47 protein-coding genes and 8 pseudogenes are annotated in these 55,670 nt (G+C 58.3%); 43 read left to right on the top strand and 12 right to left on the bottom strand.

Annotated features, from left to right (window positions below):
• The 3 genes and pseudogenes from AC244_RS38410 to AC244_RS31435 all read left to right on the top strand — a co-directional run.
• A pseudogene (locus AC244_RS38410) lies at nt 1–151 on the top strand (HlyD family type I secretion periplasmic adaptor subunit); the annotation flags it as partial.
• A gap of 259 nt (nt 152–410) precedes the next feature.
• Nucleotides 411–617 (top strand): type II toxin-antitoxin system MqsA family antitoxin, encoded by a 207-nt coding sequence (locus AC244_RS38990; RefSeq protein WP_082367290.1) that lies wholly within the window; start codon nt 411–413, stop codon nt 615–617.
• Between the two features lie 385 nt (nt 618–1,002).
• Nucleotides 1,003–1,683: a response regulator transcription factor gene (locus AC244_RS31435; protein WP_053252747.1), complete on the top strand. Its 681-nt coding sequence runs from the start codon at nt 1,003–1,005 to the stop codon at nt 1,681–1,683.
• Between the two features lie 283 nt (nt 1,684–1,966).
• Here the strand turns inward: AC244_RS31435 and AC244_RS37760 are convergent, their stop codons facing one another.
• Entirely contained in the window at nt 1,967–2,065 is a 99-nt protein-coding gene (locus AC244_RS37760) for a hypothetical protein (protein WP_414735976.1), read from the bottom strand.
• A gap of 39 nt (nt 2,066–2,104) precedes the next feature.
• Here AC244_RS37760 and AC244_RS31430 point away from each other — a divergent pair.
• Nucleotides 2,105–4,153, top strand: a pseudogene (locus AC244_RS31430) (helicase-related protein); the annotation flags it as partial.
• On the opposite strand, the gene AC244_RS31425 reads toward AC244_RS31430, so the two are convergent.
• Together AC244_RS31425 and AC244_RS31420 are read right to left on the bottom strand one after the other, a co-directional pair.
• The gene (locus AC244_RS31425; protein ID WP_053252746.1) at nt 4,150–4,581 is read right to left on the bottom strand and encodes a type II toxin-antitoxin system MqsA family antitoxin; all 432 of its coding nucleotides are present in this window, start codon (nt 4,579–4,581) and stop codon (nt 4,150–4,152) included. The pseudogene AC244_RS31430 and the gene AC244_RS31425 sit on opposite strands and share 4 nt — an antisense overlap.
• A gap of 2 nt (nt 4,582–4,583) precedes the next feature.
• The gene (locus AC244_RS31420) at nt 4,584–4,889 is read right to left on the bottom strand and encodes a type II toxin-antitoxin system MqsR family toxin (protein ID WP_053252745.1); all 306 of its coding nucleotides are present in this window, start codon (nt 4,887–4,889) and stop codon (nt 4,584–4,586) included.
• 309 nt (nt 4,890–5,198) lie between these two features.
• Here AC244_RS31420 and AC244_RS31415 point away from each other — a divergent pair.
• From AC244_RS31415 to AC244_RS31405, 3 genes and pseudogenes are all read left to right on the top strand, one after another.
• A pseudogene (locus AC244_RS31415) lies at nt 5,199–6,323 on the top strand (plasmid partitioning protein); the annotation flags it as partial.
• A gap of 29 nt (nt 6,324–6,352) precedes the next feature.
• On the top strand, nt 6,353–6,604 hold the full coding sequence (locus AC244_RS31410) for a hypothetical protein (RefSeq protein WP_414735975.1): 252 nt from the start codon (nt 6,353–6,355) through the stop codon (nt 6,602–6,604).
• A 383-nt stretch (nt 6,605–6,987) separates the two neighbouring features.
• The gene (locus AC244_RS31405; RefSeq protein WP_053252759.1) at nt 6,988–7,575 is read left to right on the top strand and encodes a hypothetical protein; all 588 of its coding nucleotides are present in this window, start codon (nt 6,988–6,990) and stop codon (nt 7,573–7,575) included.
• Nucleotides 7,576–7,932: 357 nt separating this feature from the next.
• Here AC244_RS31405 and AC244_RS31400 read toward each other — a convergent pair.
• Both AC244_RS31400 and AC244_RS31395 read right to left on the bottom strand, forming a co-directional pair.
• Nucleotides 7,933–9,011, bottom strand: a pseudogene (locus AC244_RS31400) (CobW family GTP-binding protein); the annotation flags it as partial.
• A gap of 201 nt (nt 9,012–9,212) precedes the next feature.
• Nucleotides 9,213–11,108 carry a diguanylate cyclase gene (locus AC244_RS31395; RefSeq protein WP_063934180.1) on the bottom strand — a complete coding sequence of 632 codons (1,896 nt, stop codon included), beginning with the start codon at nt 11,106–11,108 and terminating at the stop codon, nt 9,213–9,215.
• Between the two features lie 195 nt (nt 11,109–11,303).
• Between AC244_RS31395 and AC244_RS36935 the strand changes: the two are divergent.
• Nucleotides 11,304–11,471, top strand: a pseudogene (locus AC244_RS36935) (IS3 family transposase); the annotation flags it as partial.
• Nucleotides 11,472–11,697: 226 nt separating this feature from the next.
• A complete protein-coding gene (locus AC244_RS31390; RefSeq protein WP_053252757.1) occupies nt 11,698–12,714 on the top strand; it encodes a capsular biosynthesis protein in 1,017 nt (338 codons plus the stop codon).
• A gap of 89 nt (nt 12,715–12,803) precedes the next feature.
• On the opposite strand, the gene AC244_RS31385 is transcribed toward AC244_RS31390, so the two are convergent.
• A complete protein-coding gene (locus AC244_RS31385) occupies nt 12,804–14,093 on the bottom strand; it encodes an ATP-binding protein (RefSeq protein ID WP_053252756.1) in 1,290 nt (429 codons plus the stop codon).
• Nucleotides 14,094–14,242: 149 nt separating this feature from the next.
• Entirely contained in the window at nt 14,243–15,274 is a 1,032-nt protein-coding gene (locus AC244_RS31380; RefSeq protein ID WP_053252743.1) for a LacI family DNA-binding transcriptional regulator, read from the bottom strand.
• A gap of 162 nt (nt 15,275–15,436) precedes the next feature.
• On the opposite strand from AC244_RS31380, the gene AC244_RS31375 reads away from it, so the two are divergent.
• From AC244_RS31375 to AC244_RS31335, 9 genes are all read left to right on the top strand, one after another.
• Nucleotides 15,437–16,528, top strand: coding sequence for a fatty acid desaturase family protein (locus AC244_RS31375; RefSeq protein ID WP_053252755.1), 1,092 nt, complete (start codon nt 15,437–15,439; stop codon nt 16,526–16,528).
• A 37-nt stretch (nt 16,529–16,565) separates the two neighbouring features.
• Nucleotides 16,566–16,883 carry a MocE family 2Fe-2S type ferredoxin gene (locus AC244_RS31370; protein WP_053252742.1) on the top strand — a complete coding sequence of 106 codons (318 nt, stop codon included), beginning with the start codon at nt 16,566–16,568 and terminating at the stop codon, nt 16,881–16,883.
• 42 nt (nt 16,884–16,925) lie between these two features.
• Nucleotides 16,926–18,164: an NAD(P)/FAD-dependent oxidoreductase gene (locus AC244_RS31365; protein WP_053252741.1), complete on the top strand. Its 1,239-nt coding sequence runs from the start codon at nt 16,926–16,928 to the stop codon at nt 18,162–18,164.
• 53 nt (nt 18,165–18,217) lie between these two features.
• A complete protein-coding gene (locus tag AC244_RS31360; RefSeq protein WP_053252740.1) occupies nt 18,218–19,015 on the top strand; it encodes a 3-methyl-2-oxobutanoate hydroxymethyltransferase in 798 nt (265 codons plus the stop codon).
• Nucleotides 19,016–19,100: 85 nt separating this feature from the next.
• Nucleotides 19,101–19,916, top strand: coding sequence for a sterol desaturase family protein (locus AC244_RS31355; protein WP_053252739.1), 816 nt, complete (start codon nt 19,101–19,103; stop codon nt 19,914–19,916).
• Between the two features lie 159 nt (nt 19,917–20,075).
• Nucleotides 20,076–21,062, top strand: a complete 987-nt coding sequence (locus AC244_RS31350; protein ID WP_053252738.1) for a sulfate ABC transporter substrate-binding protein — start codon at nt 20,076–20,078, stop codon at nt 21,060–21,062.
• 92 nt (nt 21,063–21,154) lie between these two features.
• Nucleotides 21,155–21,976: a sulfate ABC transporter permease subunit CysT gene (gene cysT / locus AC244_RS31345; RefSeq protein ID WP_053252737.1), complete on the top strand. Its 822-nt coding sequence runs from the start codon at nt 21,155–21,157 to the stop codon at nt 21,974–21,976.
• Nucleotides 21,977–21,979: 3 nt separating this feature from the next.
• The gene (cysW, locus tag AC244_RS31340) at nt 21,980–22,867 is read left to right on the top strand and encodes a sulfate ABC transporter permease subunit CysW (protein ID WP_053252736.1); all 888 of its coding nucleotides are present in this window, start codon (nt 21,980–21,982) and stop codon (nt 22,865–22,867) included.
• On the top strand, nt 22,864–23,913 hold the full coding sequence (locus AC244_RS31335; protein ID WP_053252735.1) for a sulfate/molybdate ABC transporter ATP-binding protein: 1,050 nt from the start codon (nt 22,864–22,866) through the stop codon (nt 23,911–23,913). Before cysW ends, AC244_RS31335 begins: the two co-directional genes overlap by 4 nt.
• 311 nt (nt 23,914–24,224) lie before the next feature.
• Here the strand turns inward: AC244_RS31335 and AC244_RS31330 are convergent, their stop codons facing one another.
• Together AC244_RS31330 and AC244_RS31325 are read right to left on the bottom strand one after the other, a co-directional pair.
• A complete protein-coding gene (locus AC244_RS31330; RefSeq protein ID WP_053252734.1) occupies nt 24,225–25,499 on the bottom strand; it encodes a type II toxin-antitoxin system HipA family toxin in 1,275 nt (424 codons plus the stop codon).
• Nucleotides 25,496–25,726, bottom strand: coding sequence for a helix-turn-helix transcriptional regulator (locus AC244_RS31325; RefSeq protein ID WP_053252754.1), 231 nt, complete (start codon nt 25,724–25,726; stop codon nt 25,496–25,498). The genes AC244_RS31330 and AC244_RS31325 overlap by 4 nt, the downstream gene beginning before the upstream one ends.
• A gap of 357 nt (nt 25,727–26,083) precedes the next feature.
• Here AC244_RS31325 and AC244_RS31320 point away from each other — a divergent pair, with 357 nt between their 5' ends.
• The 10 genes from AC244_RS31320 (at nt 26,084) to AC244_RS31275 (ending at nt 34,110) form a co-directional block, all read left to right on the top strand.
• Nucleotides 26,084–27,319 carry an ABC transporter substrate-binding protein gene (locus AC244_RS31320; protein WP_414735974.1) on the top strand — a complete coding sequence of 412 codons (1,236 nt, stop codon included), beginning with the start codon at nt 26,084–26,086 and terminating at the stop codon, nt 27,317–27,319.
• A gap of 25 nt (nt 27,320–27,344) precedes the next feature.
• On the top strand, nt 27,345–28,322 hold the full coding sequence (locus AC244_RS31315) for a YVTN family beta-propeller repeat protein (RefSeq protein WP_053252733.1): 978 nt from the start codon (nt 27,345–27,347) through the stop codon (nt 28,320–28,322).
• A 37-nt stretch (nt 28,323–28,359) separates the two neighbouring features.
• The gene (locus AC244_RS31310) at nt 28,360–28,842 is read left to right on the top strand and encodes a hypothetical protein (RefSeq protein WP_053252732.1); all 483 of its coding nucleotides are present in this window, start codon (nt 28,360–28,362) and stop codon (nt 28,840–28,842) included.
• A 43-nt stretch (nt 28,843–28,885) separates the two neighbouring features.
• A complete protein-coding gene (locus AC244_RS31305) occupies nt 28,886–29,674 on the top strand; it encodes an ABC transporter ATP-binding protein (RefSeq protein WP_053252731.1) in 789 nt (262 codons plus the stop codon).
• On the top strand, nt 29,671–30,543 hold the full coding sequence (locus AC244_RS31300) for an ABC transporter permease (protein ID WP_053252730.1): 873 nt from the start codon (nt 29,671–29,673) through the stop codon (nt 30,541–30,543). The genes AC244_RS31305 and AC244_RS31300 overlap by 4 nt, the downstream gene beginning before the upstream one ends.
• Before the next feature lie 20 nt (nt 30,544–30,563).
• Nucleotides 30,564–31,181, top strand: coding sequence for a hypothetical protein (locus tag AC244_RS31295; RefSeq protein ID WP_234717082.1), 618 nt, complete (start codon nt 30,564–30,566; stop codon nt 31,179–31,181).
• Nucleotides 31,182–31,200: 19 nt separating this feature from the next.
• The gene (locus AC244_RS38405; protein ID WP_234717081.1) at nt 31,201–31,551 is read left to right on the top strand and encodes a hypothetical protein; all 351 of its coding nucleotides are present in this window, start codon (nt 31,201–31,203) and stop codon (nt 31,549–31,551) included.
• A gap of 33 nt (nt 31,552–31,584) precedes the next feature.
• Nucleotides 31,585–32,577 (top strand): ABC transporter substrate-binding protein, encoded by a 993-nt coding sequence (locus AC244_RS31285; protein WP_053252727.1) that lies wholly within the window; start codon nt 31,585–31,587, stop codon nt 32,575–32,577.
• Between the two features lie 77 nt (nt 32,578–32,654).
• Nucleotides 32,655–33,401 (top strand): ABC transporter permease, encoded by a 747-nt coding sequence (locus AC244_RS31280; protein WP_053252752.1) that lies wholly within the window; start codon nt 32,655–32,657, stop codon nt 33,399–33,401.
• A complete protein-coding gene (locus AC244_RS31275) occupies nt 33,370–34,110 on the top strand; it encodes an ABC transporter ATP-binding protein (RefSeq protein ID WP_053252726.1) in 741 nt (246 codons plus the stop codon). The genes AC244_RS31280 and AC244_RS31275 overlap by 32 nt, the downstream gene beginning before the upstream one ends.
• Before the next feature lie 74 nt (nt 34,111–34,184).
• On the opposite strand, the gene AC244_RS31270 is transcribed toward AC244_RS31275, so the two are convergent.
• Nucleotides 34,185–34,529 carry a hypothetical protein gene (locus AC244_RS31270; RefSeq protein ID WP_053252725.1) on the bottom strand — a complete coding sequence of 115 codons (345 nt, stop codon included), beginning with the start codon at nt 34,527–34,529 and terminating at the stop codon, nt 34,185–34,187.
• Nucleotides 34,530–34,997: 468 nt separating this feature from the next.
• Here AC244_RS31270 and AC244_RS31265 point away from each other — a divergent pair, with 468 nt between their 5' ends.
• The 12 genes and pseudogenes from AC244_RS31265 (at nt 34,998) to rfbA (ending at nt 47,950) form a co-directional block, all read left to right on the top strand.
• Nucleotides 34,998–36,881 (top strand): methanol/ethanol family PQQ-dependent dehydrogenase, encoded by a 1,884-nt coding sequence (locus AC244_RS31265; protein ID WP_053252751.1) that lies wholly within the window; start codon nt 34,998–35,000, stop codon nt 36,879–36,881.
• Nucleotides 36,882–37,040: 159 nt separating this feature from the next.
• The gene (locus AC244_RS31260) at nt 37,041–37,565 is read left to right on the top strand and encodes a c-type cytochrome, methanol metabolism-related (RefSeq protein WP_063934179.1); all 525 of its coding nucleotides are present in this window, start codon (nt 37,041–37,043) and stop codon (nt 37,563–37,565) included.
• A 1-nt stretch (nt 37,566) separates the two neighbouring features.
• Nucleotides 37,567–38,430, top strand: coding sequence for a quinoprotein dehydrogenase-associated putative ABC transporter substrate-binding protein (locus tag AC244_RS31255; RefSeq protein WP_053252749.1), 864 nt, complete (start codon nt 37,567–37,569; stop codon nt 38,428–38,430).
• A 144-nt stretch (nt 38,431–38,574) separates the two neighbouring features.
• Nucleotides 38,575–39,702: an S-(hydroxymethyl)glutathione dehydrogenase/class III alcohol dehydrogenase gene (locus AC244_RS31250; RefSeq protein ID WP_053252724.1), complete on the top strand. Its 1,128-nt coding sequence runs from the start codon at nt 38,575–38,577 to the stop codon at nt 39,700–39,702.
• Nucleotides 39,703–39,784: 82 nt separating this feature from the next.
• Nucleotides 39,785–40,360: an S-(hydroxymethyl)glutathione synthase gene (gfa, locus tag AC244_RS31245; protein WP_053252723.1), complete on the top strand. Its 576-nt coding sequence runs from the start codon at nt 39,785–39,787 to the stop codon at nt 40,358–40,360.
• Between the two features lie 129 nt (nt 40,361–40,489).
• A pseudogene (locus tag AC244_RS31240) lies at nt 40,490–41,203 on the top strand (sulfate/molybdate ABC transporter ATP-binding protein); the annotation flags it as partial.
• A gap of 126 nt (nt 41,204–41,329) precedes the next feature.
• Complete coding sequence (locus AC244_RS31235) at nt 41,330–43,261, top strand: glycosyltransferase family 2 protein (RefSeq protein ID WP_053252722.1); 1,932 nt, start codon at nt 41,330–41,332, stop codon at nt 43,259–43,261.
• Nucleotides 43,258–44,421 carry a hypothetical protein gene (locus AC244_RS31230; protein WP_152976191.1) on the top strand — a complete coding sequence of 388 codons (1,164 nt, stop codon included), beginning with the start codon at nt 43,258–43,260 and terminating at the stop codon, nt 44,419–44,421. The genes AC244_RS31235 and AC244_RS31230 overlap by 4 nt, the downstream gene beginning before the upstream one ends.
• A complete protein-coding gene (rfbC, locus tag AC244_RS31225) occupies nt 44,421–44,993 on the top strand; it encodes a dTDP-4-dehydrorhamnose 3,5-epimerase (RefSeq protein ID WP_053252720.1) in 573 nt (190 codons plus the stop codon). Before AC244_RS31230 ends, rfbC begins: the two co-directional genes overlap by 1 nt.
• Before the next feature lie 18 nt (nt 44,994–45,011).
• A complete protein-coding gene (rfbB, locus tag AC244_RS31220; RefSeq protein ID WP_053252719.1) occupies nt 45,012–46,067 on the top strand; it encodes a dTDP-glucose 4,6-dehydratase in 1,056 nt (351 codons plus the stop codon).
• A complete protein-coding gene (gene rfbD, locus AC244_RS31215; protein ID WP_053252718.1) occupies nt 46,064–46,948 on the top strand; it encodes a dTDP-4-dehydrorhamnose reductase in 885 nt (294 codons plus the stop codon). Before rfbB ends, rfbD begins: the two co-directional genes overlap by 4 nt.
• Before the next feature lie 132 nt (nt 46,949–47,080).
• The gene (gene rfbA, locus AC244_RS31210; protein WP_053252717.1) at nt 47,081–47,950 is read left to right on the top strand and encodes a glucose-1-phosphate thymidylyltransferase RfbA; all 870 of its coding nucleotides are present in this window, start codon (nt 47,081–47,083) and stop codon (nt 47,948–47,950) included.
• Nucleotides 47,951–48,413: 463 nt separating this feature from the next.
• Here the strand turns inward: rfbA and AC244_RS31205 are convergent, their stop codons facing one another.
• A complete protein-coding gene (locus AC244_RS31205; RefSeq protein ID WP_063934178.1) occupies nt 48,414–49,010 on the bottom strand; it encodes an NUDIX domain-containing protein in 597 nt (198 codons plus the stop codon).
• A 413-nt stretch (nt 49,011–49,423) separates the two neighbouring features.
• Between AC244_RS31205 and AC244_RS37755 the strand changes: the two are divergent.
• The 3 genes and pseudogenes from AC244_RS37755 to AC244_RS31195 all read left to right on the top strand — a co-directional run.
• A pseudogene (locus AC244_RS37755) lies at nt 49,424–50,830 on the top strand (phosphomannomutase); the annotation flags it as partial.
• A gap of 60 nt (nt 50,831–50,890) precedes the next feature.
• Nucleotides 50,891–52,336 (top strand): mannose-1-phosphate guanylyltransferase/mannose-6-phosphate isomerase, encoded by a 1,446-nt coding sequence (locus tag AC244_RS37750; protein ID WP_268750795.1) that lies wholly within the window; start codon nt 50,891–50,893, stop codon nt 52,334–52,336.
• Between the two features lie 110 nt (nt 52,337–52,446).
• Nucleotides 52,447–54,744 carry a glycosyltransferase gene (locus tag AC244_RS31195; protein WP_161807925.1) on the top strand — a complete coding sequence of 766 codons (2,298 nt, stop codon included), beginning with the start codon at nt 52,447–52,449 and terminating at the stop codon, nt 54,742–54,744.
• Nucleotides 54,745–54,933: 189 nt separating this feature from the next.
• Here AC244_RS31195 and AC244_RS31190 read toward each other — a convergent pair.
• Nucleotides 54,934–55,670, bottom strand: a pseudogene (locus AC244_RS31190) (transposase); the annotation flags it as partial.

Genomic DNA, 55,670 nt, shown 5'->3' with positions numbered 1-55,670 from the left:
GATCACCGAGCCGCTCGACAAACTCGGCAGCCGCAAGCTCATGCCCGGCATGCCCGTCGAGGTCTTCGTCCAGACCGACGAGCGAACCGCAATCTCATACCTGACAAAACCATTCACCGACCAGATGATGAGGGCATTCAGAGAGGAATGAGGGTAGGGCGTCGGTAGGGGTAAACGGTAGCGACAGGATTTCCATCGCCTGGCAATCCGGCACCGGCGCGAGCAGATATGCCCAATATTTTCGCTTCGGTGGTCGCGTGGTTTGGCTGCGCTGTCGCTTTTGGGCCATGCGAAGGGGCGCATGCCATCCGGTCCACGAGCCGGGAGTTCGTTAACGCAGGTGAGCCAAATTGATGAGATAACCAACGTCGGCGATCTTCGCCGCAGGTAGACGCTTGGGAGCCATTCAGATGACATGCCCATACTGCGGAAGAGGTACGCTCGTTAGAGATACCCGCGATATTCCCTATGTCTACAGAGGGGAGAGCGTGCTTATCGAAAAGGTGACGGGCCGTTTTTGCGATGCATGCAATGAAGCTGTTCCAGATGACACGGACGCGCAGCGAATCATCAAGACGATGCTCAAATTCAATAAAAAAGTGGATATTGAGAAATAGTGCGCGTGTATTATGTGCGCGCAAAATAAGGTGGGAACACCCGAATGAAACTGCACATTTTGGGGTCTATCTTGGGAGCAGGCGGCACTGGTATACCTCATGCCTTGCGGCAAAGGACCACGGTAGCGCACGGCGGATAGCGCATCTCCCGTTCGAGGATATTGGTTAGGCGGGCGAGGCAAGTGACTGAATTGCCTTGTGATTACATCGGCTGCACGTCATGGCGGCAACCTTACATAGGCTTGAATTCTTTGCAAAGAAAATAACCAGCCATCGGGCGTGGAACACATCTTGTGACCCCTAGAATTAACTGGTTATTAAGTGTTTGCTTTTAAATGCGTTGCTGATCAACTATCGTGATTGTTGCGGAAGGAGCGCAACAATCATGCCTGTGTCAGTAGCGTTTGTTGATTGCGACCCGATCCTCCTGGAGGGATTGGTTAGTTTATGTTCTGGAAAAAGTGACCTCGAGATCGTCGCCAAGGGCGAAAACGCGGTCGATGCTTTGAAAATTGTTGAAGAAATTTCGCCGCATGTCCTCGTGCTTGATCTGAGCATGCCCGGCAACGCCATGGCCGCCATCGAACGGATCGGGCAGAACTACCAAGGCACGCGGATTATTGTCTTTACCGCAAATTCGAGCATTGAAACAGCGATCCAGGTGCTGAACTTTGGCGTTGCGGGCTATGTGCTCAAAAGCAGCAGCGCCAATGATCTGCATGAAGCGATCCGTGCTGTGCATGACGGCGACATATTCGTCACTGCCGGCTTTGCCACAAAGGTCATGATGGCCATGAAGACCGCAGACCTTCGCCGTTGTACCCAAGCGCAAAAGCGCCTGAGTTTGCGTGAGGAGCAGATTGTTCGCTATCTGCTGCGTGGCAGTACGAACCGTGAGATCGCCGCCTGTCTCGGCATCAGCGAGACGACAGTGAAACACTACATGACCGTGCTGATGCAGAAGCTTGACGCACGGAACCGCGTCGAGGTTGTGCTTGCCGCCCAGAAGTTGAATGCGATTGCTGATGGCGGTGCCAATCGGGGGATGTCCGGGCGGTTCAAATGAACCGTGCTTGGCCCAACGAGGTCGCTTGCCGTGTCCCCCGTGGGATGCGGGGTCCTGTATGTGCCACTTAGTCATCGTGACCGGTTGCGCAGCAGCCTCCAGCGGCTGCATGTGCGGCCGTAAATGTCTCCCTTAGACGTTGGCGACGCCGCTGCCCTTTGTATCGGCGAATGACGGCAGGTTGACGCCAAAAGTCGCTTGCGCAGTGGTTTCCGCTTTCAGGCCATTGCCCCTCACATTGACAGGGACCAGCCCGTCAAACCCGTTGACCAACACCGTCGGGTCACGGTCTGTGAAGGAAGGGATAACCGAGCAGCTTGTATCCGGCAGTGTGGATGAGATCGCCATTCTGGTCTGGAACAAACGAGCCTGCACGGGTCAGATACGAGGAGCCCGCGTTTCCCTCGACGATGAAGAAGCCTTGGAGCGGTTGAAGGAGGGGCTGAAGGAGCGCCTGGAAGCGCTCTCCACCCGGAAGGACGATCTGCTGACGATCTCCGAGCTCGGCATCGACCAGATCATCGTCGACGAAGCGCAGGAGTTCCGCAAGCTCTCCTTCGCCACCAACATGTCGACGCTGAAGGGTGTGGATTCGAACGGCTCGCAGCGCGCCTGGGACCTCTATGTGAAATCCCGCTTCGTCGACACGAAGAATCCCGGTCGCGCGCTTTTGCTCGCCTCCGGCACGCCGATCACCAACACGCTCGGCGAAATGTTTTCGGTCCAGCGGCTCATGGATCTCGACGCCTTGAGGCAGCGCGGCCTGCACGAGTTCGATGCCTGGGCGTCGACCTTCGGCGATACGACGACGGAACTCGAACTGCAACCATCAGGCAAATACAAGCCGGTCTCGCGGTTTGCCAGCTTCGTCAACGTGCCGGAGCTGATCGCGATGTTCCGTTCCTTCGCGGACGTCGTGATGCCCGAGGACTTGCGCCGCTATGTAAAAGTGCCCGATATTTCGACCGGCCGGCGCCAGATCCTGACCGCCAAGCCGACAGCCGCCTTCAAGCGCTACCAGCAGGTTCTCGCCACGCGCATCACCGCCATCGAGGAGCACAATCGGCCGCCGGAGCCCGGCGACGACATCCTGCTGTCGGTCATCACCGACGGCCTTCATGCGGCAATCGATCTGCGCCTGGTCGATCCGGACAATGACAACGAGCCCGACAACAAGCTCAACCTCATGATCGAGAAAGCCTTCGCCATCTGGAGGACACCGCGGAGCGCACCTATGTCCAGCCCGACGGCAAGGTCTTCGAGCTCCCGGCGCCGCGCAGATGATCTTCTCGGACTTGGGCACGATCGGCGTCGAGAAGAGCCGGGGCTTTTCGGCTTACCGCTGGATCAGGGACGAGTTGGTGCGCATGGGCGTGCCGGGGTCGGAAATCGCCTTCATGCAAGACTTCAAGAAGTCGGAGGCCAAGCGGCGCCTGTTCGCTGACGTGCGCGCCGGCAGGGTTCGTTTCCTGATCGGCTCCTCCGACACCATGGGCACCGGCGTCAACGCGCAGCTTCGCCTGAAAGCCCTCCATCACCTCGACGTACCATGGCTCCCCTCGCAGATCGAGCAGCGGGAGGGGCGCATCGTGCGACAGGGCAACCAGCACGACGAGGTCGATATCTTCGCCTATGCGACCGAAGGCTCGCTCGACGCGACGATGTGGCAGAACAATGAGCGGAAGGCCAGGTTCATTGCAGCCGGGCTCTCGGGCGACACGTCGATCCGGAGGCTTGAAGATCTCGGCGAGGGTCAGGCGAACCAGTTCGCCATGGCGAAAGCGATTGCGTCAGGCGATCAGCGTCTGATGATGAAGGCCGGACTCGAGGCCGACATCGCAAGACTCGAACGGCTTCGCGCCGCCCATCAGGACGATCAGTTCGCCATACGCCGCCAGATCAGGGATGCCGAGCGCGACATCGAGGTGTCGACGCGGCGCATCGGCGAGATCGGACAGGACATGGGCCGGTTCATTCCGACATCAGGCGATGCCTTCGCCATGACGGTTACCGGCCGGTTCTTCAAGGAACGCAAAGACGCCGGCCTCGCGCTCATGAAGGAAATCCTAACCCTGGTGCAGCTCCAAACCGAAGGAGACACCATCATCGCCGCAATCGGCGGCTTCGACCTCGTCTATGAGGGCGAGCGCTTCGGCAAGGATGGCTATCGCTACCAGACCATGCTTCAGCGCACCGGAGCGACCCACGAGATCGATCTTCCCGTGACCGTTACGCCGCTCGGCGCGGTCGCACGGCTCGAGCCTGCGCTCGACGATTTCGAAAGCGCGAGCGCTATCGCCAACGTCTTGCCGATGCCGAGCGGCGTCTTGTTTCCTACCAGGGTCGTCTCGGCGGAGAATTCGCCTTCGGCGAGGAACTTGGCGAGAAGCGTCGGCAGCTTCTGGAAGTCGATAAGAGCCTCGCCGCCGATATAGGGACCACAGGTGCGGAGGGTGACTTCGCGGCTTAGGCGGCGTTCCCGCGCAACTCCTCGATCAGTTCAGGGTGATGGTCGAGGAGCCGCAGCAATTGGCTGGTCGGACCGCTCGGCTCGACCAAGCCACGCTCATATTTGTCGAAGGCACTCTCCCCGACCTTGAGCAGGCCACCCGCTTCCCGCTGCGACAGCTTCAGTTTCTCCCGAACCCTTCTGATCGTGGCGGGAGACGGAACGCCTTCGATTTCCTCTTTGAGCGTCCGAAGTGCCGCATCCGTGACGCTCATATCGTCGCCGACATGGACGCCCTCATCGCCATTTTCCGGATAATAGCCCGGAAGCTCGACTGTGAGGCTCTTGCCCTTGTAGGTCACCACGAAGGGACGCACGCCGCGATGCAACGTCTCTCCAGTCTCCGGCGACACCATCATGTCGGGCAAGTCTTTCTTTGCTGTTGCCATGATCATTTCTCCTTGAACGACATGACGGTGAACTCGGTAATGACGTCGGCCTGGAACTTCACATACAGCGTCAGGCCACGCGCCGGAACGTGGTAGACGTCCTGCCAGACGCGGTGATCGGCGAATGTCGTCATGGATTTATAAAACATGCTCCGCTCGATCCCAGCGATTGTTTCGGTTACACCCGCACGGTCGAATCCCAGTGCACTGGCGTCGCGTAGCGCGGACGACGTCATCGCCAGCGTATCGACTGACGAAAGAGCGGTTCTGATCGCCGCCAGATCGTAAGTCGGCCGTTTTTTCTCCATGACTCTATATGCCACCTTAATGGTGGCAAATCAAGAGTGGCTACAGGAGGTGAAAAAGGCAAGAAAAAGAGGTGGAAACTCCGCTCGCAGATCGGGCGGGCCGCTGGCGCTTGCGCTCAACCGCGCCGCTCGCGATCCCGGCCCGTCGTCCTTCTCAAGGCGCTACGCGCCCCGCTTGTCCAGCCGGGCAGGGATGCTCGGCCGCAGTTGCACCGGCCCGACCGCTCCGCGGGCCAGGAGGTGTCTTCGGGAAGAAGACGGAAATGGACGGTGCGAAAGGCCGTCCGGCAACCTTTGAAGGAGCATCCCATGCATCTCATGAAAGTCGATCCGCGGGCGTTGAAGGACAATCCCGACCGCACGCGCCAGAGCAAATCCACGCCGCAGGCCGATGCGCTGTTGCTGGCGACCATCAAGGTAGTCGGCCTCGCGGAAATCGATGTCCTGGTCGTCGAGGCGGCAAACGACAACGGCGCCATGCGGTCCATGGTCTCGAGCATCGTGTTTGAGCCGCTCAATCCGGTCGACCAGTGGCGCGCCATCGAGCGGCTCGTTGCACTCGGATGGACCGAAGAAGCGATCGGCGTTGCTCTTGCCCTGCCGGTCCGCCAGATCAGGAAGCTCAGGTTGCTGGCCAACGTGCTGCCCGCCATGCTCGACCACATGGCCCTCGGTGACATGCCGAACGAGCAGCAGCTTCGCACGATCGTCGCCGCCGCGCTCGACGAGCAGAAGGAAGCCTGGAAGGCGCATAGGCCGAAGAAGAACGAACGGGCCGACTGGTACAATCTCTCGCGAGCGCTTTCGAAGACGCGCATGTATGCGAAGGATGCGAGCTTCGGCGACGATCTCGCCGCCGCCTACGGTATCGAATGGGTCGAGGGTCTGTTTTCGCCGGCCGATGAGGACACGCGTTACACGACCAATGTCGAGGCCTTCCTCGGCGCCCAGCAGGAATGGATGACGAGCAACTTTCCGAAGAAGGGAGCCATCGTCGAGGTCAACAACTGGGGCCAGCCGGAACTACCGAAGAAGGCCGAACGCGTCTATGGCAAGCCGTCGAAGTCCGACCATGTCGCCATGTATCTCGACCGCGACGGCAAGGTGCAGTCGGTTGCTTTCCGGATGCCGGAGGACAACAAGGCTAAAGGCAAGGGTGGAAACGCCGCCAACGGCGGTGAATCCGGATCGGTTGACGATCCCGTTATCGATGCACCGAAGCCGCGCCCCGATGTGTCCCAGAAGGGCCAGAACATGATCGGCGATTTCCGCACCGACGCGCTTCATGAAGCGCTCGGTCGCGCGGCGATTGAGGACGACATGCTGATGGCTTTGCTTGTTCTTGCATTTGTCGGTCTGAACGTCCGCGTCGATTCCGGCGCTAGCGACTGTTTCGCATGGAAGAGGCGCGGCGGCAGACGCAACGCCAGCTTGACCTGATCGATCGGCAAATAACCTGTCGCATGACGGCGCTGATCCCGCGGCTTCAGCCGAAGCGCACCGGTTACCGGAATGGCAGACCGCCCGATGCCGGCGCTTTCCTCGAGCGCTACCGATCCAACCTCGCTGCCATCACCGCGGAACGGCAGCCGGAAATCGACGCTCTTTCGCGCAAACTCGCGCGTCAGGATCAAGCAATCGCGGCGGCGCGGGAACGCTTCGAGCGCGAAACCGGTAACAGCACGAGCAACGACAGGACGGTTCGGGCCGCGTGAATTCGGCACGGCAGTCGGAGCTGTGGGGGCGGCTGTGGCGGCTGCCTGGTGGCATGCTCTTCTTCCTTGCGGTTTTCCGGATGAGCTACTCGACCACGCCGTCCCCCTTTCGGTCCTGGTTGCGCTCCCAGACCGGCGTCCGCCCGCTTCAAGGCCGCTTTCGCGCCGCGTTGCGGCCGGAACCGCCAATCTCTTCAAAGCGGACCCGCGTCACGCGCCAGGGCTCTGAAGCCCTGCTCGTCCGCAAGCCTGCTTCGCTCGATCCGGCGATCCCGGACCCTGAAGCGTCCGTCTTTCCGCCAGTCTTTTTCGGACGCACCCGAAGGGAGGACAGCAAGTGGCCGATCCGAGCCTTGGGGAAAACGCAAAGGAAGGATTTCCGCTTGACCAAGACCGCTCGCACCAACCGCCAGCCCGCCCGCGTGGTCCCGGTTCGCCGTGGCACCACTCTCGAGATGGTCCGTCTCTCCTGCCCGGACGCCGCCCAGGCCTCGCTCATCGCCGAAAGCTTCGGTTTGCCTGTCCTCGACAGCGACGGGATCCGCGAGCTGCACGAGAAGTTCATCATCGAAACCGCTGATGCCTTGAGCGAAGGGCTTGGCGAGCGGGCGATGCAGATCCACCTGCAGCGGATCGTCGGAGCCTATGTCGGCTCGGCCCATGGCGCCGGCCAGTTCTACAGCTGGGCGGTGACGGAAGCCCGCGACGCCACGGCCAAGGCCGCCAGCGATCTCCGAGACGAGGATCTCGACGGTCCGGTCGGCTTCGACAGCGCCGCCCAGCGCAAGCGCGAGTTCGCTGCAGACATGGGCGCTCAGGCTCATGCTCTGCGAATGGCCGCCGAGGGCGCCGTCGCCGCATACGAACAGGTCGTCGGCGAGGTGTGGAAGCCCTTCGATCGGCCCGCCGAAAATCCCGGCCAGACCCTCGACCGCAAGGCGGTCGACCTCCAGATGGCGGCTCTCGGCTGAGCCGCCCCAATCGCATCCAGCAACGAGGCCGTCTCCGCCGGAGGCGGCCGTTTCGCGTGTCAGGCCGTCCTCCTATGGCGGTGAGGGGAGAAGGGGAGAAGGAGAAAAAAGGAAAATGAAAACGAGAAAAGACGCCCCATCGCGGCCCCGTCCCATTCGGCGGTCCTGCCGGGTTACGCCGGCCCGCGCAACGGCTTCGCCGTCCTCCTCTTCGTTCCGGTCCTTCCGGATGCCAGCTCCGATCCTGTCCCCGGCGATGGACCTCCGTGACGGGGCCGCGATGGACGCGGCCTCCGGACGAAGGAGGTTTGGAAAATGAGTGGCAAGGAAAACAGCGTGCGCACCGACATCTATGCGCGGATCTGCGCCGATGAAGACGATTTCCTGCCGGGGTCACCCCAGACGGGATCGAGATAGGGCTTCATCATGTTAAGAAAGCCGGGATCCTGGGGCCATTGTTCACGCGGCACGGAGGTCCACCAGAGACCCATCTTGCCGGTTCGAACAAGCGCGCCGGCCTGGCTGACCTCGCCGACATGATGCGGGCGGGTCGCCAGCCAGAAGAACCCCTTGGCCCGAACGACGCCCGGCCAGGACTTGTCGATGAAGGCCTGGAATTTCATCGGGTCGAATGGCTTCTTGGCGCGGTAGACGAAGGAGCGGATACCATACTCCTCGGTCTCCGGAATATGGTCCTTGAAGCCGTGCAATTCCTTGTACCAGAGCGGATGCGTCTCAGCCTTGGCAAAATCGAAGCGACCGGTGCCCAGAACCTCCTTCAGATCCACCTTGCCGAAATCGGCCTCGATGAGCCTGGCATCCGGGTTCAGGCCGACGATAATCTTGCGTGCGGCATCGCGCTGTTCCGGCGTCGCGGTGCTGATCTTGTTCAGGATCACTACACCGGCGAACTCGATCTGTTCGACCAGAAGGTCGACAAGCGTTCGGCTGTCTCCTTCTCCGGCCGTCTCGCCGCGATACGCCAAGAAGTCCGAGGAACTGTAATCCTGCAAAAGGTTGGCGGCATCAACGACCGTCACCATCGTGTCAAGCCTCGAGACCTCCGCAAGGCTCTGCCCGTTTTCGTCCCGGAAGTCGAAAGTTGCCGCAACGGGGAGTGGCTCGCCGATGCCGGTTGATTCGATTAGCAAGTAGTCGAAGCGATCCTGCTCGGCGAGCGCCCGCACTTCCTGCAGCAGGTCGTCACGCAGCGTGCAACAGATGCTGCCATTGGTCATCTCGACCAGTTGCTCCTGCGTTCGCGACAGGTTTGCACCGCCATCGCGGACCAATGCGGCCTCGATATTGACCTCGCTCATGTCGTTGACGATCAGGGCAACGCGCATGCCGTAGCGGTTGGTGAGAATATGGTTGAGCAATGTTGTCTTGCCGGCTCCGAGGAAGCCGGAGAGGACTGTGACAGGGAGATTCTTCATGGTGAGATTCATATAATGATATAACCTAACATACGCACGCCAGCGCGAAGTGGCTGTCTAGCGGTACGGTCGCGCCGGCCCAGCACTGATGAGGGCGAGAATGCTGCCGCTGAATCACAGAAATTGAGGATGAACCCGTTTAAGTGCCAAACGACATCTTCTTCAGGAGCGACGCCGCACCCGACTTTGAAAGCTCGAGCTTCAGTTCCGTTTCCTGCATGATCCCCACGGTGCAATCGTCCTGTCGCGCCCAGCGTTTTTCGATTGATAGAGCGCTGCGTCCGCACGGCTGATCAACTCGGCGGGAGTGGAGATCTCCGGGTCCGATGGAAAGGCGGCAATGCCGATACTTACGGTCACAATGCCGAACTCGCTGCCGTTGTGCTTGATGGCCAGGTCCCGGATCGCTGCCCGTAACCGATCGGCAATCGCGACACCCGCCTCAACGTTGGTGTCTGGCAGCAGAACAGCGAACTCTTCGCCGCCAAAGCGCGCAGCTCGATCTGCCGCGCGTTTGGCGGAGGCAGCAAGACAGCGGCCGATCTGTTTCAAACAGGCATCGCCAGCAAGATGCCCGTAGGTGTCGTTGAACAGTTTGAACCGATCGACATCGACCAACAGCAGCGTCAGAGGGCTTCCTGTCCGCAAGGAGCGGGAAAACTCTGTATCCAACGCTTCATCGAACGATCGACGATTGGCAAGTTCCGTCAGACTATCTGTCTGAGCGAGGCCCTTCATCTGATCGGCGAGCTTTCGAAGTGAAAGTTCCGATTCCTTCATGGCGGTGATATCCGACACGACAACAAGCGCGGTACCGTTTTTCTCGCCAGTGCGTGTACGCAGGGCCAACCAGCGGCCATCGGAGAGCGGGATCACCTCGTCCTTGTCGGTATGGAGCGTTGCCGCCGCGGCCTGGATACTTTCTTCGCTCGCGTCTGTGGGCACGTCCTTGCGTTCGCCGTTGCGCACAACGGCCCGCACAATATCGCTGATGTGCGCGCCCTCTTTCCGCGCATAGGCGGACCGCGGAAACAGGGCTCGATACTGGTCGTTGCAGAAAACCAGATGGCCGGAAGAATCGAACATTGCCAATCCATCGGACATCTCTGCCATGGCCTGCGCCATGATCTCCCGGCTGCTCTGGTACTCGCTCTCGAACCGCTTTTTGTCGGTGATATCTATGGTCACACCGGCAAGCCCAAGCAGTTCCCCGTGACGATTGCGCAACGCCACCTTCGAAGTCGAATACCATCGCGGTCCCCTTCCTTCCTCAACGAGGTATTCTTCTAGGTGGCGCATCGCTTCCCCAGTTTCCAGGACCTTGCGTTCGGCCTCATAAAGTTCTCGTGCTCTGTGCTCCGGAGCCAGGTCGAAATCACTGAGGCCGACCATCTGAGAGGACCGATCACGGCCGTTGTGATGGGCGACATTCAGGTTGGTGACGACGAACCTATGATCGAGATCTTTCACGTAGTAATAGTCCGGCGCCTGTGTGAGCGCTGCGTACAGAATATCCCGTTCAAGCGTGAAGCGCCGGAAATAGGTCACAAGCAATCCGGCCGTACCGGTTGCCATGAAATTCAGCATTGCGATGGGAAGTGCAACGGCCTCCAGCGCACGCCGAAAAAGCTGCGGCGACAGCAGGGCCAGAGCAGCAATGCTGAGTGCGGCGGCAACACCCGCCACAGCCAAGATCGCAGCCGGTCTCTCGATGGGCCGCCGGCCGGCCAGTAGCCACATCAACATTCCAACCACTGAAACGATCACTATTCCGACGACGCCGGGGAGGGAGCCCGCGCCTCCTAGGAAAATACGAAAGGCGATCGTCATCGCTGCAGTGATCACCAAGGAGACCGGTCCGCCGAAGACGGCGGAGACTTCAATCAGTGCCAATCGCAGATCGAAGTAGATGCCCGCCTCGAACTCCACCGCAAGTGACATGGAGGCGACCGCCGCCGCTGCCATCGCTCCTCCGAAACAGGCGCGCTGCCAAGCCGGTGACATGCGATAGAGACGGTACGACAGGTGCATCCAGGTCGAAACGATCAGCGCGACAGCCGCGAGATTCCCGGCGAGCACCTGCCAAACCAAATTCATTTATTACGCGAGCCTCGAAACGGACAAAGGTCTCCAATCCCGTATCATCAAACTCTTAATGTAGCGTTGCCGCCGGTCGCTCGGTGGGCGAAATCAGCAGCGCGATTGGCCGCCTGAGCGCGCTGAAAAGTTCTCGGGGTCGGTTCCGGCTGAGGGCGAAATGACAGTGCGCCGGGAGACTGGCAAGGAGTAGGAGGCTTCTCCTGCGGATTGCATCGCATCGAGCGGCTGATGCGTGAGAACGCATTGCGAGCACGTCCGCGCAGACGAGGCTTGCCAAAGGATGCCGGTGAGCCGTCCGGCATCGTGCCCAATGTGCTGGACCAGCAGTCCGAGGCGGATCGCCCCAATCAGAAATGGGTGGTATCCAATCAACAAGAAAGCAATTCTTGTGCGATCTTCACATCCGTGCGCGACCACTCTTGGTTTCCCGCTGGCCGCGCACCGGTCTGAAAAGCTGACTTCAAGCGGTGGTCACGGCGCAAGTTCGGTTTGCATTTGGCTCTGCAAGGTGGTTTTTGGCGGAACGTGCCGAGGTGGCCGGCAGAGTGAGAATTTGAACGTGCTCGACAATCCGACGCTGACCGCGATGCAAACTAGGCCCTGGCACCCAAAATGGGGAGCAAGGCTCGGAGCGACTTTTTTCGTGCACAAGGCGTTTCCTTGGCTGGGCCGCTATTTCGGCGAGGCGCCGCTTCGTTCGACGCTTGCGCCTGGGCTCGATGGCATCCTTTCATGGGGTGGCCGGCTGCCGGCGAAAACGGCCATGAGAATTGCGAGATTGCGTCAGCTTCCGCATTGGCATCTCGAGGATGGCTTCCTGCGCTCCGTCGGTCTCGGCAAGGATGGAAGCATCCCCATCTCGATTGTGGTCGATGATAAGGCTCTACCGGTCGATGCTGGTCGAGTCTCTCGATTGGAACTGCTGATCCGCGATGCGGCTGGCGGCTTCGCGCATGATGTTGGTGCGCCGATCCGCGAAGCCTTGGTTGAGCATAAGCTGTCGAAATACAATAATCTCCCGCATAGCGAACCTCGTCTCGATCCCTCGACACGGCGAAGGCTCCTGCTGGTTGATCAAGTGTTTGGCGATGTTTCGGTCGATAAGGCGCTCGGCTCGCCTTCCGCCTTTGACCGAATGTTGGATGATGCGCTCGCAAGCAGCGCCCAGATCGTCGTTCGCACGCATCCAGACGTTATTGCCGGTCACCGCAAGGGCTATATGACCGAACGGGCATCGAAATTGCCGGGCGTAACCTTGATGGCCGACAAGGTGTCTGCAGCGGCGGTCCTCGCCGTCGTTGACGAAGTCTGGACCGTCTCCAGCCAAATGGGCTTCGACGCGCTTTTGCGTGGCCTGCCCGTCCGTTGTTATGCGACCCCATTTTATGCCGGTTGGGGACTGACGGAAGACCGCGTGGAAGACCGAGCCCAAGTGGTGCATGCGAGGCGGGCAACTGCGCGACCGACCGTCGATCAGCTGACATTCGCAGCTTTCAGCCTCTACCCCGTCTATCGCCATCCAAAGACGTGGGCCGTGCTGGAGCCACTCCAGGCAATTGATTATTTGATCGAAGAAATCGCCACAACGATGCGGACTGCCTGACTTTTTTTATGGCCTGGATCACTTAATCAGCGGTCCCACGGTCCATGCGCACAGAAAGGGCCAGGGCCGAAAGCTGTCCAATCGCCCATTCAGACTAAACTTTCTTTGAACGACCAAAATATCGACAGTGGGAGCGCGACCATGTTTTCGCCGAAACTGAGTACGCGCTCTCCCATATAGACGACGATGCCGACGAAGGGACGGTTCTTACCTGGGCCTTCGTCTCGAAACCATCGCAGATGCTGAAAGTCCTTTGCTTCAACCGCAGTCGATGTCTTCATCTCGAAGCCTATTATCGTTCTGTCTGATTCAGCAATGATGTCTATCTCGCGTCCTCGTTGATGCCTCCAATGATAAAGTCGCCACCGACGCCTCTGATGGGGGAGGGATTTCCACAGTTCATTGTGAACGAAATTTTCGAAAAGGCCGCCAAGCGCTGTGGGATTCGCGCCAATATTGAAGCTCTGGGCGTTCATACTCCTCAAGGCGGCGACGATCCCAGTATCCACAAGATGGATTTTTGGTTGGCGGATGTCGCGCCCGGACTCACCCGATGTCCACGCAGGCAATCGTTGCAAAAGTGAAAGTTTGGTTAAAATATCGAGGTAGGTCTCGGTGGTATTTCTTTGTAAACTGATGTTCGAAGAGAGTTCGTCTATGTTCAGCTCGTTTCTGACGCGCGCAGCTAGTTGATCGATCATTCGCCTCATGGCGTCCGATTTTCTTATTTTTAAGATGTACGCAACATCGCGTTCCACGACACTGTCAACGTAGTCTGTGTATCGATTTTGTCTCCAGCGCTCTTCCAGAGTTTGTATCTCGGGAAAGCCGCCTGCTACTATCAAGTCGATGTATTGTGCTCGGGACAAGGTTTCTGCTTTAGGCAGGTCCAGCGGATCGGGACGGACATCCGTCGACGCCCAGTCGAGAATTTTTGCAGCTCCCATGCGCTTTGTCTCGGCGACACTCATTGGAAGCATCGTCATTGTATGGACTCTACCTGCCAACGAGTCCGCCACGTGCGCGGAAGTGAAGACGTTGGAAGAACCTGTCAGGACGAACTGTCCCATTGCTCGATTTTCGTCCACAATCCTCTTCAATGCCAAGGCCAATTTCGTTGATCGCTGGGCTTCGTCGATAATGAGCGGGCCTACTTTCGTCTCAGCCAGCAGAGCGTCCAACTGTCCTTTTGGATCAGCCTCGATAGCTGCAAGCACACCTTCATCATCTAGTGTAATGAATTTTCCGACGCTCAATAGATCGCGTACAAGCGTCGTCTTCCCGACCTGCCGTGGCCCGATAATATTAACCACTCGCGCTGATGTAAGAGCAGCCTTCAGTTGGGATTGCAGATGACGCGGTAAGAGGCTGTCGTCCATGATAGTCACTTCATCTTCTCGGCAAAAAGTGATGTGGGCAAAGTTGTAATAGATCTTCGGGGAAAGTATCAATAGGGGTTCGGGGAAAGTGTCAATAGCGTCGTGGTGAAAGTGTAAATAGGCCTTGATGTGGTCACCGACATACTTCGTCAGATGTTCTCCGGCGTGAAGAGATCAAAGGGCAGGAAGGTCTGACCCGGCGCGCCCGTCGGGCCCTTGTCGATCGCCTGTATCATCAGGTTGATCGTCTCTCGGGCTAAAGCGGCGGTCGGTGTCGATATCGCCAGCGTCACGACATCGTCGGCGAGTGCTGCGCGCGATTCCGGGGTCAGTTCGTTGACGACGGCGATCAGCTTGCCTTCGAGTTTTTCCTCGCGGATTGCCGAGATCGCGCCTTCCATGCCGCCGCCGCAGACATAAAAGCCGGTCAGATCCGGGTGGCGTTGCAAGAGATTGAGCGTCGCCTCATGCGTGATCTCGGCGGTGTCGAGATTGACCATCGTGTCGAGCACTTCGAAATCAGGCGCGTGCTCGCGAAAGTAGGATCGGAAGCCGATCTCACGCAGTTCATGGCCGAGAAAGCGATGGCTGCCGACAAAGGCTGCGACTTTGCCCGGCCTCTTCGCTGCCTTGGCAATCATCCAGGCGGCAGTCCTGCCAACCTTGTGATTGTTCAAGCCGATATAGCCTTCGCGGACGCCGGCTGCAAAGTCGGAAAGCAGGGAGAAAACCGGGATTCCGCGTTCCTTCAACTCTTCGACTACCGCGGTCACTGCCGGATAGTCCGGTGCCACAAGGGCAATCGCCTGGTTGCGAGCGGCCATTGCCTTCAGCTTCTCGGTGATGCCGGTCGGTGTGGAGTTGGCGACGAATTCGATCTGGGGCAGGGCGCGCACGTTTGACAGCGCGAGTGCTGCGTTGTCGACCTCCTTGGCCACGGCCTGGTAAAACGATTGCTGCGGCTTTTGCAGGAGAAAGCCGAGGCGATATTGCGGAAGGTCCTCGAAGACCCGCTGACGAAGCAAGCCGACCGCGTGGTAGCCGATGCCTTTAGCGGCATCATAGACCCGACGCGCCGTCTCCTCGCGCACCGGATGGCGGCCGTTGAGAACGCGGTCCACAGTGGCAACGCTGACACCCGCGGCGCGGGCCAGGTCGGCAATTGTCGGTCTGTTGCTCATCGGTTACCCCTGAAATGATTCCATCATTCATGAAGTGCAAGATTTGATGGTATTTGAGAGAATATATCATCACTGCATTGAGAACTTGCAAAAGTCAACTATCGTTGTTTCAAGAGACGAGGAGCGGCCGCCCGAATGCGGTCGATTGCGGAGGAGAGAATGATGGCGGTGGTTCCGACAAAGCGTGATTACAGCTTGCTTGGGCGGGATGCCCAGGCCGCAGTCGCCAACGGGTTGTCAGCGGCCGAGTGGTATCACACTGAGATCCCGCGCAAGCAGATGAAGGAACTGATGAAGCGCGAGGACGGTCCCGCGATCCGGGATACGGCCATCTGGTTCGGCAGCCTCATCCTCTTCGGCGGCCTCGGCGTCTACTTCTGGGGAACCTGGTGGGCCGTTCCCTTCTTTCTCGCCTATGGTGTCCTTTACGGTTCGGCTTCCGACAGCCGTTGGCACGAATGTGGCCACGGAACGGCGTTCAAGACGATGTGGATGAACGACGTCGTCTACCAGGTCGCCTGTTTCATGATCATGCGCAATCCGGTGACCTGGCGCTGGAGCCATACCCGCCACCATACCGACACGGTCATCGTCGGTCGCGACCCTGAGATCGCCGTTATGCGCCCGCCGGATCTGCTCCGGCTCGTCTTAAACTTCTTCGGCATTCTCGATGTCTGGCACGCCGTCATCGACATGGTGCGCAATGCCTTCGGCGTCATCAGCGCGGCCGAGAAAACCTTCATTCCGGAAATGGAGCAGCCGAAGGCAATACGGATCGCGCGGATCTGGTTTGCGATCTATCTCGCAACGATCGGCCTGTCGTTCTATCTCGGCTCGATCCTGCCGCTGATGCTGATCGGCCTGCCGCGCCTCTATGGCGCCTGGCATCACGTGCTGACTGGGCTGCTGCAGCACGGCGGGCTCGCTGACAACGTTACCGACCACAGGCTGAACAGCCGCACGGTCTACATGAACCCGATCAGCCGCTTCATCTATTGGAACATGAATTACCACGTCGAACACCACATGTTCCCGATGGTGCCCTACCATGCGCTGCCGCGGCTTCACGCGATGATCAAACATGATCTGCCGGAGCCGAACCCATCCATGCTTCACGGTTATCGTGAGATGATCCCGGCCTTCCTGCGTCAGCTTGGGAATGAGGACTATTTCCTCAAGCGCCAACTGCCGCCGACGGCAAAACCCTATCGCGAAGAATTTCACAACGATGCCCTGGTGGATGCCGCCGAATAGGCACGCCAGCAAACAACCAACATTTGGAGGAAAACCCATGAGCGGTAACTGGATCGAGGTCTGTGCGGCCGATGAGATCGACGAAGAGGATGTGATCCGCTTCGACCATGACGGGCGTACCTTTGCCGTCTACCGCAGTCCCGACGACGAATATTTCGCGACCGACGGTCTTTGCACCCACGAGCATATCCACCTCGCCGACGGCTTGGTGATGGACGACATCATCGAATGTCCGAAACACAATGGCCGCTTCAACTACAAGACCGGCCAGGCCAATGGCGCGCCTGTTTGCGTCAACCTGAAGACCTACCCGGTCAAGGTCGAGGCAGGCAGCGTCTTCATCGCGCTCGTTTAAGCGAGCGCTCATCGCGTCCGATACGAACATTGGGAGAGGCAAATGAACAGGCCCGCGAACAAAATTGTCATCGTCGGCGCCGGCGAGTGTGGTGCGAGGGCAGCATTCGCGCTTAGGGAGAAGGGCTACGAGGGCGATATCACGCTCATTGGTGCCGAACCGCATCTGCCCTACGAGCGGCCGCCGCTCTCGAAGGAAGGATTGGCTGGGCAACTTGATCCCAAATATGTCGCTGATGCGGAGCGGTATGAGGCTGCTGGGATCCAGGTACTCACTGATGCGGCTGTTCAGGCGATTGATCGCGGTGCCAAGACGGTGCGGATCTCCGACGGGCGAGACCTCTCCTACAACAGATTGCTTCTTGCCACCGGAGCCAGCCCCCGGCCTTTTCCCGGTCATTCGCCGACGAGCTCGCTTGTCCGGGTGCTTCGGACGCATGCGGAAGCCGCTGCCATTCGCCTGAAGCTCGCGCCGGGCAAGCTGCTTGCCATTATCGGTGGCGGATTTATCGGCCTGGAGCTCGCGTCGACCGCCCGCAAGTTTGGCGCGGAAGTTGTTCTCCTCGAGGGTCTGCCACGCGTGCTTTCTCGCGGCGTGCCGGAAGAAATTGCCGCTGTCGTTGCCGAGCGGCATCGACTGGAAGGCGTCGATATCCGCTGCAACGCCAGGATCGCCGACATCGAGGAGCGCGGGGAGAAGGTAGAAATCGACCTTGATGACGGAGGCATTCTTATTGCCGACCTGGTCGTTGTCGGCATCGGAGCCATACCGAACACGGCGTTGGCCGAAGCCGCAGGCCTTGCCATCGATAACGGCATTGCCGTCGATGAGACGCTTTGCACCTCTGACCCTGACATCTTTGCGGCCGGTGATTGCTGCTCCTTTCCGCTCGGACACTACGATGGTCGGCGCATACGGCTTGAAGCCTGGCGAAACGCGCAGGATCAAGGAACGCTGGCAGCGGCCAACTTGCTTGGCGCCGCCGAGACGATCGCAAGCGTGCCATGGTTCTGGTCCGATCAATATGACCTTACCCTGCAGATCGCCGGCCTTGCCGATGGTGCTGTGCTGACGGTGCAGCGGGACCTTGGCGATGGCGCCTTCATTCTCTTTCATCTTGACGCCAGCGGTCGACTGATCAGTGCGAGCGGTATCGGCACAGGAAACGCGATCGCTCGCGACATCCGCCTTGCCGAGATGCTGATTGCTGCCGGGAAAAGGCCGGATCCGCAGGCGCTCGGCTCAACCGACATCAAGCTGAAGGCGCTGCTCGCCGCCTGAGGCACGATCCCTTTTCCCTCTTTCATCACAACAACCGATATCCGGAGACCCTGATGCGAAACCGCCGCCCAACCGTTGCCGACCTTCTGTCGATGAAAGGCAAGAGACAGCTGACGATGCTGCGGGTCGAAACACTGGATGAGGCGGGGGCAGCCGAAGCGGCTGGCATCGACCTTGTCTCCGTGCCGCCGACCCTGCTCGGGCCGGAATTTCGCGAAGTTGCCCCGACTTGTTTTGCCTTTCCGGGCCTCGAATATGGCGATCTCGTCACGGCCGACGAATATATCCGCGCCGCATTCAAGGCGCTTAGGGCGGGAGGGGACGCAGTCTATTGCGCAGCAAGCCTGTCTACCGTTCGCCGCATGCGGGATGAGGGCATACCGGTCTGCGGCCATGTCGGCCTCATCCCGTCAAAGGCCACCTGGACCGGCGGGTTTCGCGCCGTCGGCAAGACAGCGGCAAGCGCGCTTGATATCTGGCGCCAGGTAAAAGCTCTGGAAGAGGCGGGCGCTTTTGCCGCTGAAATCGAAGTGGTGCCCGGCGAGGTTGCCGCCGCGATCAGCGCGAAAACGTCGATGCTCATGCTGTCGATGGGCGCCGGCACGGGCTGTGATGCGCAGTATCTCTTCAGCGATGACGTGCTCGGCGCCAATCGTGGCCACGTTCCCCGTCACGCAAAAATCTATCGCAACTTCGCCGCCGAGTATGAGCGACTGCAACGCGAGCGCGTCGCTGCCTTCTCGCAGTTTGCCGAAGACGTCCGTTCCGGCGCCTATCCCGACAAGAGCCATCTCGTCGGGATAGACCAAACGGAATTGAACGCGTTTCTGTCGGATCTTGAGCGGGTTTGAGCCGGGGCTTGCCTTGCCTTGCTCGGTCTGGTTGGTGTATTCAGCCTTCTGATTATCTCCCACGCAAGCAGCACCGGATTTCCACTTGAACGCGTTCGTCCAGGGTACCCTGACTTTTTTCGCCATTCTTGCGGGCATCTACGCCGCGACGGTGCTCATTTATTTTGCACTCGGCTACGGCATCACCTGGCTCAATGATCGCAATCCGGAGCGGCGCATCCAGAAGGGGCGGCGAGGCGAGAAACGCAAAGCGGTCGAGATCCGCCAGAGCATGGCGTCCATCCTCGTGACCTGCACGTCGGTGGCGATCGGTCTCTTTGCCCAGTATCAGGGCTGGACATTCACGCCCTGGGCCTTCAGCTGGTGGACGGCAGGGCCGCTCTTCCTGCTCTGCATGGTGCTGTTCGACGCATGGTTCTATTTCGCGCATCGGCTGCTGCACACCAAGCTGTTCTACAAATATCACCTTCTGCACCACCGCAGTGTCGCCCCGACCGTGTGGAGCAATGATTCCATCGGTCTCGTCGATACCGCCCTGTCGCAGGGCTTTTACGCCGTGATCGCCTTTGTGGTGCCGTTTCCGCCACTGATCCTGCTGGCGCATCGGTTGTTCGACCAGATCAACGGCACGTTCGGGCATGCGGGTTTCGAATATTTTGCCTCGCCGACGGCGCGCTACCCGTGGCCGCTGTTGTGCACCACGTATCACGACCAGCATCACGCCGAGTTCAAATACAATTACGCCAACTATTTCTCCTTCTGGGACCGCGTTCTCGGTACGATCTCGCCGGTCTATGATCGGCGTGTGGAGACGTTAGAAGGAGAGGCGCCGGCCATCAGCCTCAAGCGGCCGTCGCAGTCGGCTCCTACACAAGAAGCGACGGCAACCTCCGATCGGTAATTCACGGCCACGGCCACAACGCCATTTTCTCTGATATCCGAGTTCGTTAGGTGATTTTTCCCGTTCGCCAAACAACCTAAGATCAGGGTGCCTCGTTGTCTCCGATATCGGCCGCTAGGTTTGCTCCAACCTACCGCCTCTATGCCACCGGAGATACCCATGAAGAAACTGCTGATCGCGGGCGCCGCCTTTGTTGCGCTCCTGAGCGGCCCGGCCTTTGCCGACGCGCCGACCACCCTTCTCAACGCCTCCTACGACGTGGCGCGGGAGGTCTTTGCGGCTGAGAATGAAGCCTTCATCAAGGCACATCCGGGTATCACCGTCGACCAGTCGCATGCCGGCACCTCGAAGCAGGCGCGTGCGATCGTCGAAGGCTTGGAGGCTGACGTCGTCACCTTCAACCAGGTCACGGATATCGACTTCCTGGCAAAGAACGGTTTCGTCGCCGAAGGGTGGCAGAAGGAGTTTCCGAACAACGCTTCGCCGTTCTATTCCTTCCCGTCATTCCTTGTTCGTGCCGGCAATCCGAAAGGCATCAAGGATTGGGGCGATCTTGCGCGTGACGATGTGAAGGTTATCTTCCCGAACCCGAAGACATCGGGCAATGCGCGCTACACCTATCTGGCGGCGACGGCCTATGCCAAGGAAGCCTTCAAGGACGATCCGGCCAAGGTCACCGAATTCGTCAAGAAGATCTTCGACAACGTTCCGGTTTTTGATACCGGCGGCCGCGCGGCAACGACAACCTTTGTCGAGCGCGAAATCGGCGACGTGATCATCACCTTCGAGGCCGAAACCCGCTCGATCGCCAAGCAGTATGGCACCGACAAGTTCGAAAGCGTCGTTCCCTCCGTCAGCCTGCTTGCGGAATTCCCTGTTGCAGTCGTCGACAAGGTGGCCGACAAGCGCGGCTCGCGCGAATTGGCAAAGTCTTATCTCGATTTCCTCTACACCGAGGAGGGCCAGAAGATTGCCGCTCAATATGGCCACCGCGTCCACAACGAAAAGGTGGCGGCAGAGTTCAAGGACCAGTTTCCGGAAATCCGCCTGGTAACGGTCGAGGACGTCTTCGGCGGCTGGGGCAAGATCAAGGACGAGCACTTCGCTGCTGGTGCTGCGCTCGACCAGATCTACGGTAATCGCTAAGGAGCGATCTTAGGCCGATCCAGTTTCCCCGGCGAGTTCGGCTCGCCGGGCCTTGTCATGAATGAAAGCCACGCCGCCGTGGAGGCGATCCCTTGAAACGCAATGTCCTGCCCGGCCTGCCTTTGTCGCTGGGCATCACCCTCTTTTATGTCGGGCTGATCGTCGTGCTGCCCTTGGCGGCACTCGTCTTCAAGGCGGCAAGCCTGGGTCCATCAGAATATTGGGCAATCGTCTCTTCGCCGCGCGCCGTAGCCAGTTACCGCGTTACCGTGCTTTCGGCACTTGTCGCTACCGCCTTCAACCTCGTCTTCGGCCTGGCGCTTGCCTGGGTTCTTGTTCGCTACCGCTTTCCGGGGCGGCGTATCGTCGACGCGATCGTCGATCTGCCCTTTGCGCTGCCGACCGCCGTTGCCGGCATCGCTTTGACTACGCTCTTTGCATCCAATGGCTGGTTCGGCACGCTTCTAGCACCCTTCGGCATCAAGGTCGCCTACACGCCGCTCGGCATCATGGTGGCCATGTGCTTCACCAGCCTGCCCTTCATCGTCCGCACGGTACAGCCGGTGCTTGAAGATCTCGACCCTGCACTAGAGGAGGCAGCCCAATCGCTCGGCGGATCGGACAGCGCCATTTTTCTGCGTGTGATCCTGCCGTTGCTGATGCCGGCGCTGCTCGCGGGGCTGTCGCTGTCCTTCGCCCGGTCACTCGGCGAGTTCGGGGCGATCATCTTCATCGCCGGAAATCAGCCGATGGAAACCGAAATCACCGCGTTGCTGGCCTTCATCCGGCTTGAGGAATACGACTATCAGGCGGCCGCTGCGATCGCCTCGGTGCTTTTGATCACCGCTTTCCTGATGCTTGCGGCCACCAATCTCCTGCAGGCCCGTGCCTTGCGCTACACCGCGAGGTCTTGACCCATGACACCGACCAGACGCAAACCGCCGCGCGTCGGCGACGGGCCGATCATACGCCGCGTGCTGATTGGCGCGACGCTGTTCTTCGGCGCTATTCTGGTGCTTGCGCCGCTGATCGTAATTGCTGTCGAAGCCTTCAGCCAAGGTTTGAAGGTCTATGCGGCGACCATCGCTCATCCCGATACGGGCCACGCCATTTATCTGACGGTTGCGACCGCCTTGATTGCCGTGCCCGCCAACACCGCCTTCGGTCTTGCCGCCGCCTGGGCGATCACCAAGTTCGACTTCTGGGGAAGGCGTGTTCTCCTCGTCGTGATCGAGATCCCGTTCTCGATATCGCCGATCGTTGCCGGTGTCGCCTACCTCTTCGTCTACGGTCTACAGGGGCTATTCGGTCCGATGCTGGAATCAGCTGATATCAAGATCCTCTTTGCCCTGCCGGGGATCGTGCTTGCATCGATGTTCGTGACAGCACCGTTCGTCGCGCGCGAGCTCATTCCGCTGATGCAGGCGCAGGGCAGGGACCTCGAAGAGGCTGCGACCTCGCTGGGAGCCTCAGGCTGGCGGATATTCTTCTCCGTCACGCTTCCCAATGTAAAATGGGCACTGCTTTACGGCGTTGTACTCTGCAACGCCCGTGTCATGGGCGAGTTTGGCGCGGTCTCGGTTGTCTCCGGCAATATTCGCGGCCAGACCAACACGCTGCCGCTTCATATCGAACTACTCTATCACGACTACCAGGCGGCCGGCGCCTTTGCTGCCGCGTCGATCCTCGCGACACTTGCCGTCGTGACCATCCTTGCAAAGGTCGGGCTCGAGCGCCGCGGTGCCGGCCGCCGGCCGGCGCTTGGCTCCGCAGCCAAAGAACAAAACACAGGAACCCGCACATGAAGATCCGTCTCGAGCAGGTTGTGAAGACATTCGACACGTTCCGCGCCGTGCACGGTGTCTCTCTCGATATCGAGAGCGGCCAACTGGTGGCACTCCTTGGACCTTCCGGCTCCGGCAAGACGACAATCCTGCGCATGGTGGCCGGACTCGAATATGCCGATGGCGGCCACATTTATTTCGGCGATCAGGATGCGACCGATATCCCGGTGCGCGATCGCGGCGTCGGCTTCGTCTTTCAGCATTACGCGCTCTTCCCGCATATGACCATTGCCGAGAACGTCGCCTTCGGCATGAAGGTCTCCAAAACCAGGCGCAGCAAGCCCGAAATCGCCACGCGCGTCTCGGAACTCCTGCGGCTCGTTAAGCTTGAAGGACTTGGCGACCGCTTTCCCGGGCAGATATCCGGCGGCCAGCGTCAGCGCGTGGCGCTGGCCCGTGCACTCGCCGTCGATCCGAAGGTGCTGCTTCTCGACGAGCCTTTCGGCGCTCTCGATGCCAATGTTCGCCGAGACCTGCGGCGCTGGCTTCGCGAGATCCACGATGAACTCGGCATTACCACCCTGTTCGTAACGCATGATCAGGAAGAGGCGCTCGATCTTGCCGACCGTGTGGTCATCCTCAATGAAGGCAAGATTGTGCAGGAGGGCAAGCCTGCAGAAGTCTGCCGACACCCGGGCTCGGCATTTGTCATGCAGTTTCTCGGGGACGTTAACAAGTTTCCAGGCGTCGCAAGGGATGGTTTGGTTTTTATCGGCGAGACGGCGACTGGCATTGCGTTTAGCGAAGATGGTCCTGTCGACGTCTTTGTAAGGCCAAGGGATGTTATTTGGGAGAAGGATGCGGGAGGTATTCCGGTGGATATCGAGCGTATTCTACATCGGCCCGATGGATTGACCGCCGTTGGCACGACCAAAGACGCTATCCGAGTGGAGTTTGAAATCCCTGAACAAGCTGAACCCGATCTGTCTCGGGGGGCTGGGATTATCCTCAGGAACGCGCAGGTTTTCCCAAGAGGTGTTAAATCGAGTGCGCGTGTAGGACCTTAAAAACACTGCGAATGAACCCGCATCGGGGACCCCGGCACAAAGTATCTTGCTGAACAGATCATCATGAAAACGGGAAGAGACATATAGCGTAATCGGATGTGGGGCGGCGCGCCTAACTGCGACCTGTCTGATGACGAAAATCCGCGCTGGTCTTAGGAACCCGATGGCGCTCCCCGGAGTGCCCATCTGTTCCTGGATTGGAGAAGCGCCCGAATGCCCGCCAGTGCATATGTGAGAGCTTCGAATGCTTCACCGTATGTAGCGAGCGCCCTTGAGCTGTCACTCGCCTCGCCACTTTGTGTCTGAAGCAATCATCGGACACTTTTGCCGAATGTCAGAGAGGTCATCCGCGCTCGGTCGTGGATCATCTTCTTTATCTTCAGAATTGCTTGGCTGCCCGATATGTCACAGAGATCGTCAGCAGCGCTGCCGCTCTCATCCGAAATGGCCTCGCATAACTCTGCGGTACGGCGTCGAAGGAGCAGAAAACCAACTCCAGCGTCCTTTGCAAAAGCCTGCCACCCATCAGCGTCCATCTCGGCGAGTCTGGCGCGCTTGCCAATCCTCATGGCCATTTTCGGTGAAAGGTCTGGATAGGCCACAGTTGAAAGTAAGTCATACAACGGAGCGAGCCTTGGTCCCTGCTCGTCATAAAGGATCGAAAAATTCTTTCCGTGAGCATCGGCATTCCCGACAATCAGGTTGAAAATTGCGGCGTCCAGCAACTTCAGCACATCCGTAGCCGGGCGTGCTGATACCCGCCGCAATAGCTCGAAACAATCCTTGAAAGTCGGCCCACCTTCGCTGGCGTATTTCGTTTCAGGCGGTACGCCGAGCGCTTGGCAAAAGTCTTCCTGATGGATTCGATGGACCAAGCCACTGGCATCGCGAACGCGGTCATATCTTTCGACCAAGAGAAAGGAGCGTCCTCGCACGGCCCTCGGTTCGACGGGTGCAACGTCGAGACCAATTGCGGCAGCAAGCCTCATCGCAAAGGCTTCGTTTTCTGTTGTCCCCTTGAAGCGCGTGATAGGTGGCTTCAGAATATGCGTGGTAGCCTGGCTGGGAAGCGGAAGCGCGATTTGGCCGTCGATCAGAACTACCGGCACCTTGGATTGCGCGCCAGCCAGCGAAAGTCTCAAACCCTCCTCGCCAGCCAAAAGCGGCCGCATCGGAAGTGCATCCAATATTCGAACAATTCCCGCGTCATCCAGAGGCGCGGGCTGCTGTTCGGAGATCGGCCCCGTCTCTATAGGCTTCTGATTCTCGGGCAACAGCTGAAGGGCGCCGGCGACATCACCGCCCAAGCGATCAAGGAGGGCAAAATCGTTGGCAGGTGAAACGCCCAATGCCTGCGCCGCCGCCAGGCGCTGGCTTTCCTCGGGCAGAAGACCCCCGAAAAAAGGCCGGCATTCTCGACGGGAAAAGCGCTCCGAGCGCTTCGGAAGAGAGGCTGAAAGTGGAAGGGCGCCGGTATCATCAATCCAGGCCTGAGCGTAGGTGAAGCCGATATCGCCATGCCTATCCTGCATGAATTCACCAACGACGCGACCATCCCACCAGACGTTTAGAACCTTGTCCGTCATGGTCTGCGTTCACCAGGAGCCAGAATGTCGATGGAACACCCGAGCGTTTGGAGAACCTGTAAGACCTTTCCAATTTGAGCCGTAGGCTTGCCTGCTTCAAGATCGACAATGAACCGGAGCCCAACGCCAGCAACGCCGGCAAGTTCGTCCTGCCGCAAGTTTTGCTCCTTGCGTGCACTTCGTACTAGGACGCCGATATCGGCTGGGCTTTTTATCTGTTTTGCCATCATTATTTTCCCGATCGGGAAAATAGCAGTGAATTGGAGGCTTTGTCGAGAGTGATTTTCCCGATCGGGAAAACTGACTAAGACAAACGGCATCCGCTCGGATAAATTTCCCGACCGGTAAATTTCATCGGGCATACCCGCGACGGCAGGTTGGTTCGCTGTCGCGTAGTGCGCCCGGACAGACTCCTCTTCTCGAAACACACCCACTCAATCGCAACCGTGGTAGGCCAAAGCTACGTCTTTCCCTTTTTTGTTGAAATCAGGGATATCTTGGCTAAGCTTGCGGTGGCACCGAGGTAATACACAGATCCGACTGGCGTCGGAGATGGTGTATTCTATCGACAAGTGGAAAGTGCGGTGCCCCATGCCCTCACACTGTTTGCCGCGGTTTTTCTTGCGGCTTCAAGCCTCTCCGGCGCCGTTGCGCAGGAGGCTTCTCCAGTGCCAACCGACAAGGCGGCACAAGCCCAACCGATTTTGGAGATCAAGCTAGGCTACCTTCGAGCCTATGCGCCCCAGCTAGCCCTTTCAGTGCTGGACGTGCCGCCACGTGACGAAGGTGTCGCGGGGGCCAAAGTGGCCATCGGCGATAACAACACGACTGGCCGCTTCCTCGGACAGGAGTTCAAGCTCGAAGTGTCCGAGGTGAAGCCGAATGCCGACGTAATAGCTGCTTTCAATGACATGGCGTTGAAGGGCGCCCGCTATATTCTCGCGGATATCTCCGCCACGCAGCTTCTGTCCGTCGCCGATTTCGCTCGCGACAAGGGTATCCTGATCTTCAACGTCGGCGCCACGGACGACCGTCTGCGTGAAGAGGATTGCCGGGCGAACATCTTCCACACCGCGCCGACGCGCACCATGCTGGCCGACGGGCTGGCGCAATATCTGATTTGGAAGCAGTGGCGTCGCTGGGTGCTGGTCTACGGCTCCCATGCACGTGACAAACAATTCGCCGATGCGCTCCGCCGCGCCGCCACGCGCTTTGGCGGCGAGATTGTTGCGGAAAAAGAGTTTACCGATACTGGCACAGCGCGGCGGACGGATACCGGTGTGGTTCAGATCCAACGACAGATGCCTGTCTTCACGCAGGAATTCCCTGATCACGACGTGCTGCTCGTGGCAGACGAAAGCGAGGTTTTCGGAACCTATGTGCCGTTCCGGACATGGATTCCTCGGCCAGTGGCCGGCACGTCCGGTCTGATACCTTCCGCTTGGCACCCGGCCAGCGAGCAATGGGGCGGCACGCAGATACAGAACCGTTTCGCCAAGGCCAATGGCCGACGAATGTTGTCGAAAGACATGGCCGCTTGGACGGCAGCCAGGATTATCGGCGAGGCTGCCACGCGCACGCACAGTGCTGATCCTGAAGTGCTAGCAGCCTTCGTTCGTGCCGAGGATTTCTCGATCGCGGCGTTCAGGGGGCAGAAGCTGACTTTCCGGAAATGGAACTGGCAATTGCGCCAGCCAGTCTACCTGGGCGACGGCCGTTCGGTCGTGTCGACGTCACCACAGGAAGGATTCTTGCATCAGTTCTCCGAACTCGACACGCTCGGGATCGATCAGCCCGAGACGCGATGTGTGCTGAAATAGCTTCAAAAAACAGGGAGAGAGCCAGATGTTCCGACGACTGACATTTCTTTCGGCCGGATTTGTTGTGGCTGCAAGTATCGGATCCCCCGCGTCCGCCTACATGGTCTATGTCTCCAACGAGAAGGACAACACGGTATCCGTAGTCGATTCGACTACGAAGGAGGTGGTCCGGACGATCGATGTCGGCCAGCGGCCGCGCGGCATTACGATTTCGCACGACGGCAAGTTCATCTACCTGTGCGCAAGCGACGACGACACGATCGAGATCATCGATACCGCCACGTACGGAATCGTTGGATCGCTACCGTCAGGACCGGACCCCGAACTGTTCGTCCTCTCCCCCGACGGCAAGACGCTTTACGTCGCCAATGAGGACGACAATCTGGTCACCGTCATCGACCTTGAGAGCAAAAAAGTGCGAGCAGAGGTGCCGGTTGGCGTCGAACCCGAGGGAATGGGCATCAGCCCGGACGGGAAGTCGATGGTCAATACCTCGGAAACGACCAACATGGCACACTTCATCGATACCGAAACCAACGAGATCACCCACAATGTCCTCGTTGATTCCCGACCACGGTTCGCGGAGTTCAAGCCGGACAACTCGGAGGTCTGGGTCAGCGCCGAAATCGGCGGCACTGTCTCCGTTATCGACAATGCGAGCCGCGAGGTAAAGCATAAGATCACCTTCGAGATTCCGGGCCTACGGTCGGAAGCGATCCAGCCGGTCGGCGTGCGCATCACGGCCGACGGCACGAAGGCCTATGTGGCGCTCGGTCCGGCCAATCGCGTGGCTGTGGTCAATGCCAAGACTTACGAGGTCGAAAAATACGTGCTCGTCGGGCAGCGGGTCTGGCAGCTCGCCTTCACGCCCGACCAAAAGACGATCATCAGCACCAACGGAGTTTCGAATGACATCACCTTCATCGACGTCGCTACCGATGAAGCAATTCAATCCGTGACCGTCGGGGCATTGCCCTGGGGTGTGGTCGTGAGCCCGAACTGACGTGTCGGGCAAAAGCTCTCTGACAAAGGAGGAGGACATGCAGAAATATCGGAAATTCGCGCTTGCCGCGTTTCTCGGAGTAGCCCTGTCAGTGACGCCCGGTGCCGGACAAGATGCCGATGATGATGACGACGCAGGGCCGCCACCGACCTCGGCAACCGAGCAGGTGACGCGGGCCAGCAAGGACGTCCCTGAACTGGTCCTCGGATCGGCTGCCGACAATTTCGCCGTCAATCAGAAGGATTTCGAGCTGATCGCCGGACAGGGCTATCGTTGGAAAATCACCTCGGCGGCGGGCTTGGAATATAAATTTGCAACGGACCTTTTCCGCAATGTCTGGATGAACCAGATCGTCATCAACGATCTCGAGGTTCACATGAACGGTGCTCCTGCATGGCTCGAGTTCGACGCGGAAGGCACGATGCAGGTGCAGTTCACGACGATCCGGCCAGGCAGCTATGCGTGGTCCGTTCCAGACCTCGCCGACAAGGGCATGAAGGGAACGATCACCATCAAATAGGCTGGGATGCGGACTATCCTTGCTGTTCGCGCAGGAGGACGCCATGCAGGATGTGAAGGCGAATGATGGAGTGAGCGTGCCTGCCGCACTTGACGTGTCGGCGGTCGGTCATTGCTTTGGCCGCAAGCAGGTTCTGTCCGACATTTCCTTTTCAATAGCGCCCGGCCACTTTACTGTCCTGCTCGGCCTCAACGGGGCCGGCAAGACCACGCTGTTTTCGTTGATCAGCCACCTCTACGACACGCGCCAAGGGGCGATCCACATCTTCGGCCACGACATCAGCCAGGCCCCTGGGGAAGCGCTGCGCCGTCTCGGCATCGTGTTCCAGGCGCGTACATTGGATCTCGATCTCAGCGTCTACCAGAACCTTTCTTACCATGCCTCTTTGCATGGCATCGGCCATGCACAGGCCCTGGAACGGATCAGGACATTGCTTGATCAGGTCAATATGAGCGACCGGCTCTATGATAAGGCGCGCAGCCTTTCCGGCGGACAAATGCGGCGCATCGAAATTGCCCGGGCTCTGTTGCATCGGCCGCCGTTGCTGCTGCTCGACGAGGCGACCGTGGGGCTGGACATCCAGTCGCGTGCCGAGATCCTCGCCACGATCCGCGACCTTGTGGTCACCGATGGCATCAGCGTTTTGTGGGCGACCCACCTGATCGACGAGGTCGAGAATAATGATGATGTGGTCGTCCTCGACAAGGGAAGGGTGCTGGCGCAGGGCAGGGTGTCAGATGTCGTGCGTTCCGCTGGTTCGGACAGCATTCGGCAGGCGTTCGCATCCTTGACGGGGTTGGTGTCGGTTTTACCCGAGGACGCCGGCCTATGACGCTGCAGACGGTTCAAAGCGCTATTCCAACCGATCCTGCCTCGGGACGCGGCTTCAAGGTTCGTCAGTATTCCATTTGCTTGAAGGGAATCCTTTATCGAGAGGGCCTTCGTTTTCTTAACCAGCGTGAGCGCTTCATCTCGTCGCTCGTTCGTCCGCTCCTATGGCTGTTCGTGTTCGCCGCTGGTTTCCGTCAGGTATTGGGCGTCTCGATCATTCCGCCCTACAAGACCTACGTGCTGTACGAGGTCTATATCACGCCCGGCCTGTGCGGCATGATCCTGCTGTTCAGCGGCATGCAGTCCTCGCTCTCGATGGTCTATGATCGGGAGATGGGAAACATGCGTACCCTGCTGGTCAGTCCGTTTCCACGCTGGTTCCTGCTCGTCTCCAAGCTGCTCGCCGGTGTGGCGGTATCGATCATGCAAGTCTATGCTTTTCTGGTCATTGCCTTGTTCTGGGGCGTCAAGCCACCATGGAGTGGCTATCTGCTGATCCTTCCCGCCTTGTTCTTGTCGGGGATGATGCTGTGCTCGCTCGGGATGCTCTTGTCGTCTATGATCAAGCAACTGGAGAATTTCGCGGGAATCATGAACTTCGTGATCTTTCCGATGTATTTTGCCTCTCCCGCGCTCTATCCGCTCTGGCGCATCCAGGAATCGAGTCCGCTTCTCCACAAAATCTGTCTTGCAAACCCTTTCACCTATGCGGTCGAACTAATCCGCTTCGCCCTTTATGGACAGGTTGACTGGGCATCACTGATGATCGTGATTGCGTTCACCGCACTGTTTCTGGGCGGTGCGATCCTCGCCTATAATCCATCAAACGGCTTGCTCCGGCGCCGGCAGATCACAGGAGGGAATGCCTGATGCGGTGGCGGTCCCTGTCCTTGTCCCTGATACTCCTCCCCGTGTTGGTCGCTGCAAACCTCGCATGGCCCGCCTTGGCCGCGCAGGGCGACGACCCGGACTGGCCGTGTATCCAGCGCAAGGTTCCGAAGCTTTCGCTCGGCCAGGTTTGGAATGGCGCGGAACTGCGGCCGGCGGCCGCCGACTGGTCCAAAGATGCGCCCATTTCTGCACTGGTTGTGGAGCTGTCGGCGCGCCGCGTGCCGCTGCCCGAGGCGCAGCAAATGATCACCACGTATGCGGAAGGCCTGCCGAAGGGCGAAAGGGAGCAGCGCATGACCATGCTCGTTCGGGGGCTCTTCGATCATATGAACCGGGAGCGCTCTGAGGTTATTTCCGGCATTGCACGCTACGCCCACGGCCAGAGGGACATGGCGGCACGCCTACGGCAGGAGGCTTCCGCGGTGGATGCCTTGCGGGCTAAACCCGATGCCGACCTGAACGAGCTTGCACTGCGCAATGATCGGCTCGTGTTTCAGACACGCATTTTTCAGGAGCGCGCGCAATCGCTGAGCTTTGTCTGCGAGGTCCCAACGCTGATCGAGCAGCGCTTGTATGCTCTGGCCAAGACGATTGCGCAAATGCTGGAAGCCAGATGAGCCCAATCTGGCGGAATAATTGACGCTCGTCTATCGCGCGCGTATTCTCGTCGTCGGCTTTCCGTCAGGGCACCTTGTGAAGGCTAGCTGTCGGACCGGCATGCCAAGCACGCCAGTCACCGTTGCTTCTGTGCGAATTCGCGCAGGGAAAGGTGCGGAATTGAACCTCGTCGATCTCGTCCTGACCGTCTGCGTCTTGGCCAACCCTGCCAATTGCCGCACCGAGCACCTGTACTTCGAGAGCCGCGGCTCGCTTGTCCAATGCATGACGCTGGCACCGGCTGAGATCGCGAAATGGTCCGAGGGCCATCCGGCGCTGAAGGTCGTGCGATGGAAGTGTTTGCTCCCCGACAAGGGTCGGGAAATTTGACGTCGCTGCAAACGTTTGTTGGGAGGTGGCATCATGTTCATATCGCGGCGCGCGCTTTGCCTGACGGTTTTGCTGGCTGCGGCAAATCCTCTTGGCTTCCAAGTCTTGGCAAACCCATCCGCTCCGAAGATACGGGTGGGTGTTCTGAAGTTCGGCACGGTGAACTGGGAGCTCGACACCATCAAGCACAATAAATTCGACGCGGCCAACGGCATCGACGTGGAAGTCGTCTATTTCGCTGGGGAAGACGCCAGCAACGTGGCCATGCTGGCAGGCGACCTCGACATCATCGTTTCCGATTGGTTGTGGGTGTCGCGCCAGCGTTCGCAGGGCGAGGATCTCACGCTTGCACCTTACTCGACCGCGGTTGGCGCCATCATGGTCAAGGAGGACGCGCCAATTCGAGGCATTCCCGACCTCGTGGGGAAGAAAATTGGCGTGGCCGGCGGATCGCTCGACAAGAGTTGGCTTCTGATCCAGGGGCTTGCCCAGCGTGACAATGGGATTGATTTGACCAAGGGCAGCGAGATCGTTTTTGGCGCTCCGCCACTGTTGTCGGAAAAGGCCATCTCGGGCGAACTCGATGCGGTGCTGAATTTCTGGCATTTCTGCGCGCGGCTGGAGGCAAGAGGCTTTCGCCGCCTGATCGGTGCCGAGGATGCAACCAAGGCGCTCGGGGCATCGGGACCCGTCTCGGCGCTGGGCTATGTATTCCACGACAAATGGGCGAACGAAAACCCGGATGTGGCGATGAGCTTCGTCAAGGCAAGTGCGGCGGCCAAGAGACTTCTGGCTCAATCCGACGCCGAATGGCAGCGTTTGGCACCTTTGGTGCGAGCCGAGGGCAGGGAACTCGAGGTGCTGCGGGATCGCTATCGCGAAGGCATTCCAAATCGGCCTCTCGCTGACGAGGAACGCGATGCTGCCAAGCTGTACGAAATCCTTGCAGACCTGGGCGGGGAGAAACTCGTCGGCGAGGCGCGGCAGATGGCTCCCGGAACGTTCTGGGCTGCATTGAAGACATGACTGCAGGATTCGGATCGGGAAAAAGCGTATCTGCAGGCCGGCGCGCGCGCGCGGTCTCTCGCGCGATCGGCGCGGCGTTGCCGGCGGCGACGACCTTGGCATCGCTGCTTGGACTATGCCTCCTCTGGGGCCTGGCGGCAGGGATGTGGCCGAGCCGTGCTCTTCCGCCACCGCTCGAGGTCTGGCGGGTGCTTCTCAAGGAGGCGGCGAGCGGCGACCTTGGCTATCATCTGGCAATGACGCTCTGGCGGGTCGTGGCCGCATATCTTGTCGCGATGATCGTCGGATCGGTCATCGGCGTCCTCCTCGGCAGGTATTGGCGGGCGGATTCCTTCTTCAATCCATGGCTTGTGCTCTTTCTCAACCTCCCGGCTCTGGTCGTTATCGTTCTCGCTTACATCTGGTTCGGCCTGACAGAGGCGGCCGCGATCGGCGCCGTTGCGATCAATAAGATACCCAATGTCATCGTCACCATGCGCGAGGGTGCGCGTGCGCTCGATCCCCGTTACGCGGAAATGGCGACCGTCTACCGGCTGGGGCCGCTTGACCATGTCCGCCACATCCTGATGCCGCAGTTGCAGCCCTATTTCGCGGCCGCCTCGCGCTCCGGCATCGCGCTGATCTGGAAGATCGTGCTCGTCGTTGAGCTGCTCGGCCGTTCAAACGGTGTCGGCTTCCAGATCTATCTCTACTTCCAGATATTCGATGTTGCGGCCATCCTTGCCTACACACTGGCCTTCGTGGCTATCATGCTGTTGATCGAACTCTTTTTGGTGCAGCCACTTGAACGACATGCAACCCGCTGGCGTAGCCGCTCCGCTTAAAGTCGATATTAGCGAGAAAACGTTCCGATCGGCTGAGGGCGTTACGATTGTCGCATTGCGCGGACTTTCCTTCGAGGTGCGGCAGGGTGAATTTGCCTGTCTGCTGGGCCCGTCGGGCTGCGGCAAGACCACGACCTTGCGAATCCTGCTGGGTCTCGACCGGCAATTCTCGGGCAGTTATCAATTGCCCGAAGGCGGCTCCAACCGCGTCGCTGCGGTCTTTCAGGAGCCGGTGCTTCTGCCCTGGCGGACGGTGGAGCAAAACGTCCGCCTTGCTCTGTCTGCGCGCCTCAGGGACAAGGATCTGGACCGGCTGTTCGAAATTCTGGGGCTCTCCTCAATGCGGTCGCTCTATCCTTCGGAGCTTTCGCTTGGCCTTGCTCGCCGTGCCGCGCTTGCACGGGCCTTCGCCACGGAACCCGCGATTCTTTTTCTGGACGAGCCTTTCACTTCGCTCGACGAACGGACTGCCGACAGATTGCGCCGTCTTTTGATGACGGTGTGGGCCGCCAGGCCCACCACCGCCTTGATGGTGACCCACAATCTGCGCGAGGCCCTTCTGCTTGCCGATCGCATCATCGTGCTATCACCGCGCCCGGCGCAGGTGCTGGGCATCTTCGACGTGGGCCTCTCACGCCATTTGCGTGACGCGCCGGCGCTCGACAATCTCGTTTCGGATTTTCACAAGACGTTTCCGGACGCGGTATGAACGCGCTCCAAACCACGGAGCCATCTCCACTGATGGCGAGGAGCAATCGAAGGGGTGGCTCTTGTGTTCGAGGATCAGAAGCACCGGACCTCTGCTTCGGCCTGGGCTCGACTCAGTTCGGCGACCGCGGATTTCGCCGGCGCGCTTTGGCGGAACAGAACCCCTCTTTCGCCTGTCTGAAGTCCCAGGCTTTTGAACGTCTCTGCCGCCTCATAGCGCTCGTAGGGCAGGATCGAGGCTATGACGTCGATAGAGCAAGAACAGTTCTCGAGTGCGGCCCGTGTCTCGCCGTTGGCTTTCATACAGCCATACACATAGTCGACGACCGCGACCGTCGGGTAACTTCCGGCTGCCGATGTTGTCGCAGCAGACGTGAACACGGCGAGGAAGGTGATCACGTCTAGGTTACCAGCGGTCATAATGAAACCTCCCGTAGGCATTGATAGATTGGGGAAGATCAAAGTTAATATGATCGTTCCGTTGTATTAATATGGTAAATACCCGGGGTGGGCAAATCTAAAACTTGCAGTGACTAGTAATAAATGTGTTGCATAGCAGCATTTTTTGTTGTTGCACTGCACGCATATCGTATATTTATTCTTGCGCTAATTGTTTTAATCGCCTATTCTGCCGCCAGTTTACGGCTTCAAGCCTTGTGTCTTGGGAGCGTAAAGTCTCGTGGGTCAAGAGGACGGGCAATAACGGTGCCCTCTGCCCATCCAAATGAACCCGTGAGACGCTGAAGCAAACAGATATCCCACGACGAGCATGACATAGCTTGGGCTGGCCTTTGTGGTCTCCCGAGGAGTGTGACGATGTACCTCGGGTCCATATCGACATCGGGAGGAATCCGCATGCGCATACTCGGAAAATTCCTATATCTGCCGATGACCGCCGCTGGAGTTCTGACAGGAGTTCTGACAGGGGCTCTTGCCGGAAATGCGTTGGCCAATGAGGAGCTGACGGCTCTTTCGGCCGACGCGAAGAACTGGGCGATGCCTACGGGCGATTATGCCAATCACCGCTATTCCAAACTTAATCAGATCACGAAGGACAACGTGAAGGATCTGCAGGTTAAATGGACCTTCTCGACGGGCGTGCTGCGTGGTCATGAGGGCGGACCGCTGGTGATCGGCGACGTTATGTACGTCCATACGCCGTTTCCCAACAACGTCTATGCCCTTGATCTTAACAACGACGGCAAGATCCTCTGGAAATACGAGCCAAAGCAGGATCCGAACGTCATAGGCATCATGTGCTGTGACACGGTCTATCGTGGCGTCGCCTATGGCGATGGCAAGATAATCCTGAGCCAGGCGGACACGACGGTCGTTGCCCTCGACGCCAAAACCGGTAAGGTCGTCTGGTCTGTCAAGAACGGAGAACAGACCGATGGCAGCAAGGCCGAGTCCAGCACGGGTGCTCCGATGGTCGTCAAGGACAAGGTGCTGGTCGGTATATCGGGTGCGGAATATGGTGTCCGCGGCTGGATGGCGGCGTACAATCTGAAAGACGGGTCGCTCGCCTGGAAAGCCTATTCGACTGGCCCCGACGCCGAAATGCTCGTCGATCCTGAAAAGACCACCCATCTCGGAAAACCCGTCGGACCTGACTCTGGTATAAAGAGCTGGGAAGGCGAGGAGTGGAAGACCGGCGGCGGCACGACATGGGGGTGGTACTCCTATGATCCGAAGCTCAACCTGATCTATTATGGCACGGCTAATCCGGGGACCTGGAACCCCGTGCAGCGGCCGGGCGACAATCGCTGGTCGATGACCCTGATGGCGCGCGACGTCGATACTGGTATGGCCAAGTGGCTATATCAGATGACCCCACACGACGAGTGGGATTATGACGGCGTCAACGAGAACATTCTCGTCGATGCGATGCAGATCAACGGTCAGCCGCGCGACGTGCTCGTGCATTTCGACCGCAACGGCTTTGCCTATACCCTCGACCGGGCGACGGGAGAGCTTCTGGTTGCCAAGAAATACGATCCGAAGGTCAACTGGGCGACTGAAGTCGTCATGGATCCGGCGAGTGAGCAGTATGGTCGGCCGCAGGTCGTAGCGAAATACTCCACCGAACAGAACGGCGAGGACGTGAATTCGACAGGGATCTGCCCTGCGGCCCTCGGCACGAAGGATCAGCAGCCGGCCGCGTATTCACCAAAGACCGGCTTGTTCTACGTGCCGACAAACCACGTTTGCATGGACTATGAGCCGTACAAGGTCAGCTATACGGCTGGTCAAGCTTATGTCGGTGCGACCGTTTCGATGTTTCCGGCCCCCGACAGCCATGGCGGCATGGGGAACTTCATTGCCTGGGATGCTGCCAAAGGCGAGATCGTCTGGTCGAAGCCCGAGAAGTTCTCGGTCTGGTCCGGTGCTCTTGCGACGGAAGGCGACGTGCTCTTCTATGGAACTCTGGAAGGCTACATCGTGGCTGTCGATATGGAGGGCAAGGAGCTCTACAGGTTCAAGACACCATCCGGCATTATCGGCAATATCAATACCTACGAACATGGCGGTAAGCAGTATATCGCCGTCCTGTCGGGCGTTGGTGGCTGGGCCGGGATTGGACTGGCTGGCGGGCTGCTTTCTCCTGAGAACGCTGCCGCATGGCATGGTGCGGTAGACCAGGGCCGCGAACAGGGTGATGAAGCCCAAGTTGTCGGCACCGCCGGTCTGGGCGCAGTCGGTGGGTATGCCGGTCTGGCGGAGTACACGACGCTTGGCGGACAACTGACAGTCTTCGGTCTTCCAGACTGATGACCTGTTGACGAGCGGTAGGGCTGCGTCTCCTGCGCAGCCCCATCAGCTGTCGACCGCCGTAGTCAATGACCGCTGGGCAGTTCGCTCGCGTTCGTGTCAATCCGGATAGGCCCGCTGGAGCGTCGCGCTCCAGTTTCCAAAGCGTGGGGTTAGTTGATGGCTTTTCGTAGCTCAGTTCTAGCGCTAGGCGCCGTGTTCCCGCTGTTTATCCCCGGAAATACCCCGGCGGCAGACGACAAGGAAAAAGCCGCAGCTGTCACAGAAGAAGACGGGAAACACTTCGATGCTGAGGGAAACCCGACGTTCAAGTTCCAAAACGACGGGACGGTCGACTGGTACACGTTCAGCGGTTACCGTCGCTATCACTCGGACTGTCATGTCTGTCACGGCCCCGACGGCGTCGGCTCGAGCTATGCCCCTGCCTTGGCCACGACCATGAAGAACCTGGACTATCCGAATTTCCTCGCGATCGTTGCGGAGGGACGCAAAAGCGTCGTCGGCGGCAAAGAGGTAGTCATGCCGGCGTTCGGCAACAATAAGAATGTCTATTGCTACCTCGACGACATCTACGTTTATCTGCGCGCCCGCGCCGTCGGCGCTGCGCCGCGAGGGCGCCCGCCCAAGAAGGCGGACAAACCCGAAGCGGCGAAGGCCTACGAAGCATCCTGCATGGATGGATGACATGGCACACGGCGCCCATCGGACCTGCAGGGTGGCCCTCATCTCCATGGCCATGGCCACGGTGATCCCTTTGCAGGCGTATTCCCAGAGCGCCGGGCTCGGGGCGGCTGGAGAGTTGGTTGATCCGGATAGGCTGCGGGTCTGCGCCGACCCGTCCAATATACCCTTCTCCGACCAGAGCGGCGAGGGATTCGAGGATAAGCTCGCCAAGATGGTCGCAACCGCGACAGGACGAAGCGCGGTCGCCTATACCTGGTATCCCTCAATCCCTGGCTTTGTGCGCAATACGCTCGGCGCCAATCGCTGCGACATCATCATGGGGTATGCGCAAGGAGACGAACTCGTCCAGAATACCAACGCCTATTATCGCTCATCCTACGTGCTGATTTACAAGAAGGATGGCGATCTTGCCGGCGTGGAAACGCTGACTGATCCGAAGCTTGCCGACAAGAGGATTGGCGTCGTCCAGGGAACGCCACCCACCGCCAACATGGCGGTTGCAAAACTGATGCGGAAGGCGAAGATCTATCCGCTCATAGTCGATACGCGGATAATGCCGTCGATGGCGGAGGTCATGATACGCGACATGCTTGCAGGTGTGATCGACGCCGCCGCGGTCTGGGGGCCTATGGCGGGTTATTACGCCCGCAAGTCCGGGGCTGATCTGGCGATCGTGCCCCTGATTAAGGAGAAGGGCGGTCAGCGCATGATCTATCGGATCACGATGGGTGTGCGGCCGTCCGACCAACAATGGAAACGCACGCTCAACGCCTTCATCAAGGACTACCAGGCGGAAATCAACAAGCTGCTGCTGTCCTACCATGTGCCGCTGCTCGACGAACACGACGAGAGGATCACTCAGTGACGTAGCTCGGGATGACGGGAGACTTGGGATACCGGGTGGTCATCCGCACCCGGCAACTGCCGTGGTTGGGAAAAGGACTGCATCTTGTCGGGGCTTATCCGAACCGGCCCACGACGGAGATAATGTTCAAAGGAGGATGGAGACATGGACGTACGCGCCGCCGTCGCCGTTCAGGCCGGCAAGCCGCTGGAAGTGATGACCGTTCAGCTCGAGGGCCCGAAGGCCGGCGAGGTGCTGATCGAGGTCAAGGCCACTGGCATCTGCCACACCGACGACTTCACGCTTTCGGGTGCGGATCCGGAGGGCCTGTTCCCGTCGATCCTCGGCCATGAGGGCGCCGGCATCGTCGTCGACGTCGCCCCCGGTGTGACCTCGGTGAAGAAGGGCGACCACGTCATTCCGCTCTATACGCCCGAATGCCGCGCCTGCCCGTCCTGCCTGTCGCGCAAGACCAATCTGTGCACGGCGATCCGCGCCACGCAAGGGCAAGGGCTGATGCCGGACGGCACCTCGCGCTTCTCGATCGGCAAGGACAAGATCCACCACTACATGGGCTGCTCCACCTTCGCCAATTACACCGTCCTGCCGGAGATCGCCGTCGCCAAGGTCAATCCCGACGCGCCGTTCGACAAGATCTGCTACATCGGCTGTGGTGTCACCACCGGCATCGGCGCGGTGATCAACACGGCACAAGTCGAGATGGGCGCGACCGCCATCGTCTTCGGCCTCGGCGGCATCGGCCTCAACGTCATCCAGGGGCTTCGCCTGGCCGGTGCCGACATGATCATCGGCGTCGACCTCAACAACGACAAGAAGGCCTGGGGCGAGAAGTTCGGCATGACCCACTTCGTCAACCCCAAGGAGGTCGGCGACGACATCGTGGCCCATCTCGTCAACATGACGAAGCGTGGCGCCGACCAGTTCGGCGGCGCCGACTATACCTTCGACTGCACCGGCAATACCAAAGTGATGCGCCAGGCACTCGAAGCCTCGCATCGCGGCTGGGGCAAGTCGGTGATCATCGGCGTTGCCGGTGCCGGCCAGGAGATCGCAACGCGGCCGTTCCAGTTGGTCACCGGCCGCACCTGGATGGGCACCGCCTTCGGCGGCGCCCGCGGCCGCACCGACGTGCCGAAGATCGTCGACTGGTACATGGAGGGCAAGATCGAGATCGATCCGATGATCACCCACACCTTGGCCCTCGAAGACATCAACAAGGGCTTCGAGCTGATGCATTCCGGCGAAAGCATTCGCAGCGTCGTGATCTACTGAGCGTATCCGCCGGGCGCTCGAACCAAGCCGAAGTGCCAAGTCCGAGACGGGTTTGGCATCGGCACAACAGGGAGGACACGTAATGGATAGTTCAATTCGCATTCATCCGGCGGTCGATAGCGGTATCAAACCGGCCAGTCCGGACTTTACCGGAGGAACGCTTGTTTGTGCCTGCACAGACCGGCCGGTAAAGGTGAGGATCGAGGGACAGATTGCCCACAACCACGCTTGCGGCTGCACCAAATGCTGGAAACCCAGTGGCACCAATTTCTCCATTGTCGCGGTTGTTCCGCATGACAAGGTGACCGTGCTCGAGAATGGCGACAAGCTGCAAGTGGTCGATCCGTCCGCGCTGATCCAGCGGAACGCCTGCAAGGAATGCGGCGTTCATATGTATGGGCCGGTGGTGCGAGAACATGCCTTCCAAGGGCTGGACTTCGTTCACCCCGAGCGCTTCCAGGAAACGGGCTGGGCTCCGCCCGGCTTTGCAGCCTTCGTCTCCTCCATAATCGAGTCGGGCGTTGATCCCAGCCGCATGGATGGCATCCGGGCCCGCTTGAGGGAGCTTGGGCTCGAACCCTATGATTGCTTGTCGCCGGCCTTGATGGACGCTGTTGCCACCTGGGTTGCGAAGAAGTCGGGCGCGCTTCCCAATTGATCGCAGGCGGAGTCGAGGCAGCCCTGTCGGCGTGTTCGTCAAGGCGCTGACAGGGTGTTTGTGCCGGCCCGTGCTCAAACACTAATTTAATGTAATTCTTGCGCGCTATTTAATGTCCGCTGTGGGGTCAAGACCAAGCGCAGCAAGCCCGAGATTGGCACTCGCGTTGCCGAGTTCCTGCGGTTGGTAGGGCTTGAAGGTCTTGGCGACCGCTTCCGCGGCCAGATTTCTGGCGGTCAGCGTCAGCGTGTGGCCCTTGCGCGCGCTCTTTCCGTCGATCCGAAGGTGTTGCTTCTCGACGAACCTTTCGGAGCGCTTGATGCCAATGTCCGCCGGGATCTACGCCGCTGGCTTCGCGAGATCCACGATGAGCTCGGCATTACGACTTTGTTCGTGACGCACGATCAGGAGGAGGCGCTCGATCTGGCCGACCGTGTTGTTATCCTCGATCAGGGTAGGATCGTGCAGGAGGGAACGCCTGCAGAAGTTTGTCGCGCGCCGAATTCGGCATTCGTGATGCGGTTTTTGGGAGATGCAAACCGCATTGCTGCGACCGTTCGGGACGGGCGAGCCTATATTGGAGAGACCGTGATCGACGCGCCGTCGTCGAGCGATGGCCCGATCGACATGTATTTGCGGCCGGGCGACGTTGATTGGTGCCCCGAGGGGGATGGCATACCCGCAACGATCGTTCGCGTTCTCGATCGACCCGGCGGCAGACGGGTTCTCGCCAATGTAGAAGGCGGTACGGCACTGGAGTTCGTTGTGCCACCCGAGACGGATGTGCGGTCGGGGCAGCATGGAAGACTGCAGAACAAGCGGTCACGCCTTTACCCGGCCTGAAACGACATTGGATGCATGGATATTCGGTTTGCGCAGATAACCGGAATTATGAGTTAAATTTCATTCCAAGCTCTGGCATAAGCGGCATACCGACTCCGGTTTCGCTGAATTGCAAGATAGAGAACGATGGCTGAAGCTTCACAGGTCGAATTCAAGGTGCCGCTCAAGGCTGCGCCCGGAGCTTATGCCGACCGTCCTGTCGTTCTAACGGTTAAGGATCCAGGGCACCGTTTGGGTCTGCGCCCGCGCTTGGCGTTGCATCGAAAGGGCCGCGTACCAGCTACGGTTTTCCGCTCTTTCCTGGTGAATAGCAAAGGCCGCGGACGGTTTTATGGATGGCTGCCGGTGCAATTCGAAGGCGCAACGCTTGTCGCCGATGACGCAACAGCGGAAATATCCACCGACGTTACTCCGGAAATAAACGTGCGGCGGCTGTCTCTGCTCGAAATCGGGACTATCCTCGCTCTGCGACGACCTTTGTTCATTCTTCGTATTCTTCGTCTTCTCATGGCGCGCAACGTGAAAGGCGCCACGTTTCGCTTTGCCAGGCAAGTCGACGCTTTGTCGGCGCCGAGCTATGACGAATGGATCGACGCACAGCAGGCGGCGGAGCGCGCGGAGGTGCCTGACGCTCCGGGAGATTGGCCAACAAAACCTTTCGTCTTCGTTTCCATCGGGCGCGGCACTGAAGAGGCCGTTGCCGAAACACGCGCGTCACTGGCCACGCAGACCTGGCGTGACTACGCCGAGATGCCCGCCAGTGAAGTCGCAGGTATGAATGATGGGAACGCAGCCCGACCGCAACTATGGATACGGATTCCGGCTGGCGCGCGCCTTGCGCCACGTGCTTTGGAGAGGCTTGCGCGCCCCTTCGCTTTCTCGTCTTCGGTGGCTGCGGTTTATAGCGACGAAGATCGTGTCAATAAGCGTGGTCGCCGGATCGACCCGTTCTTCAAGCCGGCCTGGAACCCGCCCCTTGCGCAATCCGGTTGGCTCCCATTGGACGGCGCCCTTGTTCGCTTGGCCGACCTGCCGGAGGGCTTGGACCTCGAGAAGATGCCGTTGGGTGAGGTGATCGCCAAAGCTGCAAAGGGCCGCCGCGGTGCGGTCCTTCATGTGCCGCGGGTGCTCTTGCATAGAGACGCTCCATACCAACGAACGATGAGACCTGTTCAACTTAAAGCGGATGCAGCTGAGGTGCCCAAGGTGAGCGTCATCATCCCGACGCGCGATCGGGCGGATCTGCTTGAGGCGTGCCTGAAGGGGCTTTTTGAAAGCACCGAAGGCGCTGATCTGGATGTCATTGTCATCGACAATGACAGCAGCGATCCCGCAGCTCTGGCCCTTATGGGGCGCTATGAAAAGGCTGGGCGTATCCGCCGGCTGCCGCTCCCAGGGGCGTTCAATTTTTCACGGGCGTGCAATCTTGGTGTCGAAGCATCGCGCCATGAACTCATCCTTCTGCTCAACAACGACGTCGAGCCATTGCGGCGAGATTGGCTTACCAACCTCTCTCGGGAGCTGGATGATCCTGATGTCGGCACCGCGGGGAGCCTCCTGCTTTTCCCCGACGGTTACATTCAGCATGGCGGCGTGACGCTCGGTGCCGGCACCGTTGCTCGGCATAGCTTTCATTTCCTGCACCCGCAATCACGGGAGGACAATGGCCTCTTGCAGGAGTGCAGGGAGGTATCAGTTGTTACTGCGGCGTGCCTGCTAACACGCAAGAGCCTTTGGATGCAAACTGGCGGGATGGATGAAGTCAACTTGACTGTCGCGTTCAACGATGTGGACTATTGCCTCAAAGTGCGACAGGCAGGGTTCAGGATTACCTGGACGCCCGATAGTGCAATGTTGCATCGGGAGTCGGTCTCCCGAGGAGCAGACAACACACCTGAAAAGTTGCGCCGTTTCGCGCGCGAGGAACAGACCGTGTATCAGCGGTGGGGCGATATTTTGCGGAATGATCCGTATCACAACCCGAACCTCTCCCTGATCGCGGAGGATTTTGTTCTCGAGGCCCGCCCGCGCGATCTATCTCCTAGGTCATCACGATGACTGATCACAGAGAACGACTTGCTCTATGGATCGAACAAAAGCTGCCGCGCCCGAAGCTGAGGCCGGGGGCGACTGGTCGTCCACGTGGGCCTGTCAAACGGATCATCGTCTTCGGGCGCATGCCGAACCCGACTTTTGACTATTATTTTGCTGCTCGGCTCGATGCGCCGGGCATGCTCCCGTCTGAGGCCGTCGATATCAGGCACGGCAAACTTGCCGACCTTGCTCCCGAGGGCGCTTTCATCATCATCTGTCGCTATGCGTCACCTGACGTGCTGACTTGGCTGGATACCAATGCTGATCGGCTGTCCGGTGTAGGGCTCTTTGTCGATGATGACATACCGGCAGTGGCGACAGGGCGAGATGCGAGTCTGCGTTATCGCTTCGTTCTGTGTTTTCGGGCGCTTTGGCCGCTGCGCCGTCTCAATCGCCACCTCGATATAGTCTGGGCTTCGACGCCGCATTTGGCTTCGACATTGCAGTTGGAGGAAGTTCAGGTGTTGCCTCCAGCGCCTCCCGAGAGACTGTGGAGGCCGCGATCGAGCAAGTATGGTTCTTTGGAGCCGATATCAGACCGAGTTCTAATCGCTTATCACGCGACAGGCGTTCACCTCGAAGAACATCGTTTTCTGCGTCCGATCATTGAGGAAATCTTAGAGAAACGGCCGGAGGCACGATTTGAGGTGTTCGCAGACGCGCGCGCGGCATCAATATGGGAAGGCATGGAACGAGTCTCAGTCCGACGACCAATACCCTGGAACGACTATGTCGCAGACGCAAACAATCGGACCATCGATGTCATGCTCGTTCCGCTTCACCCGTCGCGCGTGAATGATAGTCGAGCGCCGACGAAGCGGATCGACGTTGCCCGATATAAAGCGGCTGGTGTGTTTTCGGAAGGCGCGGCCTATGGCTACCCCGGTGAGGATGCAGAACTGCGACTTCCTTACAACGCTAGGGCCTGGTGCCAAACTATCGATCAACTCGTCGAAGATCTGGAGATGCGCCGGACAATTGCTGCCGCGACGCGACAGGCTGCCTTGCAAATGACCTTGGCAGCAGATACGGGATTTGAGGCCCTGAAGGCCTGCCAGAACGCCTCGTCAGCCCACCTTGGGTTGACCACTATCTTGAACGATCGCAATGCGGGTCCTTTCTGATGACTTTCAAGGTCTTGTTGCTACGCCCCAAACGATTTGGTGACGATCGAGGCTGGTTCTCGGAAGTTTACAACGAGACGGTTTTCTCCGGCTACGGCGTCACCGACCGCTTCGTTCAGGACAATCACTCGCTTTCAGTTCCGGTGGGCACGCTGAGAGGGCTGCATTTTCAGACGCCGCCTTATGAACAGGCAAAGCTGGTTCGCTGTATCAGGGGCCGGATTTTTGACGTAGCGGTTGATCTTCGTCGCGGTTCCCCCACCTTCGGACGGTGGGTCGGCGCCGAGCTCTCTGCGGAGAATGGTTACCAGCTTTACGTACCCGTCGGTTTCGCTCATGGGTTCGTGACGCTCGAACCTTCGACAGAGGTGACCTACAAAGTGTCCAACCTCTACTCTCCGGAGAATGACGGCGGTATCCTCTGGAGTGATCCTCAAATCGGTGTTGAGTGGCCTCTGCCTCAAGGTAGTGACCCAATCTTGAGCCCCAAGGACCGGCGGCTGCCGCTACTGAGTGATTTCGACAGTCCGTTTGGGTATGACGGCACTCCGCTCGAACTCGTCGAAATTTAAGCTTCGGAAGGAACGCGTATGCGTATTCTTGTCACCGGCGGCGCCGGTTTCATTGGATCGGCTCTGGTTCGGCATCTCATTGAGAACACCGAACATGAGGTGTTGAATTTCGACAAGCTCACTTATGCTGGTACGCTGACGTCATTGTCGTCGGTCGCCTCTTCGCCACGGTACCGTTTCAAGAAGGGGGATATCTGCGATGAGCGGGCGGTGGCTACGGCGGTCAAGGGCTTTCAGCCTGATGTGATTACCCATTTGGCGGCTGAGTCGCACGTGGATAGATCGATTGATGGTCCGGGTGCTTTCATACAGACAAATGTTGTCGGAACTTACACAATGCTAACGGCTGCATTGGATTATTGGCGCACGCTTGAGGGCGGACGACGGGAGCGATTCCGCTTCCATCATATTTCGACAGACGAGGTTTTCGGTTCGCTTGGTGAAACTGGCTATTTCACGGAGACGACGCCGTATGATCCCCGCTCACCCTATTCTGCTTCCAAAGCAGGCTCGGATCATCTTGTTGCCGCTTGGGGACACACATTTAGCCTGCCGGTCCTGATCACCAACTGCTCGAACAATTACGGGCCGTACCACTTTCCGGAAAAACTGATTCCGTTGATTATCGTGAAGGCTCTCGCTGGCGAGGATCTTCCTGTCTATGGAAATGGCGCGAACGTTCGCGACTGGTTGTATGTCGAAGACCACGTTCGTGCTCTGCAACGTGTCTTCGAACAAGGCGTGCCCGGTCAGACTTACAACGTTGGCGGAAATTCAGAACGTCGGAACGTCGATGTCGTGAAGACTGTCTGTGAGATATTGAACCGACTGCGGCCGCGTGTGGATGGCCGTTCGTATTGCGACCAGATCACGTTTGTCGCGGATCGTCCTGGCCACGACCAACGTTATGCGGTCGACGCAGCGAAGATCGAAATCGAGCTTGGTTGGAAGCCGATTGAGACCTTCGAGAGCGGTATCGAAAAGACTGTCTCCTGGTATTTGGGCAATCGCGACTGGTGGGAGGAAATTCTCGACCGGACGAACGCAGCCCACCGACGCGGCCTGAGTAGATGAAAACGCGTCGGATTCTGATCACTGGTGGTGCAGGACAGGTAGGCACGGAACTGCTCGGGTGTACATGGCCTGATGATGTCCAGCTCTTCGCGCCGACCCGCCGCGAACTCGACCTGAGCGATTGCGAGAATATTGTCAACTATATCGCAGACGGCGACTTCTGTGGGGTCATCAACTGCGGCGCCTATACGGCGGTGGATCGGGCAGAGACCGACGTCCTAACCGCTTGGAGGATTAATGCTTTGGCTCCCGCAGCAATCGCTGTGGCGACCAGGAAGCACGGCATCCCGGTCGTGCACATCTCGACCGACTATGTGTTCGATGGGCGGAAAAGCGAACCTTACAGCGAAGATGATCCCGTAGCCCCACTCGGGGTCTACGGTGCTTCCAAGGAAGCTGGCGAACAAGCGATTAGGACAGGGAATCCGCGCCACGTAATTGTTCGGACCGCGTGGGTCTTTAGCGCCCAGGGTGCCAATTTTGTGAAGACGATGCTGCGCCTCGGCGGGGAACGGCCGCTAATCAAGGTCGTCAATGATCAATGTGGGTGCCCAACTGCCGCGTTGGATATTGCGTCGGCCGTGGCCGTGATCATCCTTCGCTTGATCGAGGATGGGCATGCGCCTGTTGGTACCTACAATTTTGTCAATGATGGCTCCGCGACCTGGTACGATTTTGCCCGCGAAATATTTGAGCAGCGCAGAGGTGCCGGACACGAGGTCCCAGCATTGGAACCCATCGGCACAAATCAGTATCCGACACCGGCCCGGCGCCCCGCGAACTCTAGACTATCGATTGATAAGTTGAGGCGGGACTTCGCTATAGAGCCGCGCGACTGGACGGCAGCCTTGCGACAAGTCCTTGCGTCTCTACCTGAATGAACCTAGGAACAAGAGGATTTGTCCTGTTGGCGTCAGAAGTCTGACCCTCAATTCGAGATCTAGCGCTTTTTGCCGATGCAAGGCAGTTCATTTTTCCGAACGTCGGAAAACAAATAGGGGAATAGATTTTCCATGAAAGGTATTATTCTCGCTGGCGGTTCCGGAACACGCCTTCACCCGGCGACGTTGGCTATCAACAAGCAGCTTATCCCGGTTTATGATAAGCCCATGATCTATTATCCCCTATCTGTATTAATGCAGGCAGGCATTCGGGATGTACTGATCATTTCATCGCCTGAACACCTTGATAGTTACAGACGCCTTTTTGGGGATGGGGAAGCGCTTGGTCTACGGATGAATTACGCCATCCAACCCAAACCGGAAGGGCTGGCACAGGCGTTCACAATTGGTGAAGAGTTTATTGGATGGGATAATGTCGTACTGGTGCTGGGCGACAATATCTTCTTTGGAGCGGGGTTGGCTGAGTTGCTTGAAAAGGCTTCGGGGCGAGCATCCGGTGCAACAGTGTTTGCCTATGAGGTCGAGGATCCGGAACGTTACGGTGTTGTAGAGTTAGGAGCCGATGGTCAAGCGATCAGCCTCGAAGAAAAGCCGGTTAGTCCGCGGTCTCGCTTCGCTGTAACGGGTCTCTATTTTTATGACAATGCCGTAGTTTCCCACGCTAAGTCTTTACGCCCTTCGGCCCGAGGGGAGTACGAGATCACGGACCTCAACCGCATTTACATGGAAGAAGGAAATCTTTTCGTTGAAAAGATGACGCGTGGTTATGCGTGGCTCGATACAGGTACGCACGACAGCCTTCTGGAGGCTTCTGAATTCGTGCGAGTTATTCAGCATCGACAAGGAACAAACATAGCTTGTATTGAAGAAATTGCTTACTTGAGAGGATTTATTTCTAGGGATGACTTGATTGCCTTCGGCAACAAGTACTCTACGACTTCCTACGGTAGATATCTGTTGAGAGTTGCGGGTGAGGGGTGATGATTGGGGGGCGAATTCTCCCTCATCTCACATTCATCGTTTAGCTCTGTATTTCCCGGCGTTGTTTTCTTGACGATATCCGACCTACTGTGGTCGGCCGGCCACGCTCCGGTGAAGACCTCTTGCGATCGGCGTACACGTACCCGCCTTACCGGCGGGAAGTCGAGACGCTAGAGTGCATTTCTGTGCCATGAGATCATCGGATCTTGGATAATTCACCGAACCGACGCGCGCTGAAGTGTTTCCTGACTTTCGAAGCAGGTGTGGACGTCGCGCTCCCGCCTGTCATCTGTGGTTTCATTTCATGCAAATGAGTGCTGATTGAGAGCGCCGGTCTCATTGGAACTCCATATTTGCGGCCGCGCTCAATGTTATTCGGGCGGCCAACAATGGACTTGGTGCTTGAGCGTTTTTCTTGCGGAAGTCGCGTTGCATAAAATTCCGGTAGTCTCTCGCTTTGGCTTTAGGACTTGGCTGAGTCGGCGGTTGGAGCAACCATGCGTTCCAGCATAAGATGCTGCAAGAGAAGTATTGTCTTCATGTCGATGATCTCGCCTGACAAAATCATCTGAAACGCTGTTTGAAAAGGCAATTCGATCACTTCGATGTCTTCTCCCTCGTCGGGTAGGCCGCCGCCTGGGCGTCTGGCGGAGTCGTCATAGGTTCCGATAAACAGACTAAGCACCTCAGTCACCGACGCCGGCAATCCGTACGCTGATGCGACAAATCGAAGATCATTAACGATGACGCCAGCTTCTTCAAGAGCCTCCTTCCTAGCACAGGTTTCCGGATCATCGCCCTCTAATACCCCTGCGCAAACCTCCAAGAGGAAAGGATTGCTGCCATTTACCATCGCCGGCGGGCGGAACTGACGCACGAGTATAACCATATCACTATCCGGATTGTGCAACAAAACGGCGGCGGCGTTTCCGCGATCGTAGACTTCTCTGGAGATCTCTGCGAGTTCGCCTGATATTTTTGAAAACTGGAATTTGTATTCCGTAAGTGTTCCCCAGGATTTTACTAACAATTCTGATGACAATATTTTTGAGTTTCGCATATTCGTGTTCCAGAAGTGAGAATTTATATTCAAACGTATTTCAGAAGTGATGCTTCACGATCGACGTTGCGTAATGTAATTGGGGTGCAGGCACGACCATAACCGCATGTGGTGCCTCAATCCATGATCCTCAGGCGCCACCGCGTGGCAATGAAGGCCGTCTATGGCCAAGTCAAGTGCTCTCGCTGCAATACGCTTTACAAGCAGCGCGGAGCGCCATGACAGGGTGTAACATGGCTCACCCTGAGAGGTTCGAGCCTAGTTGTAGCGGAGAAGAGGATGCGTCGATGTTATGTTCGATATGAGCAAGCACAAGCCATGTCCACATTGCGCGGCCTTGCGAAAATCCGCGATTTCTCCTAAGCATCCGCTCGATTTTTAGTGTGTCTAGTAGTAGTCATTTGAGGCGAAGAATGAATTTTGGAACCAGTGGCCTAAGGGGCCTTGTTGTCGACCTTCTGGGTTGCACGACGTCGGTGTATGCTCAAGCCTTTGCCCGACACCTTATCGAAATTGGTGCAGCGAAGCTTGGCGACACAGTTCTCGTTGGACGTGATTTCCGTGCCTCAAGTCCTGAGATTGCTGCAACTGCGATGGGTGCACTGAAGCGTTCGGGCCTGAATCCGGTTGATTGCGGTACCTTGCCGACACCGGCTCTGGCGCTTTACGGATTGAAGCTAGGTGCAGCATCGCTGATGGTTACTGGCTCGCACATCCCTGATGATCGCAATGGGATAAAGTTCTATCGACCAGACGGTGAGATCGATAAGCAGGACGAGGTGCGGATTAGCGCGATCGCCGCCGAGATTGATCGAGCTGCGGTAGACCTCACGCCAGTTATTGGACCGGATCGGTCCAAGGAGGCGGAGGCGCTGTTTCTTATCCGCAACAAGCGGCTATTGCCGGATTCTGCGCTGTCTGGTCTCAGGATAGGCGTCTATCAGCATTCGACCGTCGCACGTGACCTCCTCGTTGAGATTCTCGGACACTACGGAGCCGAAGTTGTGACACTTGGGCGCTCCGCACATTTCATTCCGGTCGACACCGAAGCAGTTACAGCCGACACCATTGGCTTGCTTAAAGGGTGGGCGAAACAATACGCGCTTGATGCTATTGTGTCCGCAGATGGCGACGGAGATCGTCCGCTTGTAGCGGACGAAACCGGCGTACCGGTGCGTGGTGATTTGCTCGGCGTGATCGCGGCACAATTTCTCGGAGCGAAAACTGTCGTAACACCAGTCACATCCAATTCCGGTATCGAAGCAACCGGCGACTATGATGTCATACGTACCAAGGTCGGCTCGCCGTTTGTCGTTGCTGGAATGAATGGTGCACTACAAGCCGGGCGGCCCGGAGTAATGGGTTTCGAGGCGAATGGCGGATTGCTAACCGGCTCCGGGTTTACGGTCGAAGGCGAAATCGTCGAAGCCCTCCCGACCCGCGACAGCTTCCTGCCTATTCTAGCCGTTCTTTCACTTTTGGCGACGCGGAAAACCGCGCTATCGAAGTTAGCCAATGGCTTCGGATTGCCGTTTGCCGCTTCAAGCCGCCTCGAGAACTTCGCAGTCGAGGCGAGCGCGGCGCTCATGTCACATCTGCGCGCATCGAACGAGAATCTCGGTAAATTCCTTGCAACGATCTGCGATGTTGCAACGACGAGTGATATCGATGGCTTGAGGATCACACTCAAAGATGCTCGCGTCGCACATTTTCGCCCATCTGGAAATGCGCCAGAGATGCGCTGCTACGTTGAGGCGCAAAGTGAGGAGGCCGCAGCGGCGCTGCTTAATCAAAGTCTTGAACTCGTTCGCCAATGGGCGCGCCGGGTGTCAGGTAATGCTGGCCAAGAGACTGCCACATCAGGAACAGGAACAACACAGGTGACTGAAGAAAAAAGCACGACTGGCAGAATCATTCCCGTGATCATGGCGGGTGGTAAGGGTACTCGACTTTGGCCCTTGTCCCGAGCGAGCGCGCCGAAGCAGTTCATCCAATTCGTTGGCGATAGAACGTTATTTCAGGCAACACTTGCTCGCGTCTCCGACCAAGCGCTGTATGAGCCTCCGCTCGTGATTACCAATGAGGACTTCCGATTCCTCGTGGCAGAACAGGCTAGGGAGCTTGGCATCAAACTCGGCGGGATCTTGCTGGAACCGACTGCTCGCAATACCGCTCCCGCAGTCGCGGTTGCTGCGGCTCTCGTAGCGAAACGCTTCAGTGAAGGCGCGGTAGTTCAGGTATTGGCTTCCGACCACGAGATTGTCGCAGACCAAGGCTATTTCGATGCGATCCGGACAGCACAACAGACTGCACTTGCCGGCAAACTTGTAACTTTCGGTATCAGCCCTTCAGAGCCCGCAACGGGATATGGTTATATCGAGGTCGGCGAGCGCCTTTCAACCGGCGCTTCCGGCGTCAAACGGTTCGTGGAGAAGCCAGCGCTGCCGGATGCGCAGAGGATGCTTAGTGAGGGTGGTTTCGTTTGGAACTCCGGCATCTTCATGTTCAAGGCCAGTCAGATGCTAAACGAGATGTCGACCTTTGCGCCCGATGTAGAGAAGGCTGCCCGCGCCGCACTTTCAAAAGCTACAAGTGACCTCGACTTCATTCGTTTGGATGCTGACGCGTTTGCGGCTAGCCCGGATATCTCAGTAGATTATGCGATCATGGAGAAGACCTCCAACGCCGCAGTAGTGGTCTCCTCGATAACATGGAACGACATGGGTAGCTGGGATGCGGTTTGGAAGCTAGGTGCCCGCGACGAGGCGGGAAACGTCGTCTTGGGCAATGCGACGGTCATCAACACGGAAAATTCCCTCGTTATGTCCAATAACAGCCACTTGGCAGTGCTGGGCCTTGAAGGTGTTGCAGTCATCGCCAGCGAAGACGCCGTTTACGTGGGGCGCCTCGATGACAGCCAACACGTCGGCAAGATCGTCAAGCACCTCGCCGCCACAAAAGCGACCGCAGCATTAACAGAGACGCATCCCACCTCATATCGCCCCTGGGGTGGCTACACGTCAGTATTAAACGGCGACCGCTTTCAGGTGAAGCGGCTCTTCGTAACTCCAGGCAAGAAGCTCTCGCTACAGAAGCATCATCACCGTTCTGAGCATTGGGTCTGTGTGAAGGGCACCGCCGAAGTGACGATCGGTGACGAGGTTAAGGTGGTACGCGAGAATGAGTCTGTCTATATTCCGCAGGGCGAAACCCACCGCCTCGCGAATCCGGGCAAGATCATGTTGGAGATGATTGAGGTGCAGACCGGCTCTTATCTGGGCGAGGATGACATTGTCCGCATCGCCGACGAGTTTGGGCGGGGGTGAGATTCGGGTTCAATCCGAATCCAATGTAGCGATCGAACCTTTCTGCGGATCTTTTGCTACAACAAATTCGCAGGTGCCATGTGGAAAGAATGGCCCCTGCTGAGGATCTCATGTTCATCCACGTAGGAAGTCGGCTATTGCTCAAGCGTTCCAGAATTCGTGGCCACGTCGATAGCATTTCCGACGGGTATATGTTTGGTTGGCTTTTTGACTCCAAACACCCGACGCGTAGCGTCGTCTTCGAATTGTTCATTAATGGCGACTACCGAGGGCAGTGGACCTGTGCATATTTTCGGCCCGACCTACTCGATGGCGGTCTCGGCAACGGCACACACGGATTCAAGTTGCCATTGGCAGGAGCCGCGGCGACCGAGATAGATAGTGTGGAGATGTTTGTGCCTGGTGCGGGCGCCATATGGCTCGCAGCTCGCGGCGGTCATCTGCGTGGACTGAAAGGGGCTGGCGCTACACGCGCGATGCGACGGAAGCGGTTCTGGGACAGATTGGTGCTAAGTGAGGCCGCTGCTTTTCCCACCGATGAAGTGCCGGAAGCCCCTGGGGCAGCCAGCGTCCTGTCTCGGTCTGATGTCTACGGGAACCAACGCCGTGCTCGGGTCCAATCTTGCGATTTCACGGAATTCTTAAGGCGGCTGAAAAACTGGAAGGGTGATGACGACCAATTCTATAGTTGGTACGTCAACGACTACATATATAATCTCGCCCGTGGGTCTATTCCGCTGTCGGACGACGAAAAGATGTTCGTCCGATCGTCGATTGAGAACGCGCGCTCTGAGCTGAGATTTCCGCCACTTTCGAAATGTCTTAAGCTCATCTTCTGGAAGAATTTCTCCGCTATCCGAAAGGCTTATGGGCCATATTGGTGGAGCATGGAGGGAGGCCGCCAACTAAAGCTGGACCAATCGATCCTGCGTCCCGATGAGGCGGGGAAGCTCCGCGAGTTTGTCCAATGTGGATTCGGTCACACATTTCCATTGAACTACTTTATGGTGCTTTTTGCCCTGCGCAATGGTCTGGTTAACCCACTTGCGATGCTTTTCCCGTCCGGCAGACGGCGGGTTTATGAGTGGTGCTACTATTACGCTTTCCAGAATTCCCACGTCCGTAAACATGTTGAAAGCGATTTGGGTGCGCACCTTCAACATGATGCTCGGGCGTTGTCTTGCAGACACAAAGAATTGCATTCTTCGGAAAAGAATAGACATCTGCGGCCGCAGAGCGCAGAGGCCTTTGTAGATGTTCCCACGGAAAATGTTGTTCCAAGTTCTACAGGGAAACCTGAGAAGCGCAGGACCTATCGGCTTCAGTTTATAGGCCCATTCGACAAGCTATTGGGGCTCGGCGAGAGTAGCCGCAGACTGATGGAAGCCGTGCGCGAGGTAGAGGCTGAGTGCCATTTTGTTTGCTATAACGATGGAATTCAAAGTGCCTCCATCGAGGGTAATTACAATTACGATGTTCGTTGCTCTGATATAAACATAATTCACCTAAATTCCGAGCAAATACCGGAGTTTTTCCTGAAGAATGGTGACGTTATCCGGAACTCATACAATATTATATTTCCCTATTGGGAGCTTAATAAAGTCTCCAGTCTTCACTTTTTAGGAATGAGTTTAGTTGATGAAGTCTGGTCGGCCTCAACATTTATTGGTTCGCTTTTCCAGGAGCGTGGCTTTCCCGTCGTCACCATAGGCCTTCCTGCATCTAAACTAGGTGAGGAGTGTGGCAGCGAGCGCCAACGCCCTGATAGGTTCACGTTTCTAACCTCATTCGACGCGTTTTCTTGGCCGCAACGCAAGAATGCTATTGCGGTGGTTGAGGCGTTCTTGGCCGCATTTGATGGTGTCGAAAGTGTGCGATTGATCATCAAGACACAAAATGCAGACCACGTTCATAGCGCGCACCAAAAGCAGGCGTGGCTTGCGTTAAAGCGCCGTTGTTCCGACGACAGCCGCATCGAGATCATTAACGAGACTTATAGTCCGTTGCGCCAAAGGGAGCTATTAAGATCCTGCGACTGTTTGGTTTCTCTACATCGCGCGGAGGGACTAGGCATAGACATCCTTGACGCATTGGCAAGCGGGATTCCGGTGGTGGCGACCGCCTATTCGGGGAATATGGACGTTTGTTCGCCGAAGAATTCCTGGTTGGTGGATTTTGATCTGGTGGCGGTCCGGGAAGATGAATATGTCTTTGTGGAGGACGGCCATTTATGGGCAAATCCTAAAAGTACTTCTGCTATTAGAGCCCTCAGGGGTGTGTTCTATGAGCATGAGGAAAGAAATGACAAGCGAATCGCTGGAATAGCGGATGCACAGCGTTTGAGGTCGCGAGATGCAGTTGCAGAGAGAATTAGCCAGCGGTTGAAGTCCCTTGAGCAAATAGGTTAGCTTAGCTAGTGCCCGTCCATAAACGCCTGTTTTTCTTCGGTTTTGAAAGGTTGTTTGCCGGCTGCCATCGTTTCTTAGGACGCGTGATGGCAGAAGGCCGCGCAGGTTATGGCCGAAGAGCGATCTGGCGGCAATGAGGTCATGGGGTATCGGCCGACGCTCGCCGGGCTTGCTCTGAACGCCACCGGATCAGGAGCGTAAGGTCGGCCTGAGGCGGGCAAGGAGGGCGAGATTGTAAGCGACCACCGAGGACCAGACATAAGCCTTAAAGTGGTCGAGCCCGCGCCAGGTGCAGCGCCCCAAGCCATAAGCGCGCTTCAGACATGAGATGCCGGCCTCGATGCCGGCGCGGAAGTTTCTGAGCTTGCGATAGACCCAACGGCTCTTGACCATGTCTTCGATCTTGAGGCCGCACTTTTTGTGGAAGGCCATGTCGCGGATGCCACAGGCTTTGGCTCCGCTCAAATTATCGCGGCTGGCGTAGCCGCCGTCGGCCGCCGCCTGACGCGGCGCCTGGCCATAAAGGGCGATGTGGCGTTCCAGCATCGGCAGCAAGCGCTCGCTGTCGGCCGGGTTGCCGGTTTCGACGACGAGGTCGAGGACCAGTCCGCTTCTGCCGGTGGTGAGATTGAGTTTGTGGCCGTAGTCGCCGTCGCGGCTGCCTTTGACGATGATGTGGGCATGCGGCTCGAACAGGCTCACCAGCTTGTCGCCAGCCGGTACCGGCCCGCCGGCCAGGACCCGCCGTTCGGTCTGGGCGATGATCCGCTCGATCAGCGGCTTATAGTGGCGGAGCTGGGTCTGCCACAGTTCGCCGGCCGGGCCCGCCGTCAGGGGCAACTGTTCACTCGCCTGCTGGCGATAACTCACGGGGGGGCGGGGGGTTTTGGGGGGGGCGGCGGCTGTGCTTCACCCCGTTCGGGCGG

It is taken from the genome of Ensifer adhaerens, assembly GCF_001270265.1.
In the GTDB taxonomy this organism is placed as follows: domain Bacteria; phylum Pseudomonadota; class Alphaproteobacteria; order Rhizobiales; family Rhizobiaceae; genus Ensifer; species Ensifer adhaerens_B.
Note: the sequence above shows the minus strand (reverse complement) of the source record. Positions and strands in the feature narration are given on the sequence as shown.

What these genes read in the sequence shown, in the direction of transcription:
- AC244_RS38990 (WP_082367290.1), top strand. Translation starts at nt 411, where the DNA reads ATGACATGCCCATACTGCGGAAGAGGTACGCTCGTTAGAGATACCCGC.
- AC244_RS31435 (WP_053252747.1), top strand. Translation starts at nt 1,003, where the DNA reads ATGCCTGTGTCAGTAGCGTTTGTTGATTGCGACCCGATCCTCCTGGAG.
- AC244_RS31425 (WP_053252746.1), bottom strand. Translation starts at nt 4,581, where the DNA reads ATGGCAACAGCAAAGAAAGACTTGCCCGACATGATGGTGTCGCCGGAG.
- AC244_RS31420 (WP_053252745.1), bottom strand. Translation starts at nt 4,889, where the DNA reads ATGGAGAAAAAACGGCCGACTTACGATCTGGCGGCGATCAGAACCGCT.
- AC244_RS31410 (WP_414735975.1), top strand. Translation starts at nt 6,353, where the DNA reads ATGACGGCGCTGATCCCGCGGCTTCAGCCGAAGCGCACCGGTTACCGG.
- AC244_RS31395 (WP_063934180.1), bottom strand. Translation starts at nt 11,108, where the DNA reads ATGAATTTGGTTTGGCAGGTGCTCGCCGGGAATCTCGCGGCTGTCGCG.
- AC244_RS31390 (WP_053252757.1), top strand. Translation starts at nt 11,698, where the DNA reads ATGCAAACTAGGCCCTGGCACCCAAAATGGGGAGCAAGGCTCGGAGCG.
- AC244_RS31385 (WP_053252756.1), bottom strand. Translation starts at nt 14,093, where the DNA reads ATGGACGACAGCCTCTTACCGCGTCATCTGCAATCCCAACTGAAGGCT.
- AC244_RS31380 (WP_053252743.1), bottom strand. Translation starts at nt 15,274, where the DNA reads ATGAGCAACAGACCGACAATTGCCGACCTGGCCCGCGCCGCGGGTGTC.
- AC244_RS31375 (WP_053252755.1), top strand. Translation starts at nt 15,437, where the DNA reads ATGGCGGTGGTTCCGACAAAGCGTGATTACAGCTTGCTTGGGCGGGAT.
- AC244_RS31370 (WP_053252742.1), top strand. Translation starts at nt 16,566, where the DNA reads ATGAGCGGTAACTGGATCGAGGTCTGTGCGGCCGATGAGATCGACGAA.
- AC244_RS31365 (WP_053252741.1), top strand. Translation starts at nt 16,926, where the DNA reads ATGAACAGGCCCGCGAACAAAATTGTCATCGTCGGCGCCGGCGAGTGT.
- AC244_RS31360 (WP_053252740.1), top strand. Translation starts at nt 18,218, where the DNA reads ATGCGAAACCGCCGCCCAACCGTTGCCGACCTTCTGTCGATGAAAGGC.
- AC244_RS31350 (WP_053252738.1), top strand. Translation starts at nt 20,076, where the DNA reads ATGAAGAAACTGCTGATCGCGGGCGCCGCCTTTGTTGCGCTCCTGAGC.
- cysW (WP_053252736.1), top strand. Translation starts at nt 21,980, where the DNA reads ATGACACCGACCAGACGCAAACCGCCGCGCGTCGGCGACGGGCCGATC.
- AC244_RS31335 (WP_053252735.1), top strand. Translation starts at nt 22,864, where the DNA reads ATGAAGATCCGTCTCGAGCAGGTTGTGAAGACATTCGACACGTTCCGC.
- AC244_RS31330 (WP_053252734.1), bottom strand. Translation starts at nt 25,499, where the DNA reads ATGACGGACAAGGTTCTAAACGTCTGGTGGGATGGTCGCGTCGTTGGT.
- AC244_RS31325 (WP_053252754.1), bottom strand. Translation starts at nt 25,726, where the DNA reads ATGGCAAAACAGATAAAAAGCCCAGCCGATATCGGCGTCCTAGTACGA.
- AC244_RS31315 (WP_053252733.1), top strand. Translation starts at nt 27,345, where the DNA reads ATGTTCCGACGACTGACATTTCTTTCGGCCGGATTTGTTGTGGCTGCA.
- AC244_RS31310 (WP_053252732.1), top strand. Translation starts at nt 28,360, where the DNA reads ATGCAGAAATATCGGAAATTCGCGCTTGCCGCGTTTCTCGGAGTAGCC.
- AC244_RS31305 (WP_053252731.1), top strand. Translation starts at nt 28,886, where the DNA reads ATGCAGGATGTGAAGGCGAATGATGGAGTGAGCGTGCCTGCCGCACTT.
- AC244_RS31300 (WP_053252730.1), top strand. Translation starts at nt 29,671, where the DNA reads ATGACGCTGCAGACGGTTCAAAGCGCTATTCCAACCGATCCTGCCTCG.
- AC244_RS31285 (WP_053252727.1), top strand. Translation starts at nt 31,585, where the DNA reads ATGTTCATATCGCGGCGCGCGCTTTGCCTGACGGTTTTGCTGGCTGCG.
- AC244_RS31275 (WP_053252726.1), top strand. Translation starts at nt 33,370, where the DNA reads ATGCAACCCGCTGGCGTAGCCGCTCCGCTTAAAGTCGATATTAGCGAG.
- AC244_RS31270 (WP_053252725.1), bottom strand. Translation starts at nt 34,529, where the DNA reads ATGACCGCTGGTAACCTAGACGTGATCACCTTCCTCGCCGTGTTCACG.
- AC244_RS31265 (WP_053252751.1), top strand. Translation starts at nt 34,998, where the DNA reads ATGACCGCCGCTGGAGTTCTGACAGGAGTTCTGACAGGGGCTCTTGCC.
- AC244_RS31260 (WP_063934179.1), top strand. Translation starts at nt 37,041, where the DNA reads ATGGCTTTTCGTAGCTCAGTTCTAGCGCTAGGCGCCGTGTTCCCGCTG.
- AC244_RS31255 (WP_053252749.1), top strand. Translation starts at nt 37,567, where the DNA reads ATGGCACACGGCGCCCATCGGACCTGCAGGGTGGCCCTCATCTCCATG.
- AC244_RS31250 (WP_053252724.1), top strand. Translation starts at nt 38,575, where the DNA reads ATGGACGTACGCGCCGCCGTCGCCGTTCAGGCCGGCAAGCCGCTGGAA.
- gfa (WP_053252723.1), top strand. Translation starts at nt 39,785, where the DNA reads ATGGATAGTTCAATTCGCATTCATCCGGCGGTCGATAGCGGTATCAAA.
- AC244_RS31235 (WP_053252722.1), top strand. Translation starts at nt 41,330, where the DNA reads ATGGCTGAAGCTTCACAGGTCGAATTCAAGGTGCCGCTCAAGGCTGCG.
- AC244_RS31230 (WP_152976191.1), top strand. Translation starts at nt 43,258, where the DNA reads ATGACTGATCACAGAGAACGACTTGCTCTATGGATCGAACAAAAGCTG.
- rfbC (WP_053252720.1), top strand. Translation starts at nt 44,421, where the DNA reads ATGACTTTCAAGGTCTTGTTGCTACGCCCCAAACGATTTGGTGACGAT.
- rfbB (WP_053252719.1), top strand. Translation starts at nt 45,012, where the DNA reads ATGCGTATTCTTGTCACCGGCGGCGCCGGTTTCATTGGATCGGCTCTG.
- rfbD (WP_053252718.1), top strand. Translation starts at nt 46,064, where the DNA reads ATGAAAACGCGTCGGATTCTGATCACTGGTGGTGCAGGACAGGTAGGC.
- rfbA (WP_053252717.1), top strand. Translation starts at nt 47,081, where the DNA reads ATGAAAGGTATTATTCTCGCTGGCGGTTCCGGAACACGCCTTCACCCG.
- AC244_RS31205 (WP_063934178.1), bottom strand. Translation starts at nt 49,010, where the DNA reads ATGCGAAACTCAAAAATATTGTCATCAGAATTGTTAGTAAAATCCTGG.
- AC244_RS31195 (WP_161807925.1), top strand. Translation starts at nt 52,447, where the DNA reads ATGTTCATCCACGTAGGAAGTCGGCTATTGCTCAAGCGTTCCAGAATT.